Here is a 56,592-nt window from a genome sequence, read left to right on the forward strand (position 1 = left end):
TCGTCGGCGTAGCGAATCAGGATCGGTGTGCCAGGTACGGCCACGGGCTCTCGCCCGATGCCCTTCTTTTTGTACCGGCACCCTGCGGCTTCCTCCATGCCGTGAAGAGCAACATTGAGCAGCAGGGGGCTGATCACACCACCCTGCGGCGTCCCCTCCTCTGTGGGTGCGAAGCGCCCGCGTTCCATCACTCCGGCTTTGAGCCACTTCCGGATCATTTCCCTGGCAGGGAACGTCCCGAGTGACTCCGGCAGGTGTTGATGGCTGATGCGGTCGAACGCGCCTGCAAGGTCGGCGTCCAGGACCCACACCCTCTTGCCACGTGAACTTGCGGCGTTGAAGATGGCCTCGCGTGCATCATGGCAACCCCGTCCGGGACGGAAGCCGTAGCTTCTCGGCTCGAATCGGGACTCCCACTCCGGTTCAAGCGCATTCTTGACCCGCGCCTGCATCACGCGATCCCGGATGACCGGGATTCCCAGTGGACGTTGTTTTCCGTTGCTCTTCGGAATGTACACACGCTTTACCGGCATTGCCCGGTATGGTCTCTCCTCCGCGTGGATCGCAGAGGCGAGTTCATACTTCCGGGACGGGGTCAGACTCTTGACTCCGTCAACGCCGGCAGTGTTGCGGCCGGAGCTCACCTGGGCCACCCGTTTCACGCTTACCAGCGTGTTGGAGTAGTTGCGTAACATGAGCTTCTGCAGATTGCGGACCTTCTTGAGGTCCCCTTGCTGCGCGGCCTTGAAGATCCTCTGCCTCAGTCGCCGTACGTTCTCCTCGGCCTGTGCCCAGTCGATGCTGCGCCAGGCTTTAGAGCCGCCCTCTGGTCCGTTCGCAGGAAGCGCCACGGCTTCCGCAACTTCCGCCATGACCCTCCCTCCGTCTAACTTGTCCTTCGGTTCCGGGTTCCTTGCTTCGTTCTTCAAGGGTCCACCAGGCTCACGTCTGCTCCCTTTCGGGCCGGGCACTGGTCCCGTATCCGGCGAGTTATAGGAATCTCTTCCATTTCCTCTGAGCTTTCGCCCCACCGGCATTCGCTTCTTGAGCCTTCCTGTTCCCGCTGAGGAGTTCTGCCTTTCTTACGTCCGGCTTACCGGTCTTGCGACCGGACCTCAACGGGGTTTCCACGTTCCACACCGCGAAGATGCGAGTGGTGCGGGTGCCTCCTGCAGCCCGGGGAAGAGGGTGGTGCCTTGAGCCGCAGCGATATTCCTACGACTCCACCCGCCGCTTCAGCGCGGCCCTTCCCATACCGTCTTATTGCACGCCATCGACGGACTACACTTACGAGCCATCATCGGAGGTTCACTTTCGTTCACCCTGCCACTCTTCCCCCACTGCCCGGATATTCCCGATGGCCGGGGATATCCTTAGGCTTTCCGTTCGCTCAGCTTCGCACCTCGTCATTACTGTCGACGCACGTGAGCGCAGGGGACTGACCTATGACACAAGCCAGGGAATAGCACTGGTTATATGGCTTCCATTGCTACTCCACTTCTTACGGTGCGACTTCGTGTCGCACACCTCGAGGTGTAGGCGGGGTCCACGGCAACGATGGTGATCCCCGTCCGGTCGGCCATCGAGACCAGCCGGGCGCGCAGCCGGCCAGTGGGCAGGCCGGAGACCAGCCGCCGGAACCACTTCTTGCGGCCGTGTTTCTCGCGGGTCTTCTCCGCGGTGAAGTCCAGGTCCTCGACCGCGATCGCCTTCACGCCGCATGCCCTCGCCCAGTGCAGGAGTCGGGTCAGGGCATGGCGGACCTGGGCGTCACGGTACTCTGCGGTGCCGGACAGGTCGTAGGAGAACCGGCGCGGGTCGCCGGTCGGGTTGCCGTGAATGTCCAGGCGCCAGGCGGCCAGGTGGTCGGCGTTCAGGTCCACCCCGATCACCCCGTCGGCCAGGGCCGCCGCCATCGGGATCGTGCGCGTGACGGGTTTCTGCCAGGAGGCGGTCACATACCAGCGGCCCCGGCCGGCGTCGTGGTGGATGCGGTAGGCGACGGCCCGGTTCGCCGCCACTCGGTCGGCCCACTCCGGCCCGCGGTGCGCAAACCCGACCCGGCCGGTGAGGACGTACCGGCCGTGCGGCGCGTTCGCCAGCCCGGACAGCGGGGCGGGGAGCCGGATGCTCACCTCACCGTCCGGGCTGATGCGGATGGTCTCGTTGCCGTACCGCTTCCCGGACTCCCCGTCCGCCTGCAGAAACCACCGTTCTGCATGCCAGCGTGCGCGCCACTGGGCTTCGGTGAGCCGGGCGGCGGGCAGCTGGTGGCGTATGCGGGCCAGGCGCTTGCCGCCGCGCGCCACATGCACGATCCCGGCCTCCCAGTCGGCGCGCTCTTGCGCCAGCCGGTCCTCCAGCACCCGCAGGCGCCGGGCCTTGGCGTGCCATTCCCGCCTGCTGCAGTACCCGCCGGGGGCCTTCCGCGAGCCCTTCGCGCCGAGCGGCAGCGACAGCCGGTGCCGCAGCATGTGGACCCCCGCCTGAAGGTTCTGAAGGTGGGCGAGGGCGCTGCGGCGGGCCAGCGCCCACTGGTCATGCGTGGCCTTGGTGATCACGCCCGCCCAGCGGGCCGAGGAGAGCGGGGTCAGTTCCCGCTTGCGTGCCGCCCACGCCCCGGTGTCATGTTTGAGGCCGTCGTGGCAGCGCGCCTTCAGGTCACGGCCGGCGAGCGTGCCCAGCTGCGCGCCCACCCGCCGCAGCACCTCCTCATCGGCGGGAGTGAGCTGCCCCAGCCGGGTACGGACGGCCACCCCCGACGGGCCGGGCACGACAAACGGCGCCGCAAGCTTCCGTAGTGCTCCGTCCACCCCACACCTCTCCGTCAGCCCAGCCCCGAAAACCCGATCACCCCACCCAGCGAGCACCATCCGCCAAGGTCACGCATTCGGCAGACGAACCCACATTCCCTCCTTCCGGCATGACAGCACGCACTCCCGGCCGTGACCGTGGCCGCGCCCGTCTGCACTCACTTATGCACACCAGAACGCACTCGTGCTCAGCCAAACCCCAACAGCTCCCAACCCCCTGGGTCCGTACACCTACAAGGGGCAGCCTCAACACCTGCCAGCGGTTCCGGTTCGTCGCCACCGACAGCGGCCACGTCCGGATCGTCAACCAGGCCAGCGGAAAGGTCGCCGACGTCGCCGGCTGCTCCACCGCGGACGCGGCCGACGTACGGCAGTGGACCTGGCTGAACAACGCCTGCCAGCAGTGGCGGCTCAACCCGGTCTGACCGGCCCGGGACCTCGGGTGCGTCGGGGTGCCTTCGCGGTACCCCGACGCGTCCCGTGTGTCCCGTGGGGGGTCTGTCAGCTCAGCGGGGCCATGCCGGCCGCCTCCGGCCAGCTCTGTGCTCCGGACCAGCCGGCCCCCGGGGCCTGGGACAGGCCGTCGGTGCCCCTGACCTGCGCCGCCGTCAGGCCGCCGCGGGCGGGGACACCGGGCGGCGTGGGACCGGTGGGCATCTGCGGGGACGGGTACGACGCCGCGGCGGGCATCGGGGCGGGCATCGGGGCGGGCGCGGGGACCGGAGCTGGAACTGGAGCCGGAGCCGCCAGAGGGTGCTGCGGCATCTGTTGAGACACCTGCTGCGGCATTTGCTGGGGAACCGGCTGTTGCGGCACGGGCGGGGACGGCACGGGCGGAGCCTGTACGGGCTGGGCCTGCATGGGCTGTGGCGCCTGCTGGGGCATCTGCTGCGGCCCCGACGAGGCTGCCGCCGGCATGGGCATCCCGCCGCTCGTGCCCATCGGAACCTGGGACGGGACGGCGGGGAGCGGCATGCCGATGCCGGCGGCCGGAGCGGCGGGCAGGCCCGGCGCCCCCGTACCGGCGCCGATGGCCTGGGCGGCGAGGCCCTGGGTACCGGCGCCGTTGGTCTCGCTGAACAGGCGGTCCACCGCCGCCGTGCCCGAGCTGTAGCCGGTCCCTGTGGCCTGCTCGGGCACGGCGGCTCCCCTCCTGGAGGTCCCGTAGAGCACCTGTTCCAGGCCGGACACCAGGCGGCGTACGTCCACCTGCGGACGTACCACGAGACGCAGGAAGCGGCTGGAGGAGCCGATCTTGTTGCCGCACTCGCGGACCAGGAGCCGGTGCTCGGTGAGCATGCGGTCCCGGACCACGGTGCCTTCGGCTCCCACGGGGAGGCGCACGAAGAGGAAGTTGCCCTGGGACGGGTAGACCGTCAGACCGGGCAGTGAGGAGAGCTGGCCGGACATGTCCATCCGGTCGCGGCGTACCTGGTGGAGGCTCTGCTGGTATTCGGTGCCGTGCTCCTTCAACATGAACACCACGTGCTCGGCGAAGGAGTTGAGGTTCCACTTCGGCAGCATCGAGCGGATGCGGCCGGCGAGCGCGGGGTTGGCGACGAGGTAGCCGAACCGGATGCCGTGCAGTCCGAAGTTCTTGCCGAGGCTGCGCAGGACGATGACGTTGGGGCGCAGCATCGCCTCCTGCACCACCGACGGTTCCACCTCGGCGTCGGCGAACTCCAGGAACGACTCGTCGATCACCACCAGGTCGAGGTCGGCCATCGCGTCCATGAACTGCACGATCGCGTGCTTGTGCAGGAAGCCGCCGTCGGGGTTGTTGGGGTTGCAGATCACCGCGACCTTGGTGCCCCGCGCGCGGATGAACTCGGCGTACTGGGCGAGGTCGAGGGCGAAGCCGCCGGACTCCTGGAGCGGGAACATGTCGACCCGCTTGCCGGTCTCCATGGGCTGGTCGGTCCAGCGGCCGAAGGTGGGGACGGGGACGGCGAGGGACTCGCGGACCAGCAGGTGGTCGATCCAGGTGATGAGTTCCGTCGATCCGTTGCCCATCGCCACGCACTGCGGCGGGAGCCGGAGCAGGCTGCACAGCTCGGCCGTGATGGTGTCGGCGCTGCTCGGGTAGTACGTGATGATCTCGCGCAGCCGCGTCGCCATGTCCTCGAACATGGCGGGGGTGGGGAAGTAAGGGTTGCAGGGAATGCAGAAGTCCACCAGGCCGGCCCCGTCGCTCTCCCGAGCCAGCGCAGCCATCGAGGGGCTGTGCGCCGCGTTGCTGCGGAACAACGAGGTGACGTTGTCGGCCATGGAACCTCCGGGTGCGGCGGGCCCGGCGGGGACGTACCGGGCCCGTCATGCGTGGGTGGCCCGCGCGGGGGAGCGCGGGCCACCCGTACATACGGAGGGGGGTGTGACGCTGTTCAACCGGTGTGAAAAAAGTGTGACGGCGTGAACCCCGGGCGGGGTTTGTGCGTCACGCGCCCCGGGCCGGCCTCCCCCGAGGGCCCGTCAGGGCCCGTCAGGGCCCGTCAGGGCCCGTGTCCAGGACCCATGCCAGGGCCCGTCAGAGCCCGTGAGGACCCGTCAGGGCCCGTGAGGACCCGGGTTCGGGGCTCAGGCGTCGAACGAATGCACCGTCGTCGTCCGGTACGTCTCGCCCGGCCGCAGCACGGTCGACGGGAACGACGGCCGGTTCGGCGAGTCCGGGAAGTGCTGGGTCTCCAGGCACAGCCCGTCGCCCTGGCGGTAGACCCGCCCGCCGGTGCCGACGAGGGTGCCGTCGAGGAAGTTGCCGGAGTAGAACTGCAGTCCGGGCTCGGTGGTGGCGATCCGCAGGGTGCGGCCGGAGGACGGGTCGCGCAGGGTGGCGGCGTGCCCGGGGCGGGCGGTGACGCCCTTGTCGAGCACCCAGTTGTGGTCGAACCCCTGCCCGTACAGAATCTGCTGGTGGGCGACCCGCAGATCTCGGCCGACCGGCTTGGCGCCGCGGAAGTCGAAGGGGGTGCCGCCGACCCGGGCCAGTTCGCCCGTGGGGATCAGCCCCGAGTCGACCGGCGTGTAGCGGGTGGCGGCGATGGACAGCTCGTGGTCGCCGATGGAACCGCTGCTCTCGCCGGCGAGGTTCCAGTAGACGTGGCTGGTGAGGTTGACGACGGTGGCCCGGTCGGTGGTGGCCGCGTAGTCGATACGCCAGTCGCCGTGCCGGGTGAGGGTGTACGTCACCTTCGTCCGCAGGGTGCCCGGGTAGCCCATCTCGCCGTCGGCGCTGACGTAGGACAGGCGCAGTCCGACGTCGGACCCCTCGGCGAACGGTTCGACGTCCCAGACCCGCTTGTCGAAGCCCCGGTCGCCCCCGTGCAGGCTGTTGGCGCCGTCGTTGACGGAGAGCTGGTGGGCCGTGCCGTCGAGGGTGAAGCGGCCCTTGCCGATCCGGTTGCCGTAGCGGCCGATCAGGGCGCCGAAGTACGGGCTGGAGGCGACGTACTCCTCGAGGGTGCCGAAGCCGAGGGAGACGTTGGCGTGGCGGCCCCGGCGGTCGGGGACCTCCAGGGACTGGACGATGCCGCCGTAGGACAGGACCTTCAGCCGGGTCCCGCCATTGGCCAGCGACCAGCTGTGCACCTTCGTGCCGTCGGCGAGCCGGCCGAAGAGGGTCCGCGTCGGCTTCCCCCTGCCCGGTGAGGCGTGGGCCGTACCGCCGAGAGCGGTGGTGGCGGCTGCTCCGGCCGCCGCCGCTCCGGCTCCTGCGATGACCGTGCGTCTGCTCAGTTCCATGTGCAACTCCCGAAAGGGAAGGGGCCCCGCCGTCCGGCGGGCCCGAGCTGACTGACCGAGGACTCTTACAGAAGGCCTCAGCGCATACGCCGGGGGCGAAGGCGTCTGCAAGGCTGTTTTGACGTGCACCTCAGAGCGCACGTTGTTGCTGTTCGATGGAGTGGCGGATCAGGAGGTGAACGTGGTCGTGATCGCCTGCCGAACTTCTTCATTTCCCCTTCCTCGCAGACCGTGCGCATGACCTCTGCGCAGCATGTCAACATCTCGTGCCGGTACCGCGTCACAAGGGTCAAGCGCATCTCTCCCTCATGGAAGTAATGCGTCTTATATGCCTTTCGTTGTTCCGTGACGCGTTGAGGGAAATAGCCGTAGCGTTTTGGTTCGTGCAGCTTCGCTATAACTATCGGGCCTACCCGGATGCCTCCCAGCGCCGTGCGCTGGCGCGTGCCTTCGGGTGTGCCCGTGTGGTGTGGAACGACTGCCTGCGCGACCGGAAGGAAGCGCACGCGGCCGGGCTGCCGTACGTGACGTCGGCGGAGCTGTCCCGGCTGCGCATCACCCAGGCCAAGCGCACCGACGAGCGCGCCTGGTTCGCCGACGTCTCCGCGGTTGTCCTGCAGCAGTCCCTGCGGGATCTGGATGCCGCCTACAAGAACTTCTTCGACAGCCTCAAAGGCAAGCGGAAGGGCCGCAAGGCAGGCCCTCCCCGCTACAAGTCGAAGAAGGACACCCGTCAGTCGGTCCGTCTCACCACCAGCGCCTTCTCTCTGAGGGAGAACGGCACGGTGTATGTGGCCAAGGTCGGTGAACTGGCGGTGAGGTGGTCCCGCCCGCTTCCGGCCGCGCCCACGTCGTTGACCGTCACCCGGGACAGCTGTGGACGGCACTTCCTCAGCTTCGTCGTGGACACCGAACCGGACCTTCTCCCCAAGGGAGAGGTCGATACCGGTATCGACCTCGGCCTGACCGCCTTCGCAGTCCTCTCCGACGGGCGGAAGATCGGAAGCCCGCGCTTCCTGCGCCGGGCGGAGAAGAAGCTCAAGCGCGGTCAGCGGGAGCTGTCTCGGAAGACGAAAGGATCGAAGAACTGGGCCAAGGCCCGCCGCAAGGTCGCACGCTGTCACGCGAAGGTCGCGAACCAGCGCCGGGACTTCCAACACAAGGTATCCACACAAATCATCCGCGACAACCAAGCGGTGTACGTGGAGGACCTCGCGGTGTCCGGTCTCGGCCGCACCCGGCTTGCCAAGTCCGTTTACGACGCGGGATGGTCCGCGTTCGTCCGGATGCTGGAGTACAAGGCGGTCAAGCACGGCCGCACCTTCGCCCAGGTGGACCGTGCTTTCCCGTCCTCTCAGATCTGCTCGGCCTGCGGCTTCCGGGACGGTCCCAAACCCCTGCACGTGAGGGAGTGGACGTGCGGGGCGTGCGGCACCGTGCACGACCGTGACCACAACGCAGCCTGCAACGTCCTGTTCGAAGGACGCCGTATCGTCGCCGCCGGACGGGCGGAGACGCGAAACGCCTGTGGAGTGCCGGTAAGACGGGCACGTGTGCCCGCACAGCGCGGTGAAGCAGGAAGCCCCCGGAAGGGTCAGACGGCCCAGACCGGAATCCCTGGGCCTTAGGCCAGGGAGCATGTCAAGAACCGACCTTGCGCTTGTTCCACACGTCGAAGCCGACCGCTGCCAGGAGCACCAGGCCCTTGATGACCTGCTGCCAGTCGGTGCCGACGCCGACGAGGTTCATACCGTTGTTCAGCACGCCCAGGACCAGACCGCCGATGATGGCACCGAGCACGGTGCCGACACCGCCGCTCATCGACGCGCCGCCGATGAACGCGGCCGCGATCGCCTCGAGTTCGAAGTTGAGGCCGGCCTTGGGTGAGGCCGCGTTGAAGCGGGCGGCGAAGACCAGACCCGCCAGGGCCGCGAGCATGCCCATGTTCAGGAAGACCAGGAAGGTGACCTTCTTGTCCCGCACACCCGACAGCTTGGCCGCGGGCAGGTTGCCGCCGATGGCGTAGATGTGGCGGCCGATGACGGCGTTGCGCATCACGTAGCCGAAGCCGACGAGCAGCGCGCCGAGGATCAGCAGCACGATCGGGGCGCCCTTGTAGCTGGCCAGCAGCAGCGTGACGGTGAGGATGGCGGCGGTGAGCGCCACCAGCTTCAGCAGGAACAGCTTGACGGGCAGGACGTCGAGGGCGAACTCCTGCTGGCGGCGCCGGTCGCGGACCTCCTGGAGCACCACGAGGGCTATCAGTCCGAGGCCGAGCAACAGGGTGAGGTTGTGATAGTTCGTGTTCGGGCCGACCTCGGGCAGGAAGCCGTTGGCGGTCGTCTGCAGCCCCTTGGGGAACGGGCCGAGGGTCTGGCCGTCGAGGAAGATCTCGGTCAGACCGCGGAAGGTGAGCATGCCCGCCAGGGTCACGATGAACGACGGCAGCCCGCCGTACGCGATGAACCACCCCTGTACCGCGCCCGCGATCGCGCCCACCGCCAGGCACAGCAGCACCGCCACGGGCCAGGGCAGGTCGTTGCGGACCATGAACACGGCGGCCATCGAGCCGACGAACGCCGTCAGTGAGCCGACCGACAGGTCGATGTGGCCGGCGATGATGACCAGCATCATGCCGATCGCGAGGATCAGGATGTAGCTGTTCTGCAGCACCAGGTTGGACACGTTGCGCGGCAGCAGCAGGTCGCCGTCGGTCCACACCGCGAACAGCGCCACGATCAGGCCGAGGGCGATCAGCATGCCGTACTGGCGCATGTTGCGGCGCATGCCGTCCAGCATCAGCTGGAGCAGTCCGTCACCGGTGCCCGCCCCGTTCCCGCCCGGCGGCGCGGCGGCCGGGGTCTTGTCGGTGACATCCGTGCTCATCGGGTTACCTCTTTGTCCTTCGTCATCCGGCGCATCAGCGATTCCTGGGAGGCCTCGGCCCGCGAGAACTCCCCGGTCAGCCGCCCGGCGGCCATCGTGTAGATGCGGTCGCACATGCCGAGCAGTTCGGGCAGCTCGGAGGAGATGAAGACGACCGCCTTGCCCTCGGCGGCCAGTCGGTCGATGACCGTGTAGATCTCGTACTTGGCGCCGACGTCGATGCCGCGGGTCGGCTCGTCCAGGATCAGCACCTCGGGACCCGCGAAGATCCACTTGCTGAGGACGACCTTCTGCTGGTTGCCGCCGGACAGCTTGCCCACCGGCTCGAAGACCGTCGGCGCCTTGATGTTCATGGACTTGCGGAAGCCCTCGGCGACCTGGCGCTCCTCGTGCTCGTCCACCACTCCCCGCTTGGCGACCTTGCCCAGCGCGCTGAGCGAGATGTTGCGGTTGATGGTGTCGATGAGGTTGAGGCCGTAGTGCTTGCGGTCCTCGGTGACGTACGCGATGCCGTGCCGCACCGCCTCGGGGACGGTCTTGGTACGGATCTCCTTGCCGTCCCGCAGGACCGTGCCGCCCGCGTGCCGGCCGTAGGTGCGGCCGAACAGGCTCATCGCCAGTTCGGTGCGGCCGGCGCCCATCAGGCCGGCGATGCCGACGATCTCGCCGCGCCGGACCTGCAGCGACACGTCGTCGACGACCTTGCGCTGCTGGTCGATCGGGTGGTGCACGGTCCAGTTGCGCACCTCGAGGGCGGGGGCGGTGCCCTCCTCGGGGTGGTGCGGGGTCCGCTCCGGGAAGCGGTGCTCGAGGTCGCGGCCGACCATCCCGCTGATGATCCGGTCCTCGGTGGTCTCCGGGGCCTTCACGTCGAGCGTCTCGATGGTCCGCCCGTCCCGCAGGATGGTCACCGAGTCGGCGACCGCGCGGATCTCGTTCAGCTTGTGGGAGATGATGATCGAGGTGATGCCCTGTTCCTTCAGCTGGAGGATCAGGTCGAGCAGCTTGCCGCTGTCCTCGTCGTTGAGCGCCGAGGTCGGCTCGTCGAGGATGAGCAGCTTCACCTTCTTCGACAACGCCTTGGCGATCTCCACCAGCTGCTGCTTGCCCACGCCGATGTCGGCGACCCGGGTCTCCGGGTGGTCGTCGAGCCCCACCCGGCGCAGCAGCTCGGTCGCGTGCCGCAGCGTCTCGTGCCAGTCGACGAAGCCGCGCCGGGCGTGCTCGTTGCCGAGGAAGATGTTCTCCGCGAGGGAGAGGTACGGCACCAGGGCGAGTTCCTGGTGGATGATGACGATGCCCTGCTGCTCGCTGGTCCTGATGTCCTTGAACCGGCAGAGCCCCTCCTCGAAGAGGACCTCCCCCTCGTAGGTGCCGTGCGGGTGGACGCCGGAGAGGACCTTCATGAGGGTCGACTTGCCGGCGCCGTTCTCGCCGCAGATGGCGTGGACCTCGCCCTGCTGGACGGTCAGGGTGACGTCCGACAGCGCCTTGACGCCGGGAAAGGTCTTGACGATCGAGCGCATTTCCAGGACGGGTCCCGCCATGGTCGTGCCTTCCAATCCGTAGGTGACGGCGGTGTGCCGGGGTCGTCTACTTGAGGTCGCTCTCCTTGATGTAGCCGGAGTCGACCACGGCCTCCTGGTAGTTGCTCTTGTCCACGGCGACCGGCTCCAGCAGGTAGGCCGGCACGACCTTCACGCCGTTGTCGTAGGACTTGGTGTCGTTGACCTCGGGCTCCTTGTCGTTCAGGAGCGCGTCGATCATGTTCGTGGCGACCTTGGCGAGCTCACGGGTGTCCTTGTAGACCGTCATGGACTGCTGGTCGGCGATGATCGACTTCACCGAGGCGACCTCGGCGTCCTGGCCGGTGACGATCGGCAGCGGCTTGTTCTTGGAGCCGTAGTCGTCCGACTTCAGCGCCGACAGGATGCCGATGGAGATGCCGTCGTACGGGGAGAGGACCGCGTCGACCCGCTCGCTCTTGTAGGACGAGGTCAGGATGTCGTCCATACGCTTCTGGGCGGTGCCGCCGTCCCAGCGCAGGGTGGTGACCTGGTTGAGCTCGGTCTGACCGGACCGGACGACGAGCTGCTTCTTGTCGATGTACGGCTGCAGGGCGCTCATCGCGCCCTTGAAGAAGTAGCGGGTGTTGTTGTCGTCGTTGGAGCCGGCGAACAGCTCGATGTTGAAGGGGCCCTTCTCGCTGCCGTCCTTCAGGCCGAGCTTGTCGGCGATGTAGTCGCCCTGGAGCTTGCCGACCTTCTCGTTGTCGAACGAGGCGTAGTAGCCGACGTTCTCCGTGCCGAGGATCAGACGGTCGTAGGAGATCACCGGGATATCGGCGTCCTTGGCCTGCTGCAGGACGTTGTTCAGCGACTTGTTGTCGATCGCCGCGACGATCAGCGCCTTGACGCCCTGCGTGATCAGGTTCTCGACCTGCGCGACCTGCTGGTCCGGGTCGTCCTCGCCGAAGACCAGCTTGGTCTTGTAGCCCTTGGACTCCACCTCCTTCACGACGTACTTGCCGTCGGCTATCCAGCGCTCGGAGGACTTGGTCGGCATCGCGATGCCGATGGTCGCCCCCTCGGAACCCGACTTGTCGTTCTCGCCGCCGCCCTCACCCTGGCCGCAGGCGGACAGGGTGAGGGCGAGGGAGGCGGCGGTGGCTATGGCGGCGGTGACGGCTCTGCGGTTACGCATGATCATCATCCTCGATGTGTGTGCAGGGTGGCCCGGAGGCGCGAAGTCGCTTTCGGGTCAAGTGATTTGGCGATGAAGCTGCGGTGCGGGGTGCTGCGGGGCGGTGCGGTGCGAAGGAGATGCCGGGCAATCCCGAGAAAGGAGTGTGTGGGATTGTGCGCGTCTGTGTCTGCTTCTGTGAAGCCGAGTTTCCGGAACGTTATGACGAGATGCCGAACCTGCGCAGATCCCCCGGGAGTCGTGAACCGAGCGGGTCCATGTCGCGGTCCGCGCCGTGGCGGGCGAGCAGGTCCAGGGCGAGCCGGCCGCGCCGCACCCGCTCCTTGGCGCTGGCGAGGGTGACGTCCCGCATGTGGTGCCCGTACGGATAGATCCCGGGCGCCTTGGACAGGCCGAACTTCAGGTACAACGGCGCACCGCGCCGGATCAGTTCGGCCACCTCGTACATCCGGACATAGCCGCCGAGGTCGTCGGGGGCCTCGATGTACATGTCCATCGGAGTGGCCGACACCCTTCTGATCTCGGTGAGATGATCCAGCGTCAGATCGCTCGGCACGTTGATCGAGTCGGCGCCGAGCTGCTCGTACACCGCGTACGAGGCCGGGTTGACCGGTCCGATGAGGGCCGAGACCTTCAACGTGGTGTCCTGCGGAATGAGCCCGGCCATCCGCGCCCGGTGCAGCGTCCACAGCACCCCCTCGTCGGCGACGAGCAGGCACTTGACGCCCAATTCCGTTGCCCTTACGGCGTCTTCGACGCAACCGGCGACCGCATCGTGGCCCCGGGCGCGCAGGCCGGCACCGCGCGAGTCGGTGCGGGTGGAGCCGCCGATGTCCCAGGTGCCGCGCGGGCCGGTGAACAGGCAGAGCTCGATGTCCCGCTCGGCGGTGGCCTCGACCATCTCGGTGATCTCGACGTCGGTCAGCATCCAGACGCCGCTGCCCTGGCTGATCCGGTGGATCGGCACGTCCAGCCGGGAGGCCTCCTTCAGGACCACCCCCAGCGCCTCGGGCCCCTCGCAGGAGGGAACCTCGGTGCGCCAGCGGCCGCCGCCGGGGAAGGAGTGCGGCGAGGCGTCGGCGGGGTCGGGGGCGGGAGCGCCCAGGCCGAGCGCGGTGAGCGCCTGCTCACCGGGCCTGCGGGCTGCCTTGGCGGAAGCGTCGGTCACAAGATGTCCTTTTGTTCGGTATGTCGGACGAAGTTCGCGGCCCGTGGGAGGGAGTGGCCCGTGGGGGGAGCGGCCCGTGGGAAGGAGAGGCAGGGGCACGGTCGACGGGCGGAGGAGGGCGGGGAGGAGGCGGGCGGGGGAGAGGCGAGCGGGGGAGAGGAGGGCGGGTGCACCGGTACGGGGCGCGGTCAGGTCGCCCCGTACCGGCACACGGCCGGGCGCCCTAGGGACGCAACAGGACCTTGCCCACCTTCGGGTCGCCGGACCCCACCAGCTCGATGGCCTCGGAGAACCCGGCCAGCGGCAGCTCGTGCGTGACCAGCGGCAGCGGATCGAGCAGCCCGGCGGCGAACACGCGCACCGTGTGCGCCCAGGCGTCAGGCGGCGCCCCGAAGACGGTGTGCACCTCCAGCTGCCGTACGACCAGGTCCGTCGGGTCGAGACCGTCCGCGCCCGGCGCCGGGATGCCCGTCAGGACGAGCCGCCCGCCGCGCCTCAGCAGCGCGGCGGCCGTGCGGGCCGCGCCGGCGGACCCGGCGGTCTCGATCACCACGTCGAAGTCGTCCGGGAGCGGCTGGTCCTTGGTGCGGAAGCCGGTGGCGCCGTACCGCCGGGACAGCTCCTCCCGGTCACTGCGGGTACCGACGACCAGCAGTTCGGCCGGGGAGTTCGCGCGCAGGAACTGCACCGCGAACATGCCGAGGGTCCCCGTACCGACCACGGCGACCCGCTCCCCGGGCACGGCGTTCGCCTTGAGCGCGGCGGCGGCGATACAGGCCGCCGGCTCCAGCAGCGCCGCCGCGGTGAGGTCGGCGCCGTCCGGCAGGACGTGCAGCAGACGGGCCGGGAGGGTCAGCGTGGCGGCCATCGCCCCCGGTTGGGTGAACCCGGTCTCCTCGTAGCCCGCCGAGCACAGCGTCGTCTCGCCGGCGTGGCAGCGGTCGCACACCTGGCAGTTCCGGAAGCCCTCTCCCACGACCTTGCGGCCGGTGAGCGAGGCGGGCACGCCCGCGCCCACCCGCTCCACGGTTCCGGACCACTCGTGGCCCGGCGTGAGCGGATAACGCACGTACCCCTCGGGGCGGTTGCCCTGATACACCTCGCGGTCACTGCCGCAGATGCCGGTCGTGTGCACCCGGACCAGTGCCTCGCCGGGGCCGGGGTCGCGCGGCTCGTGCGCGACCAGGCGGTGCGCGCCGGGGCCGTCGACGACGACGGCGACGGAGTCCCCGGCCGCGCGGGTGGCCGCGGGAGTGGCCGCGGGGCCGCCCGTCCGCCCGGTCACTTCGTGCCCTCGGAGCCGGACTTGGGCTTGCGCTGCTCCCAGCCCTCGGCCCACAGGTCGAACCGGGCCTGCTGCTGCGGGAACTCGGCCGCCGCGTCGACGTCCAGCTCCACACCGAGGCCGGGGGCATCGGAGAGGTGGAAGCAGCCGTCCTCGGGGTTCACCTGCGGGGCGCCCTTGACGACCTTCTTGATCTCAGCGTCGGCGAAGTCGTTGAAGTGCTCCAGGATCTTGAAGTTCGGTGAGGTGAAGCCGACCTGGAGGGACGCGGCGGTGAGCACCGGGCCGCCGACGTTGTGCGGCGCGACCAGCATGTAGTGGGTCTCGGCGGTCGCGGCGAGCTTGCGCGTCTCCCAGATGCCGCCGATGTGGCCGACGTCCGGCTGCAGGATGTCGACGGCCTGGCTCTCGAACAGCTCACGGAACTCGATGCGGTCGTGGACGCGTTCACCGGTGGCGAGGGGGATGTCGACCTTGGCGGCGACCTTCTCCAGCGCCTTGAGGTTCTCCGGCGGAACCGGCTCCTCCAGCCAGGCCGGATCGAACGGCGCCAGCTCCCGCGCGAGGCGGACGGCGGTGGCGGGGGAGAAACGGCCGTGCATCTCCAGCATCAGCTCGGCCTCGGGGCCGATGGCGTCGCGGACCGCCTCGATCAGGGAAATGGCGTACAGGGTCTCCTTGTGGTCGAGTTCGAAGTGCCCGGTGCCGAACGGGTCGATCTTCAGGGCCCGGTAGCCGCGCTCCACCACCGCCTGCGCGGCCTTGTGGTACGCCTCCGGGGTGCGCTCCGTGGTGTACCAGCCGTTGGCGTAGGCCTTGACCTTGTCGGTCACCCTGCCGCCGAGCAACTGCCAGACGGGGACCCCGAGGGCCTTGCCCTTGATGTCCCAGCAGGCCATCTCGACCACGGCGATACCGGACATCACGATCTCGCCGGCCCGGCCGAAGTCGCCGTACTTCATCCGGCGGACCAGGTCCTCGACAGCGAACGGGTCCGAGCCGAGAATGTGGTTGAGCTCGGCTTCCTTCAGATAACCCAGCAGGGCGTCGGTGTGCCCCAGCATCCGGGTCTCGCCGACTCCCGTGATCCCCTCGTCGGTGTGCACCTGGACGTACGTCAGGTTGCGCCACGGCGTCCCGACCACGTGTGTGCTGATTCCGGTGATACGCACGGCAGTCGCCCCTCGCTGCGTTGTGGACCCTGTGATCGTTCGGTGGTTCGGCTCGACGTGTTCGATATTTCGTCACACGTTCGAAATGCTGGCGTGACAGTAAGGACGGGGCGGCGGGGGTGTCAATGGGTCTCGCGCATAACGGTTTCGACAGTTTCGAAACCTATGGGCAAGCGTCCCTACCAAACCTTCACAGTTTGCTCTAGGAACCGGACGTGAGCGGAACTTAGCCTTCACGCGTCATGGATTACTGCCACCCGTGCCGAAGGCACCTCAACGGCGCCCTCGCCTGCCCTGGGTGCGGCACCCCCGCCGAAAAAACCCTCCAGGCTCGCCCGGAGGCTTCCGACGCCTCCCGGACGGCGTACGAGAACGATCCGCCGGAGCCGGAGCCGGAGCCGGAGCCGGAGCCGGAGCCGGAGCCGGAGCCGGAGCCGGAGCCGGAATCCGGACCTCGGCCGGACCGCGGACACGAGCCGGACCCGGGGGCGGCCCCGGGGCCTGCCGAGGCCGGTGGGACCGATGGGACCGCCGGGCCCGGGAAACGGCAGGACGAGAACCCCGCGCACCCTCTGTCCGCGGACCCCGCGGACGAGGCCGTCCCGGCCGCGGACGAAGGTGACGAAGGTGCGGGGGCGGGGGAGAGCCGCCGGGACCGCAAGGCCGCGGCGCACCGCAGGCGACGGCGGCGTTCGTTGCTGGTCGTGGCGGGGTTCGTCCTGGCCGCGGGCGCGTTGAGCCTCGCGGAGCTGGGGCTGGACGCGCCCGGGGCGAAGTCCGAGCCGGCGGTGGCCGGGGACGAGACGCCGGACGGCGGGGCGTCCGGGACCGAGCCGGCGCCGCAGTCGAGCGGCGCCCCGGGTGCGGGCGGGGACGCATCCGTGACGTCCCCCTCCGCGGAGGCGTCCGGCTCGCCGTCGGTCTCGCAGTCGCCGACGGGCGAGGAGTCGGCGGAGGCGGAGGACGAGCCCGGCGAGGCGACCTCGTCGGCGCCCGCGGGCACCTCCTCGGCAGACCCGGCGACGGGCCGACCGCCGGAGCCCCCGGCCCGGCCGGACGCCACGGCCGACCCGGACGACCCTGACCCGGCCCCCACGAAGCCCGAACCGGATCCCGAACCGGAGCCGGAGCCGGAGCCGGAACCCTCGGAGACCTGCGACCGCTTCCTGTGGTGGTGCACCTGACGGCCGCTCACTCCCGGCCTTCGGCCGCCGTCCCTTCGGTGTCCAGCATCGTCCGCAGAATGTCGCGCAGGGAGCGGCGTTCCTCGTCCGTGAGGGCGGCCAGCGGCTCGCGGGCGAAGCGCAGCGACTCGCGCAGGCCGCGGGCCACCCTGCGGCCCTCCCGCGTCGCCGCCGCCACCTTCACCCGGCGGTCCGCCGGGTCCGGGCGGCGCTCGGCCAGACCACGGGCCTCCAGGCGGTCGACGATGCCGGTGACGTTCGACGGCTCGCACTTCAGGCGGTGGGCGAGCTTCCTCATCGGCAGGGGCTCCAGGCAGAGCAGGCTCAGGAGCCGGGCCTGCGCGCCGGTGAGGTCGTGTCCGGCCGCCGCCTCCTCGTACTCCTCGTGGTAGCGGGCCACCACCGAGCCGATGAGGCCGACGACCTCCAGGGTCAGGTCGTCGGGGCGTCCGGGGGAACTGGGTGTGGCGGCCATGCCCTCAGGGTACCCACATGCTTGACATCCTGAAATATTCAACGGCATGGTTGTTTCAGGTGATGAAACATTTCGAGGAGAGGCCCCACCCCATGTCCGACACCCCCACACTCCCCGCCACCGGCCGTGAATGGCACCTGGCGAGCCGGCCCGTAGGCCGGCCGAAGCCCGAGGACTTCGCCCTGGTCGAGGCGGAGATCCCCACGCCGGGGGAGGGCCAGGTGCTGGTGCGGAACACGTACCTCTCCGTCGATCCCTACATGCGCGGCCGGATGAGTGACGCCAAGTCCTACGTGGCGCCGTATGCGGTGGGCGAGGTCATGCAGGGCGGTGCCGTCGGTGAGGTCGTCGCCTCCGGCGCGGAAGGGCTGGCCGTCGGCGACCACGTGCTGCACGGCCTCGGCTGGCGCGAGTACGCGCTGGTGGACGCCAAGGGCGCCGTCAAGGTGGACGCCGGCGCCGCGCCGCTCTCCACCTACCTGGGCGTGCTGGGCATGCCGGGATTCACCGCGTACGCGGGACTGCTGCGCGTCGCCGCGCTCAAGGAGGGCGACACCGTCTTCGTGTCCGGCGCCGCTGGTGCCGTCGGCAGCCAGGTGGGGCAGCTCGCGAAGCTCAAGGGCGCCTCGCGGGTGATCGGCTCCGCCGGATCCGACGAGAAGGTCGCCCTGCTCGTCGAGGAGTACGGATTCGACGCCGCGTTCAACTACAAGAACGGCCCGGTGAGCCGGCAGCTGCGCGAAGCCGCGCCGGACGGCATCGACGTCTACTTCGACAACGTCGGCGGGGACCACCTGGAGGCCGCGATCGGTTCGCTGAACCGGGGCGGACGGATCGCCGTGTGCGGGATGATCTCCGTCTACAACAACACGGAGCCGGCGCCGGGCCCGCGCAACCTCGCCCGCCTCATCCAGACCCGGGGCCGCATCGAGGGCTTCCTGGTGAGCGACCACAACGACCTGCGGCCGGACTTCGTGCGGGAGGTCGGCGGCTGGATCGCCTCGGGCGAGCTCAAGTACCGGGAGACCGTCGTCGAGGGTATCGAGAACAACCTCGAGGCGTTCCTGGGCGTCCTGCGGGGCGACAACACCGGAAAGATGATCGTCAAGCTCTGACGCCGGAGCCTGAGGGTGGCGCCCGGCCGATGACCGGCCGGGCGTCGGCCGACGACACGCCGACGACGGGCCCCTATAGTTCCCCCATGCGCGATCTTGGGGTGGGTTTCCGGTATCTCCTGAAGGGCCAGCGCTGGGTCGCCCGGCACGGCAAGCAGTACGGTTTCGGCCTGCTGCCGGGACTGATCACGCTGGTGCTCTACGTGGCGGCGCTGCTCGCGCTGGCCATGTGGGGAGCGGGCTTCGTCGGCTGGGCGACACCGTTCGCGGACGACTGGTCCAGCCCCTGGCTCGGACTGTTCCGCGGACTGCTCACCGTCCTCCTCTTCGCGCTCGGCCTGCTGCTCTCCGTCATCACCTTCACCGCCGTGACCCTGCTCATCGGCCAGCCCTTCTACGACAGCCTCTCCGAGAAGGTCGACCGGGACGTCTCGCCCGACGGCACCGCCCCCGAGTCCGATCTGCCGCTGTGGCGGGATCTGTGGATCTCCGGCCGGGACAGCCTCCGCATCGTCGTACGGGCCCTGCTCTGGGCGGTGCTGCTCTTCGCGCTCGGGTTCGTCCCGTTCGTCGGGCAGACCGTCGTACCGGTGATCGGGTTCATGGTCACCGGGTTCTTCCTCACGGAGGAGCTGACGGCGGTGGCCCTGCAACGGCGCGGGGTCGAGCTGCGGGCGCGGCTGGCCCTGCTGAGGGGCCGCAAGGCCCTTGTCTGGGGCTTCGGCACGCCGCTGGGACTGGCCTACCTCGTCCCGTTCGTCGCCGTGTTCCTGATGCCGGGCGCGGTCGCCGGCGCCACCCTCATGGCACGGGACCTGCTCGGCGAGGAGACCAGGGACGGCGACGCCGCCGAGACGCCGGGCGTGCCGTCGCAGCCGTCTCCGTCGATCAGCCGGACGGACACTGAGAGTGGGACGAGGTGACCACATCGTGTCCCTTTGTGAAGGATTCGTACGAACTCTCGATCGAATGCCCGATCGCGGACCGCGGGATCGCTATGACGATTACCGTCTGAATCGGGGTAGCTCCCGTCGGCCGGGGTATCCCTCTGCATGAGCAGCCCCGGCCCGGGACCCTGACCCCGGGCCGGGGCTCATGTGCGTCACCCCGGCCGGGCCCGGGCGAGCGGGCCCCGCTAACGCACCGCGAAGCCGTACACCGTCTCCGAGCGGAACGTCCCGCCCGGCCGCAGGACCGTGCTCGGGAAGCCGGGCCGGTTCGGGGAGTCCGGGAAGTGCTGCGTCTCCAGCGCGATGCCGGCGCCGGGAGCGAAGGGCTCCCCGATGTGGTCGGCGGTGTAGACCTGCATCCCGGGTTCGGTGGTCGCCACCGTGAGCACCCGCCCGGAGCCCGGGCCGTACAGTTCGGCGACCTCCACCGGTGTCGGTGTCACCCCCTTGTCGAGCACGTAATTGTGGTCGTACCCGGTGCCGGTCCTGCGCGCCTCGCGGAAGTCGAAGCGGGTGCCGGTCACGTCCTGGTGGTCGCCGGCCGGGATCAGATCCGCGTCGACGGGGGTGAAGCGGGAGGCGGCGAGCCGCAGTTCGTGCCCGGCCGCGATCCCGGTCCCGGCCCCGGATCCGGCACCGGACCCGGTTCCGGCCAGGTTCCAGTACGAGTGGTTCGTCGGGTTCACCACCGTCGGCGCGTCCGTCACCGCCTCGTACCCGATCCCCAGCGCGCCCCGCTCGTCCAGGGTGTACGTCACCGACATCTCCAGGCGGCCCGGGAAGCCCTCCTCGCCGTCCGCGGAGACCAGGGTGAGGCGCAGACCGTGAGCCACCGGCGTCACGTCCCACACGCGCTTGTCGAAGCCCCGCTCACCGCCGTGCAGCGAGTTCGGACCGTTGTTCGGGGCGAGCGTGTGGACCCGGCCGTCCAGCGGGAAGCGGGCGCCCGCGATGCGGTTGGCGTACCGCCCGATCAGGGCGCCCAAGTACGGCCCCGGATGGGCGAGATAGTCGTCCAGGCCGGAAAAGCCCAGCACCACGTTCCCGGACCGCCCCTCCCGGTCCGGCACCTCGACGGCCTGCACGATCCCGCCGTACGACAGCACCCGTACGCGTACGCCGGCCCGCTCCAGGGTCCAGCGGTGCACCGGAGTGCCGTCGGAAAGTGTGCCGAAGAGTTCGTTCATGTGCGAAACAATAAGTCACGGCTTCGCCGCCGTGACCGTACGGTGGGCGATCTCCGCCAGCCGGGCCTGGCCGTCGATGCTGGGGTGGAACCAGTCCCAGCGGCTCAACTGCGTGGTGCCGAACCTGTACTCGTACACCGCCCCGCCGTCGTAGCGGCACCGGTCGTCCTCGGCGCATACCTCCTCCAGCGCCTTGTTGTACTCCTCCACCCGGTCCTGCACTGTCGCGCGCCGCTCGTTCGCCGCCGCGTCCAGAGCGTCCGGATCGCCCAGCATCGACGGGCAGATGCCGAGCTTCCACACCTGCTTGCCCATCTCGCTGGTCCGCCCCTGCGCCCACAGCCGTTTCAGGTCCGGCACGCTCGCCACGTACACCTGGGCCTTGGGCAGCGCCTTGCGCAGGGTGCGTATCGCTTCCTCGAAGTCCGCGCGGAAGCCGGCCACCGGCGTCATCGCCGACGTGGTGGCCCGGCAGGCGTCGTTGGCCCCGGCCATCACCGCCACCAACTCCGGCTTCCGGCCCACCGCCAGGGCCATCTGACCGGGCAGGTCCGCCATCCGCGCCCCGGTGACCGCGTAGTTCCAGCTCCGCTCGGCAGCCCCCGCCGGGCCCAGCAGCCGCACCGCCAGACTGTCGACCTTCTCGCTGCCGCCCGTCGCCCACGACACCTCGGGACAGTCCGTCAACACCGCGCACGCGTCGAAACCGGTCGTGATCGAATCGCCCACGGCGGCCACGGAGGCGGGGCTGGTGTCCCAGACCGGAGTGGGCGACGGGGCCGGCGCGGCCTTCTTCGCCCCGGTGCCGGACGGAGCGGCCTCGTCACCGCCGACGGCGTCGCAGCCGGCGGCCCCCAGTACGGCGGCGGCCGCCACGGCGGCGAGCACGGCCCGCGAACGGCCGCCCCGCTTCGGCCCCTTCCACCGTGTCCCCTGGTCCATCCCACAGCCTCCCCGCACATCGGTCACCGTCCCCCATGCATAACAACGCACGGGAGTTCCCGCCTGCCCGGGCGGTCCGCCCGGCGGTCCGCCCGGGCAGAACGGCTCAGACGGAACGGCGTATATGGAACGGCTCACATGATCTTGGGCCGGCGCCCCTGGGTTGTCGGCCTGCCGGGTGAATGGCGGCGATTTCCGGGTACCGGGACGGACGGTACGTCACACTCCTTCCCCCGCCACACGGTAGCCTCGGCCACAACGTGGTCCTCCCGGCCACCCGCTGATCGGCCCTTTCCGACCTGTCCCGCTCTGCCCGGAGGTTCCGGTGACGACACGTGGAGTCCTGTACGTGCACTCCGCGCCGCGTGCGCTGTGCCCACACGTCGAGTGGGCCGTCGCGGGGGTGCTCGGCGTGCGCGTCAGCCTGGACTGGATCCGGCAGCCCGCCGCTCCCGGCACCTGGCGCTCGGAGTTCTCCTTCAAGGGCCAGGCCGGCACCGCCTCCAAGCTCGCCTCGGCGCTGCGCGGATGGCAGTTGCTGCGCTTCGAGGTCACCTCGGAGCCCTGCCCCACCGCCGAGGGTGAGCGCTACAGCTGCACCCCCGACCTCGGCATCTTCCACGCCGTCACCGGCATGCACGGCGACATCATGATCCCCGAGGACCGGCTGCGCGCCGCCCTGGCCAGGTCCCAGCACGGCGAGACCGACCTGGAGGCCGAGATCGCCAAGCTCCTCGGCAAGCCCTGGGACGACGAACTGGAACCGTTCCGCTACGCGGGCGAGGGTGCCCCGGTCCGCTGGCTCCACCAGGTCGTCTGACCGCGCCGGAACCCAGCCCCACCCCATACCTCCGTGCTCCGTACCCGGTACCTCCGCGCTCCGTCCAGGTATTCCCGTGCTCCGTCCAGGTACCCCCGTACTCCGTCTGGGTACCCCCGTACTCCGTCTGGGTACCCCCGTACTCCGTCTGGGTACCCCCGTACGGTGTACTTCCGCTCTCCCCGACACGCCGAAGGGCCCCACCCGGTGGGTGGGGCCCTTCGCACGTACGCACCCGGCGTACCGGCGTCGGTCAGACCGACCGGAACGCCAGCACCACGTTGTGCCCGCCGAACCCGAACGAGTCGTTGAGGGCGGCGATGCGGCCCTCGACGGGCAGCTTGCGCGCCTCGCCGCGGACCACGTCCGCGTTCGCCTCGGCCTCGGGGTCGATGGTGTCGAGGTTGATGGTCGGCGGAGCCACCCGGTGGTACAGCGCGAGCACCGTCGCCACCGACTCCACGCCACCGGCGCCACCGAGCAGGTGCCCGGTCATCGACTTGGTCGCGGAGACCGCCATGTGGTCGACGTCGTCGCCGAACACCTTGCGCAGCGCCTTCAGTTCGGCGATGTCACCGGCCGGCGTCGAGGTGGCGTGCGCGTTGACGTGCACGATCTCGGACGGGTCCAGGTCGTTGGCGTCCATCAGGTTCTGCAGGGCGTGCGAGATGCCGCGGCCCTCCGGCTCCGGCTGCACGATGTCGTGGCCGTCGGCCGAGATGCCCTGGCCGACCGCCTCCGCGTAGACGCGGGCGCCGCGCGCGGCGGCGTGCTCGGCGGACTCCAGGACGATCACGCCCGCGCCCTCGCCGAGGACGAAGCCGTCCCGGCCGACGTCGTACGGCCGCGAGGCGCCCTGCGGGTCGTCGTTGTTCTTGGACATCGCCATCATGTTGCCGAACGCGGCGATCGGCAGCGGGTGGATCGCCGCCTCCGTGCCCCCCGCGACGACGACGTCGGCACGGCCGGAACGGATCATCTCGATGGCGTAGCCGATGGCCTCCGCGCCCGAGGCGCAGGCCGAGACGGGGGTGTGCACACCCGCCTGGGCGCCCACGAGCAGGCCGACGTTGGCCGACGGGCCGTTCGGCATCAGCATGGGGACGGTGTGCGGGGAGACGCGGCGGACGCCCTTCTCCTTCAGCACGTCGTACTGGTCGAGCAGGGTCGTCACGCCACCGATACCGGAGGCGATGACCGTGCCCAGCCGCTCCGGGGCGACGTTCGGGTCCTCACCGGCCCTGCCCTCGAAGCCGGCGTCGGCCCACGCCTCCTTGGCCGCGACCAGCGCGAACTGCGCCGAGCGGTCCAGGCGGCGGGCCTGCGGCCGCGGGATGGTCTCAGTGGGTTCCACGGCCACGGGGGCCGCGATACGGACCGCCTGGTCGGCGGCCCACTCCTGGGTCAGGGGCTTGACTCCGGAACGTCCGGCGATCAGACCCTCCCAGGTCGAGGCCGCGTCGCCACCCAGCGGTGTGGTTGCGCCGATACCGGTGACGACCACAGTGCGATTGGTCGAGCTCATCGGAATTCTTTCTCCAACGGATACGAGGATTCGTACGGCGCCACCGCCGGGCGGCGGGGCCGGGGACTCCCGGCCCCGGGCCTTCCGTCCGGATCATGCCGGGCTCGGCATGATCCGGACGGAAGGACCGGCAGCGCTCAGGCCTGGTGCTTGAGGATGTACTCGGTGGCGTCGCCGACGGTCTTGAGGTTCTTGACGTCGTCGTCCGGGATCTTGACGTCGAAGCGCTCTTCGGCGGCGACGACGACCTCGACCATGGACAGCGAGTCGACGTCCAGGTCGTCGGTGAAGGACTTGTCCAGCTGGACGTCCTCAACCGGGATGCCGGCGATCTCGTTCACGATCTCCGCGAGACCGGCGACGATCTCTTCCTGAGTGGCGGCCATGATGGCGCTCCTTCGCTGTGATTCCTGAGGGTGTGGCGCCCGCCGCGACAGCGGCGGGTGGTGCGGTTCTCCGTACTGCCGGACCGGGTGATCCGGCACGGAGTGCCTAGGGGAGAGTAACGACCGTTGCGGCGTAGACGAGACCCGCCCCGAAGCCGATGACGAGCGCGGTGTCGCCGCTCTTCGCATCGCCGGTCGCCAGAAGCCGCTCCATCGCGAGCGGGATCGAGGCGGCCGAGGTGTTGCCGGTGGTACGGATGTCACGGGCGACCGTGACATGTTCCGGCAGTTTGAGGGTCTTCACCATCGAGTCGATGATCCGCACATTGGCCTGGTGCGGGATGAAGACGTCCAGCTCGTCCGAGGTGATCCCGGCCGCGTCCAGCGCCTGCTGGGCGACCTTCGCCATCTCGAACACGGCCCAGCGGAACACCGCCTGGCCCTCCTGCGTGATCGCGGGGAACTTCTCGACCTCGCCGTCGCGGTAGTCCGTCCACGCCACGGTCTGCTTGATGACCTCGGACTTGTCGCCCTCCGAGCCCCACACGGTCGGGCCGATCGCGGGCTCCTGGGACGGACCGACGACGACCGCGCCCGCGCCGTCACCGAACAGGAAGGCGGTGGCCCGGTCCTCCAGGTCGGTCAGGTCGCTCAGCCGCTCCACACCGATGACGAGCACGTACTCGGCGGAACCCTCCACCACCATGCCCTTGGCGAGGGTGAGGCCGTAGCCGAAGCCCGCGCAGCCCGCCGAGATGTCGAAGGCGGCGGCCTTGTCCGTGCCCAGCAGGTGGGCGATCTCGGTGGCCACGGCCGGGGTCTGCTTGAAGTGCGACACGGTCGAGACGACCACGGCGCCGATCTGTCCGGCGTCGATGCCCGCGTCCGCGATCGCCTTGCCCGACGCCTCGACGGACATCGCCGCGACGGTCTCCTCGGGCGACGCCCAGTGCCGCGTCTCGATCCCGGAACGCGAGCGGATCCATTCGTCGGACGAGTCGATCGTCTCCAGGATCACCTCGTTCGGCACGACCCGGGTGGGCCGGTAGCCGCCCACACCCAGGATGCGGGCGTACGGGGCACCCTTACTGGGCTTGATCTTCGCCATGCGGATTCTGCTCCTAAGGGCGTCAGGCGTGCTCGGCTACGAGCTCGCGGGCGGCGTCGAGGTCGGCGGGGGTCTTCAGGGCGAGCGTCGCGACGCCGGGCAGGGCACGCTTGGCGAGGCCGGTCAGGGTCCCCCCGGGGCACACCTCGATCAGCGCGGTCACCCCGAGCTCCTTGAACGTCTCCATGCACAGGTCCCAGCGCACCGGGTTCGCCACCTGGCCCACCAGGCGCTCCAGCACCCCGGCACCGGTCGCGACCGTCGCACCGTCCTTGTTCGACACGTAGACGGCCTTCGGGTCGCCCGGTGTCAGGTCCTCGGCCGCCTTCGCCAGCGTGTCGACGGCGGGGCCCATGTGGTGCGTGTGGAAGGCGCCGGCCACCTTGAGCGCGACGACCCGACGCACGCCCTGAGGCTTGTCCGCCTCCAGCGCGGCCAGTTGCTCCTTGGTGCCGGCCGCCACGATCTGGCCCGCGCCGTTGATGTTCGCCGGGGTCAGCCCCAGCTTCTCCAGGTGTGCGACGGTGACGTCCGGGTCGCCGCCGAGCAGCGCCGCCATGCCGGTCTCGGTGACCGCGGCGGCGTCGGCCATGGCCAGACCCCGCTTGCGGACCAGGCTCAGCGCGGCCGTGTCGTCGAGGACCCCCGCGAACGCGGCCGCGGTGAACTCACCGACGCTGTGCCCGGCGACCGCGCCGGGCGCGAGCCGCGCCACCGCCGAGGCGGTGTCGTCCGCACCGGCACCCAGCGCCGAGACGGACAGCAGCCCGGCCGCGACCAGCAGCGGCTGGGCGACGGCCGTGTCGCGGATCGCGTCCGCGTCGGCCCCGGTGCCGTAGTGGGCGAGGTCGAGTCCGATGGCGTCGGACCAGGCGGCGACGCGGTCCGCGGCACCGGGGAGGTCGAGCCATTCAGTCAGGAAGCCGGGCGTCTGAGCGCCCTGGCCGGGAGCGACGAGTACGAGCACTCTCACACTCTCTCTTGACGACGGCCGAAGCCGCCCGTGAGGACAGGGACGAAGAACACGAGGGGGTTTTGTGGAACCCCGACAAGAGGCTAGAGCTGGAGATCGCCGTCGACCAGACGCCCCAGGATCAGCGCGACCCGCAGTGTGAACGCAGAGCGTACATCGGAGGGTGACCATCCGGTGACGTCCGTCACACGTCGGAGCCGGTAACGCACGGTATTGGGGTGCACGAACAGCATTCGGGCGGCCCCCTCGAGGCTGCTCGCCTGCTCCAGATAGACGCTGAGGGTCTCCAGCAGCGCGGCCCCGGTCTCCTCGAGCGGTCTGTAGATCTCCTCCACCAACTGCTCACGGGCCGAGGTGTCACCGGAGATCGCCCGCTCCGGCAGCAGATCGTCGGCCAGTACCGGGCGCGGCGCGTCCTGCCAGGCGGAACACGCCTTCAGGCCCGCCGCGGCGGCCTGCGCGGACCGGGTCGCCGCCTGGAGGTCCGGCACCACCGGGCCCGCCACCACCGGCCCCTGCGCGTACGGCCCGATCAGCGACTTGGCCACGGCCAGCGGATTGTCGCTGCCGCCCGCGATCACCACCAGCCGGTTCCCCAGCACCCCCGTCAGCACCTGGAGCTTGGCGTGCCGGGCGGCCCGCCGGATCGCCTCCACGGTCAGCTCCGAGTCGCCGTCGGGCGCGGTGCCGAGCAGCACGCACACATGCTCCGGCGAGTTCCACCCCAGGGCGGCGGCCCGCGACACGGCACCCTCGTCGGCCTCGCCGCTGAGCACCGCGTTCACGACCAGCGACTCCAGCCGCGCGTCCCAGGCGCCCCGCGCCTCGGCCGCCTGCGCGTACACCTGGGCGGTGGCGAACGCGATCTCCCGCGCGTACACCAGGAGCGCCTCGCGCAGCACCGACTCGTCGCCCGGCGCGGCCACCTCGTCGATGGCCGTCTCCATGACCTCGATGGTGGTACGCACCATCTCCACGGTCTGCCGCAGCGTGATGGCCCGGGTCAGCTCGCGCGGCGCGGTCCCGAAGACGTCGGTGGAGATGGCCTGCGGTGCCTCGGGGCGCCGGAACCACTCGGTGAAGGCGGCGATGCCCGCCTGGGCGACCAACCCGATCCAGGAACGGTTCTCCGGTGGCATCGCCCGGTACCAGGGCAGCGTCTCGTCCATCCGCAGGATGGCCTGCGCGGCGAGGTGGCCGGACGACTTCTCCAGCCGCTTCAGCGTCGCGGGATGCGGATGGGCGGGGCCTGCCGGGGTCTCGGGCATGCTGGTTTCGGGTTCGGGCACGGTGACAAGACTGCCTCATCCGGACACCGGAACGCGTCGCCGGGTCTCCCGCGGGGGGCCCGGGGGTCTCGCACCGGGTTTCCCACCGGGGCCCGGGGGGTCTCGCGCCGGGGCTACCGTGGACCGCGTGACCGACGTACGGCGCGCGCACGAGCGCTTCCAGGGCGGCGATCCGGCGGCCGGGATCGAGAGCCGGCACGCCTTCTCCTTCGGCCCGCACTACGACCCCGACCACCTGCGCTTCGGCGCGGTGATCGCCTGCAACGAGGAGCGGCTCGCCCCCGGCGCCGGCTTCGACGAGCATCCGCACAGCCACACCGAGATCGTGACGTGGGTGGTGGAGGGCGAGCTGACCCACCGTGACTCCACCGGCCACGAGACACTCGTCCGCCCCGGCGACGTCCAGCGCCTGAGCGCCGCCTCCGGCGTACGGCACGTGGAACGCAACGCGGGCTCCGGACCCCTGACCTTCCTCCAGATGTGGCTGGCCCCGCTGGAACCCGGCGGCGACCCCTTCTACGAGGTGGTCCGCGGCATAGCCGACTCCACCCCGTACGCCCTCCCGGAGGCGGGTGCCATGCTCCACGTCCGCCGCCTGACGGCGGGGGAGCGGACAGCGATCCCGGGCGCGGCGTACGTATACATCCACGTCGTGCGCGGCGAGGTGGATCTGGACGGCGGGCGGCTGGGGCCGGGGGACGCCTCCCGCCTCACGGACACGAAGGACGCCGAAGCGGTCGCCGTGACCACGTCCGAGCTGCTGCTGTGGGAGATGCGCGGCACGTGAACCGGCGCACCGGCGCCGACTCCTCGGCCTCCCGGCTCAGCGGCGGCGGGCGGACGCTGCCGTACCCTTCCGACGTGACGCAGCACCCCCTGCCGGACCGGCCGCGGCCCACGAGTGAGCGACGCCGGCCCGCGAATGAAGAGCGGCGGCCCGCGAACGACGGGCCGAAGGCCGCCGCCCGCAACCGTGCCGCGCTGGTCGCCGCCGCCCGGGAGATCTACGCGGAGCACGGCCTGGACGCCCCGCTGTCCGCGATCGCCCGCCGGGCCGGCGTCGGGCAGGGCGTCCTGTACCGGCACTTCCCCGACCGGGCCGCCGTGACGACAGCCGTACTGGAGGAGAACGTCCGCCAGGTCGAGCAGGCGGCCGCGGCCGAGGACGCGACCCTCGCCGGTGTGCTCGGTGTGCTGACCTGGCACCTGAAGGAGTCGGCCGCGTTCATCGGCCTCCTGCACGCCGACGGATCGGACCGCCGCTCCGGCGTCCGCGCGCACGCCCTGGCCCTGTCCCGGCGGGTCGAACTAGCCCTGCGCGCCCACCTGCCCGACGACGGCGGCCACCGGCTGAGCGCGGCGGACGACCTCATGCTCGCCGTCGCCATGGTCTCCGGCGCCGTCACCGGCCCCTCCCGCGAGGGGCGGGAGCGCAGGGCGCTGGCGGCCTGGCGGCTCCTCGGCGTCGAGGTGGGACCGGTGCGGCCCTTCGGCGGCTAGGCGTCCGGGGCCGTCAGCCGCCGTTGGACTGACGGGTGCCCTTCGCCAGCGCGTCGAAGGTGTACAGGTATCCGCCCGCGGGCCCGCTGACGGTCATGTACGCCTTGGTCCCGCCAGGCGTGATCGCCACGTTCGTCGCCGACTCCAGGCCCTCGGCGGCGCGGGCGGGCACCTCGACGGTCGCCAGGCGCTCACCGTGCCGGTCGTACACGACCATCGCGGGCCGGCCGTGCAGCGCCTGGTAGAGGTTGCCGTCCGCGTCCACGGCGATCGAGTCGGTCTGCGCGATCCCGCCGTCGACCCGGACGGCGGTGTGCCGGGCCGTGACCCCGCCCTTCCCGCCGACGGGGAGGTACGAGATCCGGTTCTCCGTCAGCTCGCTGAACCACAGCCCGCGGTACTCCGCGTCGAACGAGACCCCGTTCGTCGCGGCGAGGCCGTCGGCCAGCACGGTGACCTCCTCGCCGTCGCGGTCGATCCGCACCACCCGGCCGAGCGCCTTGCCCTCGGTCAGGCCGCGCGAGTCGCTGACGTACAGGTTGCCGTCCTCGTCGAAGGCGATGTCGTCGGGGTTCATCGGCGCCCCGTCGACCTTGCCGGAGAAGAAGGTCCGCAGGTCGCTGCCGTCCGGGTCGTCCGGGTTCAGGCTCACGACCTCGCCGTGCGCGAAGTCGGTCAGGTAGAGCCGTCCGTCGTACGGGCTGAACTGCGCCGAGGTGTATGCCCCGCGCCCATCGGTGTGGACCGTGCGCTTCGTCTTCTTGCGGACGTCGACGCGCATCACCTTCGGCTCGCCCTCGGGCGCGGTGACGTCGACGACGAACAGGTCGCCGTCCGCACCGAAGGCCGGCCCCTCCAGCAGCGTCATCCCGGTCTGCTCGTGCACCTCCGTCAGCTGCATCACCTGCTGCGCGCGAAGGGCCCGCCCGCCCGCGCCGGGAGCCCCGGCCGTCTGCTCACCGGCGTCACCCGTCTGCGTACCGCATCCGGTGAGGGTTAGGGAGCCGATGGCGGCGAGCACGGCGAGGGAGCGAAGAGGGAGTCGTCGCATGGGGGGTCACTCTTCCTGTCGGCTGTGTGTGTGGGGGGAGTGGGGTCGAGGGTGCCGGGGGCAGTGGGGCGGAGACGGGCCAGTACGCGCCACCGCGCGTCCGAATCCCAACCGGACAGCGCTGTCCGGTAGTTGTTACCGTAGCGGAGCCGACGACCGCACAGGTCGACGCGGCCGGAACGACAGAGGATTGAGGCAGGTCCCCCCACATGACGATCCCTCACATGGCGATCCCCCATATGGCGCCCCACCAGGCCCCGTCCCGCGAGGAGCTGGACGTGCTGAGGCAGCGCTACCGCTCCGAGCGCGAGCGACGCGTGCGCCCGGACGGCACCACCCAGTACCAGGCCCCCGAAGCCGAGTTCGGCTACTACGCCGCCGACCCGTATGCCGGTGAAGTCGTTGAGCGGGAGCCACTGCACGACACCGTCGACGTCGCCGTGGTCGGCGGCGGATTCGGCGGCATCCTCGCCGGGGCGCGGATGCGGCAGCAGGGCGTGGAGTCCGTCCGCATCGTCGAGACGGGCGGCGACTTCGGGGGCACCTGGTACTGGAACCGGTACCCGGGCATCCACTGCGACATCGAGTCGCACGTGTACCTGCCGATGCTCGACGAGACCGGATACGTCCCGGAGTGGAAGTACGCCCCCGGCGAGGAGATCCGCCGCCACGCGGTGCGCGTCGCCCGGCAGTTCGACCTCTACGAGAGCGCCCTGTTCTCCACCTCGGTCACCTCACTGACCTGGGACGAGGACACCGGGACGTGGACCGTGACCACCGACCGCGGCGACGCGTTCCGGGCCACGTACGTCGTCACCTCCACCGGCACCCTCTCCACACCGAAGCTCCCCGGGATCCCCGGCGTCCAGGACTTCAAGGGGCACACCTTCCACACCTCGCGGTGGGACTACGCCTACACCGGCGGCACCCCGGACGGCGGCATGACGGGCCTCGCGGACAAGCGGGTGGGCGTCGTCGGCACCGGCGCCACCGGCATCCAGGCCATCCCGATGCTGGCCGAGGACGCCGCACACGTCTACGTCTTCCAGCGCACCCCCTCCACCGTGGACGTCCGCGCCAACCGCCGCACCACCGCCCGGGACGTCGGCGCCGACCGTGAGGGCTGGGCGCGCGAGCGCCGCGAGAACTACCTCCGCATCGTCTCCGGCGAACCGGCCGACCAGGACCTCGTCGCCGACCGCTGGACCGAATCGGCCGGCCTCCTGGAGAAGCTCCTGCCGAGTTTCCGCCGCCAGGACGACCGGGAGGCCTTCGAAGCGGCCTACGAGGCGGCCGACGCCGCCAAGATGAACGATCTCCGCGCCCGCGTCGAGCAGACCGTCACCGACCCGGACACGGCGGAGAAGCTCAAGCCCTGGTACCGGTACGCCTGCAAGCGCCCCACCTTCTCCGACAAGTACTACCAGGCCTTCAACCGCGACAACGTCACCCTGGTCGACACCGCCGACACCCACGGCATCGAGCGCGTCACCGAGACCGGCGTGGTCGTCGACGGCACGACGTACGACCTCGACTGCCTGATCTTCGCCACGGGTTTCTCCGTCGGCACCTCCGGCGTCCTCTCCGGCAGGCTCCCCGTCCACGGCCGGGGAGGCACCCAACTCCTGCACGCCTGGGCGCGGCAGGGCCCGCGCACCCTGCACGGCTTCACCAGCAACGGCTTCCCCAACCTGATCCAGATGGGCTCGCTGCAGAACGCCAGCAGCGTCAACTTCACCCACATCCTGGACGAACAGGCCGTCCACGCCGCCGCGTTGGTCGCCGCCGCCGAAGCGGGCGGCGCGCTCGTCGAACCACCCCGCGAGATCGAGGACGCCTGGCTCGCCACCCTGGCCATGGACGCCCCCGACCACGAGTGGTTCCACGCCGAGTGCACCCCCGGCTACTACAACCGCGAAGGCCGGGGCCGCCCCAACGGCCCCACCGCCTACCCCCACGGCGCCCACGCCTTCCACCACCTTCTCGAGCAGTGGCGCGAGGACTCGATCGACGACATCCTCCAGCCCAGGACACCTGCCGGGGAGCGCTGAGCGGGTGGGGGAGGGAGATGCTGCGGCGCTATGAAGTACGCCGGTTCGCGCGCCCCGCGGTGCGGGCGGCGCGGTAGGCCCGGGCCGGGTCGGCGGACGGGCCGGGGACGGGTTGCCAGATGCCGTACGGGGCGCGGTAGGGGTGCCAGCGCCCGTCCGGTCCGTACCTGAGCTGGATGCCGGCGGCGTCGTCGGTGAGCCGGTTGTGTTCGCACGCGATGGGGGCCGTGGCGGCGGGGCGCAGCGACTGGATGCGGGCCTGGGCGTCGGCGAGGACGTCGTGGCCGACGGTGAACGGCTCGAGGTAGGCGGCTGCTCCGGCCGGTCCGCCGTGGGTGTGGGCGAGTCGGTAGTGGCCCATGCCGACGAGGTCCAGGCCGAGACGGTCCATGGCGGCCTGCCGGAACGGCGCCCCGTGCGGCAGGGCCAGGAAGCGCGCGATGTCGCCGCCGGGGTCGGAGCAGGGGGCGGAGCCGGGGTTACCGCTGGGGCCGCTGCCGGAACCGGCCGGGAGTTCCTGCCCGTCGAGGAGGGCACCGTTGAGCAGGGCGCCGTCGAGAAGGGCTCCGGCGCGGTGGGCGGCGTCCGCCGCCAGCGCGTCCAGGGCCTCGGCCGCGGGCAGCGGGGCGGGGGGCGCGGCGAGCGAACCGGCCGGTACCGGGCGTGCCCCGGTGAGATCGAGGTCGACCGGGCCGGGGACCGGCGGGGCGGGCGGGCTCGGCGGGGTCGACTCTGTGGCCTGTGCCTGTGCCTGTGCCTGTGCCTGGGCTGGGACCGGGGCCGTGGCGGTGGGTGGGGGCCCGGACTCTGGTGTCCCGGGCACCGGGATTTTGGACACCGGGGTTCCGGGCATCGGGTCCCGTGCCTGCCCGGGGTCCGTGCCGCTCGCGCGCAGGCGCTTCTTCACGTGCTGGTGGGGGCGGCCGCGCAGGGTGAACAGGGGGGCGGGCGTGGTGCGCAGCCGGTCGGTGAGGAGCATGCCGAGGGCGACGGAGTGCGGGCACGCGGCGTCGGCGGCTTCGGGAGCGCAGGTGCAGGTGTGGGAGATGTCCTCCGGACCGGGGACGAGGGGGACGCCGCCGGTGTGTGCCGGATCGGTGAGCCGGTCGCTGACGGCGGCGGTTCCGGCGACGGCCACGGCGTCGGGACGTGCGCGGAGCGCGGTTTCGACGCGGTCCCAGTCGGCGTCCGTGAGTTCGGTGACGAGCAGCCGGGGCCGGGCGACGCGACCGCCGGGCAGGGGGAACTTGGTCGTGGCGAAGCCCCGGTTGACGTTGAGCGTGCCCGCCTCCCCGTCGAGGAGCAGGCGCCGTGCCGCGTCGAGGAGCGCGGTGTCCCCGGCGGCCCGGGTGAGGGCGGCGAGGAGGGAAGCGGTCAGGGCATGGGCCCATCCGACGGTGGTGTGCGGCTCGCTCACCGGTGTTCCCCCAGGGCCACGAGGTCGGCCAGCTCCCGGTCGGTGAGCCGGGTGAGCGCCTGGTCTCCGCCGGTCAGGACGGCGGAGGCCAGGGTGCGCTTACGGGCGAGGAGTTCGTCGATGCGGTCCTCGACGGTGTGCCTGGTGATCAGACGGTGCACGGTCACCGTCCGGTGCTGGCCGATGCGGTGGGCGCGGTCGGTGGCCTGGTCCTCGACGGCGGCGTTCCAGCTGCGGTCGTAGTGGACGACGTGGGCGGCACGGGTGAGGGTCAGGCCGGTCCCGGCCGCTTTGAGGGACAGGACCATCACCGGGTGCCGGCCGGCCTGGAAGGCGTCGACCATACGCGTCCGCTCGGCCAGGGGCGTCGCCCCGTGCAGGAAGAGCGGGTCGTGCCCGAGGTGGGTGAGATGGGCGGTGAGCAGGCGGCCCATGGCGACGTAGCTGGTGAAGACCAGTGCGGCCTCATCGCGCGCCCGGATCGTCTCCAGCAGGTCGACGAGGGCCGCGGTCTTGGCCGAACGCGCCGTGAACGCGGGTGACTCGCCGCTGGTGGGCGGCTGTTCACGCAGGTAGTGGGCGGGATGGTTGGTGATCTGTTTCAGCGCGGTCAGGAGCTTGAAGACCAGACCGCTGCGTTCGATGCCGCGGGCGTCCTGGATCTGCCGCAGGGTCTCACGGACGACCGCCTCGTACAGGCCGGCCTGCTCGGTGGTCAGCTGCACCGGACGCGGCCGGTCGATCTTCGCCGGGAGTTCGGGGGCGATACCGGGGTCGGTCTTGCGGCGCCGGAGCAGGAACGGGGCGACGACCCGGCCCAGTTCGGCGGCCTCCACGCCGTCGGGGTTCTTCTCCGCGGCGTTCGCCCACCGGGACCGGAACACCGTCAGCGGCCCGAACAGGCCCGGGTTGGTCCAGTCGAGCAGCGCCCACAGTTCGGACAGGTTGTTCTCCACCGGGGTGCCGGTCAGCGCCAGACGGGTGGTGGAGGGCAGGGCGCGCAGCCGGCGGGCGGTGGCGGAGGCGGGGTTCTTCGCGTGCTGGGCCTCGTCGGCGACGACCAGGCCCCAACTGCGCTCGGCGAGGCGGGCGGCGTCGCGGCGCAGCAGGTCGTAGGTGGTGACCACCAGCGTGGTGTCGGTGACCGCTTCCAGCGTGCGTTCGGCGCCGTGGTAGGCGACGACCGGCAGGTGGGGGGCGAAACGGGCGGCCTCGCGACACCAGGTGGCCACGAGGGACGCCGGGCAGATCACCAGCGCCGGACCAGGGCTGCGGCGCTGGTGGTGCAGGGTGAAGGCGAGCGCGGTGAGGGTCTTGCCCAGCCCCATGTCGTCGGCGAGGAGGGCGCCGAACCCGAGGCGTGTGGTGTGCGCGAGCCAGGTCAGGGCCCGTTGCTGGTAGCCGCGCAGAGTGGCCGTCAGCCCGGCGGGCACGGGCACCGCCTCGTGATGGTGTTCGCCCTGCCGCAGCACACCGATCATGTCGGCGAGCGGTCCGGCGGGCCGGCAGGCGACCGTGTCGCCGGCGACGGCGACGGTGCCCGTCAGGGCGGCGGTCAGCGCCTGCGTCCCGGGCAGCCGGCCCAGGAGCCGGTGGCGGGCGCGGCGCTGCAGGACAGGGTCGGCCAGCACCCACTCTCCTCGGATGCGCACCAGCGGCCGGGCCGCTTCGGCGAGGGCGTCCATCTCCTCCTCGCTGAGGTCGGAGCCGTCGAGGGCGACCTGCCAGCGGAAGTCGAGCATCGCCGTCACACTGAACCGCGACCGCTCCCCTGTCGCCCCGGTCGCCCCGGTCGTCCGGCCGGGCCCGCCGTCCGCATCTCCGTCCGGCGTGCCGACGACCGCGGCCGCCGACAGGGCGGTGCGCAGTCGTTCGGGCCAGACCACCCGTACGCCCGCTTCGGCGAGTTCGGCCTCCTGCGTCAGCAGCGCGGCGATCGCGCGGGAGTGCAGGACGCACTGCCGCGGGTGCTCCTCACCGGCCAGCGCGGCCAGTGGGTCCAGGGCCGGATTCAGCCGCGCGGCCCGACGCAGGACCCGCCGTACCCGCGGCCGGACCGTGTCGGCGCCTTCTCCGCCGACGCGCGCGGCACCGGACCACACCCGGGCGGCGGCCACCTCGCCCGTTTCGTCCGGGACGGAGTCCGGGGAGGCGGAGTCCGGGGAGGCGGAGTCTGTGGAGACCGAGCCCGTGGAGGCGGAGCCTGCCGGGGCCAGGTGCAGGTCGGCGGTGAGTCGGCCGGCGGCGGCCTGCTCCTCGCCGGGCGACTGGATCCGCAGAACCAGCTGCGGGGCCGGGCCGCCGTCGACCAGGTCCTCCACATCATCCAGCCAGCCGCGCACCCTGCCCCGCGTCCCGGCGTCGACCGGGCCCGGTACGGGCGCCGTCCAGGGGCCGGCACCGCACAGGACGGCGGCAGGGGTGCGCACCAGCGCGTCGGCCACCGCGTCGCAGCAGGCGAGAAGGGACTGACGGGCGGTCGCACCGGGATGGGACAGCCCGGCACCGGGCAGTACAGGACCGGACAACGCGGCACTGGGCAATACGGCACCGGGCGGTGCCGCGGCGGCGAGCGCCGTCAACGCGTCCTCGGCGTCCGCCGGGACCGGGCCCACGCGCCACACCGCGTGCCCGCGCTCGTCGAGCGCGGGATGGACGAGCCGGGCACGGACGAGCTGCAGGGCGATGTGCACCGCCCGCTGCCAGAACACCGCGGTCGGATCCGCTCCGTCACCGGCCCGGTGCACCGCGGGCAGGCCGTCCACGAGCGGGACGTACAGGCCGGTCACCGGCAGCACACGGGAACGGGAGCCACTGTCCCGCACCCACCACACCGCCGGGCCCGCGCCCTGGGCGGGCACGAACGACACCGGGCAGCCCGCCGCGACCGCTTCGCGCACCTGGGCCGGCGAGGGGGCGGCCGGCATGGCCACGGAGCCCGCTCCCACGGAGAGCGGTCCATCCGCACCATGGCGGGCAGCGCCGATGGCATTGGGGATGCCGAGGGCGCCGGGGATGCCGAGGGCGGCAGCGCTGTCGACGGTGTCGGCGCTGTCGGCGGCGTCGATGGAGGCGAGTTTGCGCAGCAGTTTCAGCGCCGCGGCACCGCGTGCCGAGTTCTTGTCCGGGCCGACCGCGGTGACCTGGACCTGCAGGTCACTGTCCCGGTGGCGGCAGCGGTAGGTGCACTCCACGCGCGGTCCCAGGACGCGCAGCGTCGACTCGGGCTTGGTGATCGATTCCCGCTGGTAGTGCTTGTTGAGCGTCTTGACGGGATCCTGGCCCTGCGCGGGGACCGTGATGCGTACGGCCTCGGCTCGCCTGTCCTCGACCTGCGGGGCGGGCTCCGGCAGACCGGCCAGTTCGGCGAGCAGCGCGCAGCAGGCGTAGTGCTTGGCCGTCCCGCGTGACCAGGCGGTCCGTTCCGGCCCGGTCCACGTGCGCTCCGCCCGCAGCCGGGCCCGCACGCGGTGGCGGCCACCGGCGCTGTCCGGCTCCTCCTCGTAGAACAGGCCGTGTCCATCGCCGTCACCGTGCTGTTCGGCGTACCAGTGCAGCAGCCTGGCCGGAGCCGGGGGCATCGCCGCGGCACGCCGAAGTGCCGCCGTGCGGGTCTCCGTCCACTCCCTGCCCCGGGCGGTGAGGAGCAGCAGGTACAGGTCGCGGTGGCGCAGCCGTCCCGCGCCGGCCCGGCGCAGAGCCTCTTCCGCCAGCTCCGGACCGGGCCCCCGCCCCGCCGACAGGGCGCGCAGCAGGCGGTGTTCGAAGACCTCCGTCAGCATGCCCGGCAGAACCGGGCGCCCGGCTGCCCCGCCCCGGCCCGGCTCCTGGCCCGGCAGCTCGACGCCGGCCAGACCGGCCAGCAGGGCGAGCGCCGCCCGGTCCTTCGCCTCCCGGCCGGTACGAGCCTGCCGGGCGGGCCCGGTGACCTGCTCACCCACGGGCCCGACCACGGCCGCGAACACGGCACCGGTGCCGCCGTGTTCCGGTGGGACCTCGTCGTAGCGCGGAGGCGGCAGCACCTCGACCTGGGTGTGGGCGACGAGGACGTGCCGCGCCTGCTCCACATCGCCGGCCAGGACATCGATCACCGCTCGGCGCACCGGCTGCCAACCCGGTAGGTGTGCCGTCCCCAGGAGCACCAACCGCATGTCACGTGCCGTCAGCAGTCCGGAGCGCAGGCGCCGCACCGCCTCGTCGGCCACCGCGGGGTCGTCCACCGCCGACCCGACGAGTCTCTTGAGCGCCTCGTGCCACGGGTCGGCGTCAGGCGACTTCATCCCCTGACCGGTCGACGCCGCCTCCACCCGCGGACCGGCCGCAGCCGTAGAACCCACACCCACTCCCCATCGACCCGGCGTGACAGCACCGGACCTGATCACTCTGAGCAAGAATATGACTACGTTAAGCCAGGCCGCCAATATCGCCGCACCCCGGTACCGGTCGCGGCCTGCGCCAGCCCCCGGCCTGACCCTGCAACTCCCTTGCCACCAAAGCGAATCCGGCCCCAATGAGCCACAGCAATCCCACTACCCGGACCCACCCCACGGCGCCTACGCCCTCACCGATTCCTGAAGCAGTGGCGTGAGAGATGCCGTTGGCTTGCCGAACAGACGGAGACTCGGCCCGGTGAACGGTGCTGTCCAGACACCTCAGGGCTCTAGTGCGTCAAGTCCTCGTCGGTGAGCCCGTGCTTTCCCCAGCGGTTCCAGAGCGTGTGATGCCAGACGTCGGCGTCGGGGTCGGGGCGTGTCACTGGCGGCAGCGATCCTGGGCCGGTCTCGATCAGGTGCAGTAGCGACCAGGCGACGCCGTAGCAGTCGTCGGGGCCGAAGCAGGCAGCCAGAGCATGCGCCTCATCGGGTGTGACGGGTGCGGAGATGGCTTCGAGTTGTCTGAAGCGCAGGTCGACGATCTCCTCGTCGGCGTCCCGGTCGGGGAGCGGGCCGGCGACGACGAACGCCAGAACTTCGGGTCTCATCTGCGAATGATCGACTGCTGTGGGCGACCTGAGCAAGGTGCGCTGTGGCAAGTCACGCGGCAGCAGTTTCCGTCGGCCCGGAAGGTCTCGCGGAGCCGGCCTGCCTCGGCGGCGCCCCCCGGCTGGCGACCGGCCCGCTTGAGTGCGCTCTGCAGCTGTGTGCGGGTAAGCCGAGCTGCCGTGGCCGGTGTGGGGGCCGCCTTCAAGAGCTATGGGCTTCGGGACGGCAGAGGCCGTTCTTCCAGGCTTCGACGGCCGCGAGAGCGGCCGGGTAGTACTCGCGCAGCAGGGACCGGAGCTGGTTGGAGATCTGCTGCCGGTTCCAGGTGGCGTCCTGCTGAGCGCGAGCAAGGACGGCGACTGCGCAGGCCGGGTCGCTGTCCTGAGTAAGCGGCAGGTGGGCGTGCATGTCGGTCCGCAGCACGTTGGCCAAGACCAACGGATGGCCTCCCGCTGTGTGGTGTAGAGGATCTCCGCGGCCCCGACGCTGCGGGGCCGGAGACGGGTGCCTTGCGGAAAAGCGTGAGCAGTCGGCGGATATGTGTCACGTAAGCGCTCAAACGGGCGGCATCGGGACAGTGGTGGCCAAAGTGTTCACGCTTTTGGGGCGGTGTGTCGGCTGGAGTCGGCGATAGATCTCCTCTGAGTCAACCGTTGATGAAAAACGAGGTGGCTGCAGCTGCCATGGCCACAGCGGTGAAAGTCTCGGTGACTGGATCGCGAGTGGTTCCGTGGGCTCGCGGTCGAACGCAGTCGGCGCAGGGCCTTTTGCTCTGGCTCTGATGTGCCGTCATGCGCCTGGACCGTAGCTGCCGCCCCGCGAGGTCGAGAAGGCCTGTTCAGCCTGAGTGAGCCTGCGATAAAGGCTACTTGGCGGGTGGCGAATGTCGGCAGAGCAAGAAGCGGCAGGCTGAAGCGGTTATCGCTGCCGGGGGCCAGCAGTGACCTGGTGTGATGCCTGTGGCAGGCTGCGGATCATGGGGTGGTCGTTCAAGGTGCACGGTGGTATCGCGGCAGGGCTGGGCGCCGTTCTGATGGTGCTGGCCGGGCTCACTTGGCTGCCCGGGACCTTGCTGCTGATCGAGGAGGGGCTGCTGCTGGCGCTGATCGTTGTACTGCTCTTCCCGATCTTGATGGCTGCCCTGGCTCGCCTCTTGCTGGCGCGGGTGGACAAAGCCCAGGTCTGGCAGGCCTTGAGGTGTCTTCCCGGCAAGGTTCAAGCAGGGCTTGCGGTGCTGGTCCTGTCGGGTATGGCGATGATGTTCCTCAGTATGGGGCGGGAGGGGAATCTGCAGTCCGCCGAGGTGAGGGACGGGAAATACTTCGCTTTCGACACCACTGCACGCGGCACGGTCGAACTCTCCCGGGAGCGGTATCAGGCTGTCCTGGAGACCGATCAGCGCAGCATGCTCACGATGCCCGGCGTGGTCCTCGTCGGTGCCGCATGCGCAGTCCTGGCGGCCGGTGAGTTGCGCCGGGCGGATCGTGGCGTCGCACCGTCGAGGTAGAGGGTGGCGGGTCCCGTCGCGTCGGGTGGCGGCGGGACCACGCCGTTGTGTTGAGGCGGTTGGTGCAGCTCTCGGGCAGGGCGGTCAGCGCAGGGTGTTGACGAAGGTCTGCCAGGCGGGGGCGCCGATGGTGACGACGGGGCCGGTGGGGTTCTTGCTGTCGCGGACCGGGACGGCGCCGGCCGGGCAGCCGTCGGCCACCTCGACGCACTCGCCGCCGTTGCTTCCGCTGTGGCTGGAGGTGCGCCAGGCAGCGCCAGCGGCAACGGTGCACTCGACGCATTCGCCGCCGGTGTTACCGCTGTAGCTGGACTTACGCCACTGCACGTTCCTCGGGCTGGGGCCGTTCTCCATAGCGCTCCTCCATGACTCGTGCGATCAGCGCCGCCGAGTCCTCCACGGAGAGGGCCGCGGCCTGCAAGCGAGCGTAACGGAGCGATGCTTCCCTGAGGGTCTCGGGATTGGCCGTCATATGGCCGGAGATGAGGTCCTCCGTGTAGACGACATCCGGGTCGTCGTTGAAGCGCATGGTGGTGAACGAACCGGCCAGACTCGCGTGTTCGCCCGCTGCATTTGGAAGCACCTGTACGTGCACCCAGCGGTGACGTGTGAGATCCAACAGGTGGGCGAGTTGGCGGCGCATGACCTCGTGGCCGCCGATCGGGCGGAGCAGTACCGCCTCGTCCAGGACAGCCCAGGTGAGCGGTGGTTGCTCCCGCTCCAGGATGCGCTGGCGTTCCATACGGGCCGCCGCCAATCCGTCCAGGTCGTCCGGCATGCCGGTGGCGAGGACGGCCCGCGCGTACTCCCTTGTCTGCAACAACCCGTACACCAGTTGTGCTTGGTAAGTGGAGAGGTAGGTAGCCCTTGCTTCCATCTCCGCGTGCGGCTGAAACCAGGACGGCAGTTGACTGCGTAGCACCAGGCCGATCAGGCGGGAGAAGGTGCCGTCGGTGCCGAGGGCGGCGTCCACGCGTTCGGAGAAGTCGCGGGTCGGGATCTTCTTCGTGGTCTCGATCTGGCAGATCAGCGAGCCCGTACAGAAGATGATCTCGCCGAGCTGGCCCTGTTTGAGGCCGTGGGCCTCGCGTTGGCGGCGCAACTCCCAGCCGTAGTAATCGAGGGGGGACGCGCTGGGGTCGAGCGTCTGGATGTTGGCCACGGTGGTGCCTCCGGCCTGGCCTGACGTCTCGCGACGTTGATTTCGTTGCGTGGTCGAGCGTATGCGGAGGGTCGCATTCTGGTGGTGTGAATCATGCAACTGGTCCGCGTGCGGCGGACGTCGAGACGCGGTACCGGGCCGAGTTCGCCCTGGGCGAGCACTCGGTCCGGCACCTGCGGCGCATCCTGTGGCTCTACCTCAAGGGCTCCGGCCTGCTGGAGGTCGCCGACGCGGCCGAACTCGCGCTGTCGGAGCTGCTCGCCCACGTCATCCGGCATGTCCCCGGCCGCCGTTGCGGGATCTGCTTCCTGCTGCTGCCGGGGGCGGTCCGGGCCGAGGTCTCCGACGCGTGCCCGCGACTGCCCGTGGCGGCAGCGCAGGAGGCGCTGGCCGAGGGCGGGCGCGGGCTCTTGCTCATCGAGGCGGTGACGGACCGGTGGGGGACGACTCCGGATCCGGGCGGGCGGGGGAAAGTGGTGTGGTTCGAGTGTGAGGTCAGCCGCGGATCTCGGCCAGGACCGCGTCCGTGAAGGGCGGCCAGGCCTCGACCGCCCAGGGGCCGAAGGCGCGGTCGGTCAGGGCCGCGCAGGCGACACCCGCCGCCGGGTCGATCCACAGGAACGTGCCCGACTGGCCGAAGTGGCCGAAGGTACGGGGCGAGGAGGAACCGCCCGTCCAGTGAGGGGACTTGGAGTCGCGGATCTCGAAGCCGAGGCCCCAGTCGTTGGGGTTCTGGTGGCCGTAGCCCGGCAGGACGCCCTTGGTGCCCCGGTACTGGACCGTCATCGCCTCGGCGACCGTGCGCGGGTCCAGCAGACGCGGGGCCTGCACCTCGGCGGCGAAGCGCAGCAGGTCGTCCACCGTGGACGTGCCGTCCTTCGCCGGGGAGCCGGTGCCGTCGAGGGACGTCGACGTCATCCTCAGCGGCTCCAGCACCGCCTGCCGCAGGTACTCGGCGAACGGGATCTCCGTCGCCTTCGTGATGTGGTCGCCGAGCTGCTCGAACCCGGCGTTGGAGTACAGGCGGCGCTCACCGGGGGCGGAGGTCACCCGGTGCTCGTCGAAGGCGAGGCCGGAGGTGTGGGCGAGGAGGTGGCGGACCGTCGAGCCCTCGGGGCCGGCCGGCTCGTCCAGCTCGATCGCGCCCTCCTCGTACGCCACGAGCGCCGCGTACGCCGCGAGCGGCTTGGTGACCGAGGCGAGCGGGAAGCGGTGGCCGGTGGGGCCGTGGGTGTCCAGGACGGTGCCGTCCGCCCGGACGACTCCCGCCGCCGCGGTGGGTACCGGCCAGTTCTCGATCGACGCGAGGCTCTTGAGCGACATGCCTTCGAGGGTATGCGCTCACAGCCGCAGCTCGAGCAACGGGTCCGGTCGCCGTGTGAAGCCCATCGAGGCGTACAGCGGCTCGGCCTGCGAGGACGCGGTGAGACGGATACGGCAGGCGCCCCGCTCGCGGAACCACTCCAGCAGGGCCTCCATGCAGGCGCGCGCGTGACCCTGGCGGCGGGCGTCCGGGTCGGTGGCGACGCTGAAGACATAGCCGTCGGTGCCGTGCGGGTCGTGCGCGCCGCCGATGCGGTACTCGATCGTGCCGGCCACCAGCGTCGACAGCCCGCCCCGCTCCGGGTGGTCCACGACGAACGCCGCGAACGGGCCGGCCGGCTCGGCGAGCTTCGCGCGCAGCACCGGCAGGGCGTCGGCGTGCCAGTCCGTGGCGGGGGAGGACCGGGCCATCGAGTCGATCATCACCTGGCGCAGGCGCAGTACTTCCTCCGCGTCTTCGGGCACCGCACGGCGCACACGAGGTAAACGAGGTGAGCGAGGTGCACGAGTCATGGCCGGCATGTTAATCGGCCAGGCCTCCCGCCCTCCCGCCGTTTTCCCGTCGGCCGTGCTTGCCTGGAGTGCACTCCAGGGATCTAGCGTGGAGGGTATGACGGTGACGGAAACCACGGGTGAGAACACGGGTGCCAGGACCGACACCTGCGCCGGGCCGCCGCAGGGCGACCGGCGGCCGGACGGCGCGGACAAGTACACGATCAGTGAGGTGGCCGCCCTCACCGGGCTGAGCGCGCACACCTTGCGCTGGTACGAGCGCATCGGGCTGATGCCGCACATCGACCGGTCGCACACCGGCCAGCGCCGCTACAGCAACCGCGACCTCGACTGGCTCGCCCTCGTCGGCAAGCTCCGCCTGACCGGGATGCCGGTCGCGGACATGGTCCGGTACGCGGAGATGGTGCGGGAGGGCGACCACACCTACGCCGACCGCTTCGAACTCCTCAAGGCGACCCGCGAGGACGTGATGGCCCGGATCGCCGAGCTCCAGGGCACCCTCGCCGTGCTCGACCGGAAGATCAGCTTCTACGCGGACGCCGGGCGCGCCCTGGCGTCGGAGAGGTCGCGTTGAGCGACGGCGGTACCGAAGGGCTGGGCGGTGAACACTGACGGTTCCTCTGCTCGACCGGCGCTCATCCGTGAAGGCCGTGAAGGCCGTGAAGGCCGTGATGGCCGTGAACACCGTGCCGCACAGTGCTCACGGTTTCGCCGACGGCGTACCCGCCGGGCGGCCGGGATGCGGCGGCACCCACGAGTCGCCCCCGCTGTGGACCCCGCCGTGGACCCGGCGGGGTGCCTCGACCGGGGCGCCTACAGCTCCGCCAGCAACTCCGCCTTCTTCACGGAGAACTCCTCGTCCGTCACCAGTCCCGCCTGGTGCAGTTCCCCGAGGTGGCGTATACGGTCGGCGATGTCCGCGGGGTCGCGGCGCACGGCGGCCGCGGCCGCCACGGGCACCGGCGCGGTCGTCCGCGCCGCCGCCAGTACGGCCGCCGCGAACGGCAGCGACTCGTGCACGGGTCCGTAGCCCAGCCCGAACACCACGGCCGCCGGGTCCTGGTCGGCGTGCGGTGACCGGGCGGGCTCGTCGTGGTGCAGCAGTCGCAGATGTCCTTCGAAGACCTCCGGGGAGCGCCACTCCACGCCGCACAACTCCTCGACGGGGAAACGCTGGTCGCCGGCCTTCCACTTCGCGGACGAGGCCCCCGTCCAGGACCAGCGGAAGGAGACCGCCTTCCCGTCGAAGGAGGCCCTGCCGTCGTACGCCTTGAAGTGCAGCGGTGTTGTCGGGGCGGACACCAGATGGCGCTCGGCGGGACCCGACTCGGTGAGCAGGGCGAGGAGCTCGTCGGCGTAGTACTCGGCGAGCGTCCCGCGTTCGGCGGGCAGCACGAGCCGGTAGGGGTCACAGCTGTCCTTCAGCTGTCCGGCCGCCGCCTCCATCAACGGGTCGGCGCCGGGCCGCGGCTCGATGCGCAGCACGACGGTGTCGCGTCTGCCGGGGGTCAGCGTCACTCCGGCGACGGCCTCCAGGGGGATGCGGCGTTCCCCGAGTGCCTGAAACAACTTGGGTGTTCTGATCCCCCTTTCGTACCGGATGAGCACGGAGTCGGACGTGAACTCCCAGGCAGCGTGAAATCCGGCCAGTACGTCACCCATGCGGCTCATCGTATGCGGCACGAGCTTTTTCGTCCCCTCCCCGTGCATACCGCAGTTCCTCCGTTCTCTACGCGCGTCCCGATGCGGCGGCGCCGGACAAACCCGTCCGGCATACGCCGTCCTCGTGTGCGCAGTCCACCGCGCGGTATGCGCCAACACCGATCTCGGCGAAGTTGCGCAGACTGTCGGTGCCCGGCACGAAGTACCCGCTGTGTCCTCGGGCCTCACGCGCCGACAGCACGCGTGCTCCGAAGGCCGGGGACACCGGGTCGGCCCCGTGCCCCAGTCCGCCGACCTCCAGGTAGGGCACGTCCTGGATCCAGTCGTCGGCGTCCCGCATCGCCCACACCCGTGCGTGGGTGCGCAGGTCGGTGACCGACTCGGCCCGCATGCCGGGGCTGCCGGCCACCGCTATGTCGGTCACCCGGCCGGGCAGCGTGGGCGCGGCGAGCCCGCACACCACGGAGCCGTAGCTGTGACAGAACAGGGAGACGCGGGCCTCGCCGGGCAGGGCGCGCAGCAGCGCGCCGAGGCGTGCCGCGCCGTCCTCGGCGCGCGCCGCCATCGCCGACTCCATGCCGAGCCCGCTGGGCGCGGTGTAGTCGGCCCAGGCGATCACGGCGGTACGGGTCGAGGGGGCCGCCGTGTGCTCGGCCGCGTAGAGCGACCGGGCCATGCCGACGGGCGCCGTATAGCGGCGGTGGCTGCGCTGGAAGGTGAGCAGGTCGGTGTCGACGCCGGGGACGACGACCGAGACCCGCTCGGCCCCGCGCAGGTTGCCGAGCACCTCGGCGACCCGGCCGGGGCCCGACGGGTCGAAGGCGAGGATCTGGCGGCCCGGGCTCATCAGGGCCGTGAAGCGGTTCATCCGGCGGCCCGCCTGATGTTGTCCGGCGGGCGTGAGCCGTTTGTCGCGCATCCGTTCCCGCTCGACCTCACGGGCCTGCCCCAGCGCGATGCGGTTGGCGCGGTAGCGCAGCGCGGCCGGGGCTCCGTTCATGTTGCCGACCGCGAGGGGGAAGCGGTGGGCGAGGCCCGTCCGCTGCGCCTTGGTGAGGGAGGCGAAGAACCGGGCCAGTTCGGCGGGCGCGGTCTCGGGGCCGGGCAGCCGGCGGCCTCCTATGTGCCCCTGCTCCCAGGCGATGAGCGAGGCCGGGAGCGGTGCCGTGTCCCGCTGTTGGCGCAGTGCCGTCCAACCGGTGGTCGCCAGCATCACGAAGACGACGGCCAGTGCGAGGAGCGCACGCCACAGGTTCAGTTGCGGGGTGGTGTCGAAGGAAGTCACTGACAGGACACACTAGGAGAACGAGAGGGTCTCGCGTCAGCCAAGTGACGGGTATCACGTTTCGGTGCGTCGATGGGTGAGCAGTGGTTACCCGGAGGTGGGTCGGGCGTCGCTCCAGGGCCCCGCCAGAGCGGGCCCCGCCAGAGCGGGTCCCGGCTGGTCCAGGTGAGCCGTCGTCAGCTCACGCCGGCCGGTGAGGCCGGAGTCCCCGGCGGACCGGGACCGTTCCGCCACCCGGACCACGCCGCAGACGGCGGCCACCAGGATGTGCGGCCGGGGATCGGTGTCCAGGTCGACGCCCTCACGGCCGGCGATCACGTGGGCCGGCCGCTCCTCCAGTTCACTCGAGTGCCGCAGACGCGCGGCGAGCAGTGCGGGCATCGGCCACATCTGACGGAACCTGAACCGGCCTCGGTGACCGGGGTTCGCTCGTCAGGGTGAACCTATGCGGTGATCCCTTCCGTTCGAAGGGTGCCACAGGTGACAGTGGGTCATGTTCTCCGTAGGGCCTGGATGAGGCCTGGGGGTGCGGCTGCGGCGCGCTGCCGGAGGGGGGCAGCGCGCAGGCGGCGGCTCGTCCGCCCTCGTTTCGGGGGCATTCACGCTCCGAGCCGGGGTACCCGCATGTCGAACCCCGCTACAACTCCAACCAACCTAGGGGTTCAGGGAGTTGATGATGGCGAGCTTCGGGAACAGCGCGCGCAGGCACCCCCGCTCACGTGGCCGGACGTGGTCACGATGGGGGTCCCCCCTGCTCGAGCGAAGCCGAGAGCTTGGGGGAGGGCCGGATCGCGCGACGCTCGGAATCATCGGAGTCATCTGCGCGGTCGCCGGATTCTTCGTGCTGGGGATCGTCCTCGGCCCGGTGGCGATCGTCTGCGGCTGGCTCACCATGGGCCGCAGCTGGGGCGGGTCCCGCTCGCTCCCGGCACTGATCGCCGTGGTCCTGGGCGCCATCGACACACTGCTGGCGGTCATCTGGCTGGCCTCGGCCACCGGCCCGGGCTACGGAGTGTTCTGACCACCCTGGCGACCCGGACGATCCGGGCGACCCGGAAACAACAGGGCAGAAGTCTCCGGAACGGAACGGAAGAAGGGCCTCCGGCGAACGCCGGAGGCCCTTCTTCATGCGCAGCTCTTCATGCGCCGCGCGCCCGCGTCATGCGTCGCCGCCCGCCGGACCCGGGTCGGCCGCGGCCACGTCGAGCAGCTGGTAGCGGTCGATGGCCTGCTTGAGCACGGACCGGTCGACGTGCCCCTCGCGGGCCAGCTCCGTCAGCACTCCCACCACGATCGACTGCGCGTCGATGTGGAAGAACCGCCGGGCCGCCCCGCGCGTGTCGGCGAAGCCGAAACCGTCCGCGCCCAGCGACTGGTACGTCCCCGGCACCCAGCGCGCGATCTGGTCCGGCACCGAGCGCATCCAGTCCGACACCGCCAGGACCGGCCCCTGGGCCGAGGACAGCTTCCGGGTGACGTACGGCACCCGCTGCTCCTCCTCCGGGCCCAGCAGGTTGTGCCGTTCGCACTCCACGGCCTCGCGCCGCAGCTCGTTCCAGGAGGTCGCCGACCAGACGTCGGCCCGGACGTCCCACTCCTCGGCGAGGATCCGCTGCGCCTCGAGGGCCCAGGGCACCGCGACACCGGAGGCGAGGATCTGGGCCGGCATCGAGCCCGCCGTGCCCTCGCTGAAGCGGTACAGGCCCTTGAGAATGCCGTCCACGTCCACGTTCGCCGGCTCGGCCGGGTGCCGGATGGGCTCGTTGTAGACGGTCAGGTAGTAGAAGACGTCCTCGCCGTGCGGATGCTGCTCGTCGGTGCCGTACATCCGGCGCAGGCCGTCCTGCACGATGTGCGCGATCTCGAACCCGAAGGCCGGGTCGTAGGCCACGCACGCCGGGTTCGTGGACGCCAGCAGCTGCGAGTGGCCGTCCGCGTGCTGAAGGCCCTCACCGGTCAGAGTGGTACGTCCCGCGGTCGCGCCGAGGACGAAACCGCGCGCCAGCTGGTCGCCCATCTGCCAGAACTGGTCACCGGTGCGCTGGAAACCGAACATCGAGTAGAAGACGTACACCGGGATCAGCGGCTCGCCGTGTGTGGCGTACGCCGAGCCGGCCGCGATCAGCGAGGCCGTGCAGCCGGCCTCGGAGATGCCGTCGTGCAGCATCTGCCCGTTCGGTGCCTCCTTGTACGCGAGCAGCAGCTCGCGGTCCACGGACTCGTACTGCTGTCCGAGCGGGTTGTAGATCTTCGCGCTCGGGAAGAAGGAGTCCATGCCGAACGTACGGTACTCGTCCGGCGCGATCAGCACGAATCGCTTGCCGATCTCCTTGTCCCGCAGGAGATCCTTGAGGAGACGGACAAAGGCCATGGTCGTCGCGATGGACTGCTGGCCCGAGCCCTTCTTCACGTTCGCGTACGTCTTGTCCTCGGGCAGGGCGAGGGGCTTCGAGCGCAGTACACGCGTCGGCACGTACCCGCCGAGCGACTTGCGGCGGTCGTGCATGTACTGGATCTCCTCCGAGTCCCGGCCCGGGTGGTAGTACGGCGGCAGGCCGGACTCCAGCTCCTTGTCGGGGATCGGCAGGTGCAGCCGGTCGCGGAAGCCCTTGAGGTCGTCGACCGTCAGCTTCTTCATCTGGTGCGTGGCGTTGCGGCCCTCGAAGTTCGGGCCGAGTGTCCAGCCCTTGACCGTCTTGGCGAGGATCACCGTCGGCTGGCCCTTGTGGTCCATCGCCGCCTGGTACGCCGCGAAGATCTTCTTGTGGTCGTGACCGCCGCGCCCCAGGTGCAGCACCTGGTCGTCGGTCATGTTCTCGATCATGGCGCGCAGCCGGTGGTCGTCACCGAAGAAGTGGTCGCGGATGTACGCCCCGGACTCGGTGGCGTACGTCTGGTACTGGCCGTCCGGCGTGGTGTTCATCCGGTTGACCAGGACGCCGTCCCGGTCCTGGGCGAGCAGCGGGTCCCAGGAGCGGTCCCAGACCAGTTTGATCACGTTCCAGCCGGCGCCCCGGAAGACCGACTCCAGCTCCTGGATGATCTTGCCGTTGCCGCGCACCGGCCCGTCCAGGCGCTGCAGGTTGCAGTTGACGACGAAGGTGAGGTTGTCGAGGTTCTCCCGGGCCGCGAGCGTCAGCTGGCCCAGCGACTCCGGCTCGTCCATCTCGCCGTCGCCGAGGAACGCCCACACGTGCGACTTCGAGGTGTTGGTGATGCCGCGCGCCTGCATGTAGCGGTTCATCCGGGCCTGGTAGATCGCGCTGATCGGGCCGAGGCCCATCGACACGGTCGGGAACTCCCAGAAGTCCGGCATCGAACGCGGGTGCGGATACGACGACAGCGCTTCGGGCGCCTTCGACTTCTCCTGCCGGAAGCCGTCCAGCTGCCGCTCGCTCAGCCGGTCCAGCAGGTACGCCCGCGCGTAGATGCCCGGCGAGGCGTGGCCCTGGAAGAAGACCTGGTCACCGCCGTCGCCCTCGTCCTTGCCGCGGAAGAAGTGGTTGAAGCCCACGTCGTAGAGCGACGCCGAGGAGGCGAAGGTGGCGATGTGGCCGCCGACACCGATCCCGGGCCGCTGCGCGCGCGAGACCATCACCGCCGCGTTCCAGCGGGTCGCGTTGAGGATCTTGCGCTCGATCTCCTCGTTGCCAGGGAAGAACGGCTCCGCGCGGGTGGGGATCGTGTTCACATAGTCCGTGCTGCGCATCTCGGGCACGGCCACGCGCCGCTCGCGGGCCCGCTCGATCAGGCGCAGCATCAGATAGCGGGCCCGCTCCCGGCCGCGTTCGTCGACGGCGGCGTCGAGGGAGTCGAGCCACTCCTTGGTTTCCTCGGGGTCGAAGTCAGGAACCTGACTCGGAAGGCCACCAATGATGATCGGGTTGCGATCGGATGCGGAAGCCACGCTGTTCCTTACCTGTCGAAGGGCCGTGAGGAGGCCGCTGCTTCACTGATGCAGCCGGGTCTGCGCGATCCCCATGCTCCACCCCGGGGCCGCGCACGTCATCTCTACCGATAGGTAACCCGCACCCGACACCGGTACGGTGGCGCGTACGGAGCGAATCTCGGAGTCATGCGAGTCTCGTACCCGTATACAGTTCCCAAACGCCCATTCGGGGCACAAGGGTATGGTGCAAGTCGCTGTGAGTCAGGATGATGTGCCTGGAGTTGCGGTGGCCCGGCCAGGATCGTCACCGTTTAGGCGGTCCGGGCGGCCGGGTACTTGCGCGATCCGTCCCGCCCGTGTGGACTACGGCCAACGCCGCGCGCCCGCGCGTGGCTGAGATATTCCCAAACCATGATCAGGAGGCAAACCGTGAGCGCGACCGCGGACCACGCGGAGGAGCGGACGAACCCTGCCGCCAGGCTGGGGTTCCAGCCCGGGCAGGTGGTCCAGGAGATCGGCTACGACGACGACGTCGACCAGGAGCTCCGCGAGGCCATCGAGGGCGTCATCGAGAGCGACCTTGTCGACGAGGACTACGACGACGTGGCTGACGCCGTTGTGCTGTGGTTCCGCGAGGACGACGGCGACCTGACGGATGCGCTGGTGGACGCCGGCACGTACATCGAGGAAGGCGGGGCGATCCTGCTCCTTACGCCGAAGACCGGCCGTTCGGGATACGTGGAGCCGAGTGACATCTCGGAAGCAGCCACCACCGCCGGCCTTACCGCCGCCAAGGGCGTCAGCGTCGGCAAGGACTGGAGCGGCAGCAGGCTGGCCACTCCCAAGGCCGCCAAGTCCCGGAGGTAGAACCACGGCGGCGGCCCCGCTCACGCGGCCGGCCGTCCCCCGCTGTGTACCGGACGGGCTGATCAGCTCAGCCCGTCCGGGCCATTGTCGTACCCCTTGCGTAGTCTGTTCCCAGGGAACAGACCGGGAACAGTACCCCCGAAGGGACGATCCAGGCGATGGCGATCCAGGTCGGCGATCATGCCCCCGACTTCGAGCTCAAGGACAACCACGGCGCGCCCGTCCGGCTGTCCGACCACCACGGCCGTCAGAACGTGGTGCTCGTCTTCTACCCCTTCGCCTTCACCAGCGTGTGCACCGATGAGCTGCGCGCCCTGCGCGACGGCCCGGCCCGCCTCGCCGACGGCGACACGCGACTGCTCGCCGTCTCCACCGACTCCATCCACACCCTGCGCGTCTTCGCCGAGCAGGAGAGCCTGGAGTACCCCCTGCTGTCGGACTTCTGGCCGCACGGGGACGTCTCGCGCGCCTACGGCGTCTTCGACGAGGGCAAGGGCTGCGCCGTACGGGGGACCTTCGTCATCGACCGTGAGGGCCTCGTCCGGTGGACGGTCGTCAACGCGCTGCCCGACGCACGCGACCTGAACGACTACGTCGAGGCGCTCGACACGCTGTGAGCACGCCCGACGGGGTGCTTCTCCGGTCCCGGGACCTGCGGTGGCCGGGAACCCATTACTAGGATCGATTCGTTGATCCGACATCCGACATCCGACATCCGACGCACGACGGGGCTTCCTGCCCCCGGACAATCAATGGAGGACTCGTGGGAGTCAGCCTCAGCAAGGGCGGCAACGTATCGCTGACCAAGGAGGCGCCGGGCCTGACCGCGGTCATCGTCGGACTGGGGTGGGACATCCGCACCACGACCGGCACCGACTTCGACCTGGACGCCAGTGCGCTGCTGGTGAACAACACCGGCAAGGTCACCAACGACGCCAACTTCGTCTTCTTCAACAACCTCAAGAGCCCCGACGGCTCGGTCGAGCACACAGGCGACAACCTCACCGGTGAGGGCGAGGGCGACGACGAGCAGATCAAGGTCGACCTCGCGGGTGTCCCCGCCGAGATCGAGAAGATCGTCTTCCCGGTGTCGATCTACGACGCCGAGAACCGCCAGCAGTCCTTCGGCCAGGTGCGCAACGCGTTCATCCGCGTCGTCAACCAGGCCGGCGGCGCCGAGATCGCCCGCTACGACCTGTCCGAGGACGCCTCCACCGAGACCGCCATGGTCTTCGGCGAGCTGTACCGGCACGGCGCCGAGTGGAAGTTCCGCGCCATCGGCCAGGGCTACGCCTCCGGTCTGCGTGGCATCGCCCAGGACTTCGGTGTGAACGTCTGAGACGTTCGCGTCCCGGGCATCGACGCCCGGGACACGAACGTCTCGCACGGCTGTTCCGTCCGGCGCCGCACGGTTTACGTGCGGCGCCGCACGCGCAGGACCACCTGTGAAGCTGTTGCCCGAGCCCTTCCGGTGCTGGACAGCGGCTTCCGAGAAACATCACCCGGGGAGGGACCAGCAATATGGGCGTCACACTCGCCAAGGGAGGAAACGTCTCCCTGTCCAAGGCCGCACCGAACCTCACGCAGGTGTTGATCGGGCTCGGCTGGGACGCACGCTCCACCACCGGAGCCCCCTTCGACCTCGATGCCAGCGCACTGATGTGCAGCGGCGGCCGGGTCATGGGGGACGAGTGGTTCATCTTCTACAACCAGCTCCACAGCCCGGACGGCTCGGTGGAGCACACGGGTGACAACCTCACCGGTGAGGGCGAGGGCGACGACGAGTCCCTGCTGGTCGACCTCTCCAAGGTGCCGGACCGGTGCGACAAGATCATTTTCCCGGTCTCCATCCACCTGGCCGACGACCGCGGCCAGGCTTTCGGTCAGGTCAGTAATGCTTTCATCCGAGTCGTCAACCAGGCGGACGGCCAGGAACTCGCCCGCTACGACCTGAGCGAGGACGCCTCCACCGAAACCGCGATGATCTTCGGTGAGCTCTACCGTTATCAGGGTGAATGGAAGTTCAGGGCGGTGGGGCAGGGGTACGCGTCCGGGCTGCGAGGCATCGCTCTAGACTTCGGAGTCAATGTTTCGTAAAGCCGACTACGGCAGCGGGGAGAGTCTCCTCCGGAGATCGTCCGGGGGAGCCCCCCACACATGATGGGGTAGCCAGTGGTTCTGAAAACCTTCGGCTGGTCGTTCGCGGTCACCGCGCTCGGCCTGGTCGCAGCGATCCTCTTCGGGGGGTGGACCGCCTTCGGCATCGTGGCGATCCTCTCGATCCTCGAGATTTCGCTGTCCTTCGACAACGCGGTGGTCAACGCCGGAATCCTGAAGAAGATGAATGCCTTCTGGCAGAAGATCTTCCTCACCGTCGGCATCCTGATCGCCGTCTTCGGTATGCGGCTGGTCTTCCCCGTCGTGATCGTCGCCATCAGTGCCTCGCTCGGACCCATCGAGGCGGTCGATCTCGCCCTCACCGACAAGGACCGCTACCAGGAACTGGTCACCGACGCCCACCCGTCGATCGCCGCCTTCGGTGGCATGTTCCTGTTGATGATCTTCCTGGACTTCATCTTCGAGGACCGGGACATCAAGTGGCTGACCTGGATCGAGCGCCCGCTGTCCAAGCTCGGCAAGGTCGACATGCTGTCGGCCTGTATCGCGCTGATCGTTCTGCTGATCGCCTCCCTGACGGTCGGGGCCAACGCCCACCAGCACGGCGGCATGCATGTCGACAAGGCGGAAACCGTCCTCCTCGCCGGTATCGGCGGTCTGATCACCTACATGATCGTGGGCGGACTCTCCGGCTACTTCGAGAACCGGCTCGAGGAGTCGGAGGAGCGCGAGCACGAGGAGGAGGAGAAGGCCGCGCAGGCCGGCAAGCCCAAGACGGCCCTCGCCATCGGCGGCAAGGCCGCGTTCTTCATGTTCCTCTACCTCGAGGTCCTGGACGCCTCCTTCTCCTTCGACGGCGTGATCGGCGCCTTCGCCATCACCAACGACATCGTGCTGATGGCCCTGGGCCTCGGTATCGGCGCCATGTACGTCCGTTCGCTGACGGTCTACCTGGTCCGCCAGGGCACCCTCGACGAGTACGTCTTCCTGGAGCACGGCGCGCACTACGCGATCGGCGCACTCGCCGCGCTCCTGCTCATCACGATCCAGTACGAGGTCAACGAGATCATCACCGGTCTCATCGGTGTCTTCCTGATCGGCCTGTCCTTCTGGTCCTCCGTGCGCCGCAACAAGGCCCACGCGGCGGCCGAGGGCGGCTCGGGCGAGAAGACCGAGGTCTCCTCCGGGGTGTGACAGCCCTCCTGGTGAGGAACGCTCTGTTCGGGGCGGCCGTCGAGGACCAGTCCTCGGGGCCGCCCCGACGGCCGTCCGGAGCCCTCACGGGCGCCGGACGACCCGTGAGGGGCGGGCGGGACAGCAGGGCAGCGGGATCACGGGGCAGCGGTATCAGCGGGGCAGCGGGGTTCGACGAGTGGACTTGGGGCGGGAATGGGCTTCCTGGACGGACTGTGGCGCGGAAACGACAGCGCCTTCGACTCGGGCAACGCGGCGACCAACGCCATCGAGCTGACGAAACGGTATGCGCAGGTGTCCCTGACCAGACAGGGCGCGGCCACCGGAAATCTCCGGGTCAACCTGAGCTGGCGGATGCGGACCTCCGACCTGGGCGGCCCCCAGCGGGAGAGCCTGCTGCGCCACCCCTTCAAGGCGCTCAAGCCCCCGGAGGTCATCGCCCACAGCCAGAGCATGGTCAACGTCGACCTGGACCTCGGCTGCCTGTACGAACTCCAGGACGGCACCAAGGGCGTGGTCCAGCCGCTCGGCGGCTTCCTCGGCGACGTCAACGGGCCGCCGTACGTCAAGCTCAGCGGCGACGACCGGTTCGGCTCGGGCTCGGGGGAGACGCTCTACGTCAACCTGGACCAGCGCGAGAACATCAAACGCCTGCTGGTCTTCGTGTACATCTACGACCAGACACCCGCCTTCGACCGGACCCAGGCCATGGTCACGCTCTACCCCGGCAACGGCCCGCGGATCGAGATAAGCCTGGACGAACGCCACCCGCAGGCCCGCTCCTGCGCGGTGGTGATGATCGAGAACATCAAGGAAGAGATCATCGTCCACCGCGAGGTGAAGTTCGTCTACGGCTTCCAGGGGGAGTTGGACCGCCTCTACGGCTGGGGCCTGCAGTGGGGGCGTGGCTTCAAGTCGAAGACGGGGCGGTGACCGGGCTCCAGGAGGGGCCTACCGCCCGATGAACTGCGGCCCCTGCGGAGGCAGGCGGAAGTCGGGGTCGGGGGTGTGGGCGGCCGGGTGCGGGTAGCCGTAGCCGGCCGGGGCCGCTGCGACGGCGGGCACGGGGGACGTCTGGGGGTAGCCGTAGGCGGGCGGGGCGGTCGGCTGCGGGTAGCCGTAGGCCGGCTGCGTGGCTGGCGGCTGCTGGGGCGGGTAGCCGTACGCGGGCTGCGCCGGGACTCCCGGCGGCTGCTCGGACGGCAGCGGGAGGGACGGATCGACCACGACGGGGGCATGCACCTGGGTCAGTGCATCGGAGGAGACCGAGGGCGCGGGCGGGGCGGCGTCGGCGGCCACAGGCTCCTGTGCGGCCTCCGACTCGTCCACCGAGATCCCGAAGTCCGTCGCCAGGCCCTTCAGCCCGTTCGAATAGCCCTCGCCGAGCGCCCGGAACTTCCAGCCGTCCCCGCGCCGGTACAGCTCACCGCAGATCAGCGCGGTCTCCCGGCCCGTCTCCGGCGTGACGTCGAAGTACGCCAGCGCCTCCGCGTCCGGGGCCTCGGCGTCGTACAGCAGGATGCGCAGGGTGTCCACGGTGTCGAAGGTGACACCGTCCGCCGACGCCACCAGCAGAATCCGCCCGACGCCCTCCTCGACCCCGCCGAGATCTGTCTGGATCGTGTCGGTCAGGCTCTCGGCGACGCGTTTCTTGCCCAGCCGCCACACTTTGCCGGAGGGGTGCCGGGGCTGGTTGTAGAAGACGAAGTCCTCGTCCGACCGGACCCGGCCGTCGAGCCCGAGAAGCAGAGCGGACGCGTCCACGTCAGGTACCCCCTGGCCAGGCGACCAGCGCAGCACGGCGCGTACCGTGGTGGTCCGGAGCGGGACGTTCGACCCCTTCAGCATGGCGTGCGTCATGCGGTCATCCTGCCTTCTCCGTCCTGGTCACGACAATGCGGGGTACCGGCACGCGCCGACGCCGACCGGCACCGACACGACCGGGTCACCCGAAGTTCACACTCGGCGGGAACCGCCGACATCGATACGTACGTACTATTACCGGCCACCTTCCGACATTCCACAGCCATTCCTCAGCATGTCCCACGGCCCAGGGGGAGTTCAATGCATCACTTCGGACAGATCGCCCCTGCGGCGCGGAAACGTCTCTTCCACCGGGAGCCGGGCCGGTTCACGGCCCAGTCCCCGGCCCGCCTGCTCTCCATGGCCCTCGGCGCCACGCTGTACAGCCCCGCGACCCGCCCCCGGCTCGCCGACGACATCGTCAAGCAGGCCGGGAACGGCGTGGTCTCGATGGTGCTGTGCCTCGAGGACTCCATAGGCGACGACGACGTGGCCGCCGGCGAGGCGAACCTCGTGGCCCAGTTCGCCGACCTGGCCGGCCGGCCCGGGGCC

50 protein-coding genes and 2 pseudogenes (1 of these 52 only partly in view) are annotated in these 56,592 nt (G+C 70.4%); 20 read left to right on the top strand and 32 right to left on the bottom strand.

Annotated elements, in window-relative coordinates; genetic code table 11:
* Together ACFYQA_RS20490 and ACFYQA_RS20495 are read right to left on the bottom strand one after the other, a co-directional pair.
* On the bottom strand, positions 1-872 hold an 872-nt coding region (locus ACFYQA_RS20490), incomplete at its 3' end, for a reverse transcriptase N-terminal domain-containing protein (protein WP_388919820.1).
* A gap of 654 nt (positions 873-1,526) precedes the next feature.
* Positions 1,527-2,873 (bottom strand): annotated as a pseudogene (locus tag ACFYQA_RS20495) (IS200/IS605 family accessory protein TnpB-related protein); the annotation flags it as partial.
* 188 nt (positions 2,874-3,061) lie between these two features.
* Here ACFYQA_RS20495 and ACFYQA_RS20500 point away from each other — a divergent pair.
* A pseudogene (locus ACFYQA_RS20500) lies at positions 3,062-3,238 on the top strand (RICIN domain-containing protein); the annotation flags it as partial.
* Between the two features lie 76 nt (positions 3,239-3,314).
* Here ACFYQA_RS20500 and ACFYQA_RS20505 read toward each other — a convergent pair.
* Positions 3,315-5,081, bottom strand: a complete 1,767-nt coding sequence (locus ACFYQA_RS20505; RefSeq protein WP_388919551.1) for a pyridoxal phosphate-dependent aminotransferase — start codon at positions 5,079-5,081, stop codon at positions 3,315-3,317.
* Between the two features lie 306 nt (positions 5,082-5,387).
* Positions 5,388-6,548 (bottom strand): aldose epimerase family protein, encoded by a 1,161-nt coding sequence (locus ACFYQA_RS20510; protein ID WP_388919554.1) that lies wholly within the window; start codon positions 6,546-6,548, stop codon positions 5,388-5,390.
* A 383-nt stretch (positions 6,549-6,931) separates the two neighbouring features.
* Here ACFYQA_RS20510 and ACFYQA_RS20515 point away from each other — a divergent pair, with 383 nt between their 5' ends.
* Positions 6,932-8,176: an RNA-guided endonuclease InsQ/TnpB family protein gene (locus ACFYQA_RS20515; RefSeq protein WP_388919557.1), complete on the top strand. Its 1,245-nt coding sequence runs from the start codon at positions 6,932-6,934 to the stop codon at positions 8,174-8,176.
* A gap of 13 nt (positions 8,177-8,189) precedes the next feature.
* Here ACFYQA_RS20515 and mmsB read toward each other — a convergent pair whose 3' ends face one another.
* From mmsB to ACFYQA_RS20545, 6 genes are all read right to left on the bottom strand, one after another.
* Positions 8,190-9,434 (bottom strand): multiple monosaccharide ABC transporter permease, encoded by a 1,245-nt coding sequence (gene mmsB / locus ACFYQA_RS20520; RefSeq protein WP_388919560.1) that lies wholly within the window; start codon positions 9,432-9,434, stop codon positions 8,190-8,192.
* Complete coding sequence (gene mmsA, locus ACFYQA_RS20525; RefSeq protein WP_388919563.1) at positions 9,431-10,981, bottom strand: multiple monosaccharide ABC transporter ATP-binding protein; 1,551 nt, start codon at positions 10,979-10,981, stop codon at positions 9,431-9,433. The genes mmsB and mmsA overlap by 4 nt, the downstream gene beginning before the upstream one ends.
* Positions 10,982-11,027: 46 nt before the next feature.
* Positions 11,028-12,137, bottom strand: coding sequence for a multiple monosaccharide ABC transporter substrate-binding protein (gene chvE, locus ACFYQA_RS20530; RefSeq protein ID WP_388919566.1), 1,110 nt, complete (start codon positions 12,135-12,137; stop codon positions 11,028-11,030).
* Positions 12,138-12,336: 199 nt separating this feature from the next.
* Positions 12,337-13,305 (bottom strand): hypothetical protein, encoded by a 969-nt coding sequence (locus ACFYQA_RS20535; protein WP_388919569.1) that lies wholly within the window; start codon positions 13,303-13,305, stop codon positions 12,337-12,339.
* Between the two features lie 223 nt (positions 13,306-13,528).
* Positions 13,529-14,590, bottom strand: coding sequence for a zinc-binding dehydrogenase (locus ACFYQA_RS20540; protein ID WP_388919572.1), 1,062 nt, complete (start codon positions 14,588-14,590; stop codon positions 13,529-13,531).
* Positions 14,587-15,762 (bottom strand): mandelate racemase/muconate lactonizing enzyme family protein, encoded by a 1,176-nt coding sequence (locus tag ACFYQA_RS20545; protein ID WP_388919575.1) that lies wholly within the window; start codon positions 15,760-15,762, stop codon positions 14,587-14,589. The genes ACFYQA_RS20540 and ACFYQA_RS20545 overlap by 4 nt, the downstream gene beginning before the upstream one ends.
* A 704-nt stretch (positions 15,763-16,466) precedes the next feature.
* Between ACFYQA_RS20545 and ACFYQA_RS20550 the strand changes: the two genes are divergently transcribed.
* Positions 16,467-16,946, top strand: a complete 480-nt coding sequence (locus ACFYQA_RS20550) for a hypothetical protein (protein WP_388919578.1) — start codon at positions 16,467-16,469, stop codon at positions 16,944-16,946.
* 7 nt (positions 16,947-16,953) lie between these two features.
* Here ACFYQA_RS20550 and ACFYQA_RS20555 read toward each other — a convergent pair whose 3' ends face one another.
* Positions 16,954-17,421, bottom strand: a complete 468-nt coding sequence (locus ACFYQA_RS20555) for a MarR family winged helix-turn-helix transcriptional regulator (RefSeq protein WP_388919581.1) — start codon at positions 17,419-17,421, stop codon at positions 16,954-16,956.
* Between the two features lie 92 nt (positions 17,422-17,513).
* Here ACFYQA_RS20555 and ACFYQA_RS20560 point away from each other — a divergent pair, with 92 nt between their 5' ends.
* Complete coding sequence (locus ACFYQA_RS20560) at positions 17,514-18,536, top strand: NADP-dependent oxidoreductase (RefSeq protein WP_388919584.1); 1,023 nt, start codon at positions 17,514-17,516, stop codon at positions 18,534-18,536.
* An 86-nt stretch (positions 18,537-18,622) separates the two neighbouring features.
* On the top strand, positions 18,623-19,459 hold the full coding sequence (locus ACFYQA_RS20565) for an EI24 domain-containing protein (RefSeq protein ID WP_388919587.1): 837 nt from the start codon (positions 18,623-18,625) through the stop codon (positions 19,457-19,459).
* A gap of 212 nt (positions 19,460-19,671) precedes the next feature.
* Here the strand turns inward: ACFYQA_RS20565 and ACFYQA_RS20570 are convergent, their stop codons facing one another.
* Together ACFYQA_RS20570 and ACFYQA_RS20575 are read right to left on the bottom strand one after the other, a co-directional pair.
* The gene (locus ACFYQA_RS20570) at positions 19,672-20,673 is read right to left on the bottom strand and encodes an aldose epimerase family protein (protein ID WP_388919590.1); all 1,002 of its coding nucleotides are present in this window, start codon (positions 20,671-20,673) and stop codon (positions 19,672-19,674) included.
* A gap of 15 nt (positions 20,674-20,688) precedes the next feature.
* On the bottom strand, positions 20,689-21,615 hold the full coding sequence (locus ACFYQA_RS20575; protein ID WP_388919593.1) for an SGNH/GDSL hydrolase family protein: 927 nt from the start codon (positions 21,613-21,615) through the stop codon (positions 20,689-20,691).
* Positions 21,616-21,940: 325 nt separating this feature from the next.
* Between ACFYQA_RS20575 and ACFYQA_RS20580 the strand changes: the two genes are divergently transcribed.
* Positions 21,941-22,435, top strand: coding sequence for a DUF3145 domain-containing protein (locus ACFYQA_RS20580; RefSeq protein WP_332427236.1), 495 nt, complete (start codon positions 21,941-21,943; stop codon positions 22,433-22,435).
* A gap of 253 nt (positions 22,436-22,688) precedes the next feature.
* Here ACFYQA_RS20580 and ACFYQA_RS20585 read toward each other — a convergent pair whose 3' ends face one another.
* The 5 genes from ACFYQA_RS20585 to ACFYQA_RS20605 all read right to left on the bottom strand — a co-directional run bounded on the left by ACFYQA_RS20585 (position 22,689) and on the right by ACFYQA_RS20605 (position 27,716).
* Entirely contained in the window at positions 22,689-23,960 is a 1,272-nt protein-coding gene (locus ACFYQA_RS20585) for a beta-ketoacyl-[acyl-carrier-protein] synthase family protein (RefSeq protein ID WP_386404168.1), read from the bottom strand.
* Between the two features lie 137 nt (positions 23,961-24,097).
* The gene (locus tag ACFYQA_RS20590; protein ID WP_004988657.1) at positions 24,098-24,346 is read right to left on the bottom strand and encodes an acyl carrier protein; all 249 of its coding nucleotides are present in this window, start codon (positions 24,344-24,346) and stop codon (positions 24,098-24,100) included.
* 106 nt (positions 24,347-24,452) lie between these two features.
* Complete coding sequence (locus ACFYQA_RS20595) at positions 24,453-25,454, bottom strand: ketoacyl-ACP synthase III (RefSeq protein WP_386404172.1); 1,002 nt, start codon at positions 25,452-25,454, stop codon at positions 24,453-24,455.
* Between the two features lie 22 nt (positions 25,455-25,476).
* Complete coding sequence (locus ACFYQA_RS20600; RefSeq protein WP_388919822.1) at positions 25,477-26,421, bottom strand: ACP S-malonyltransferase; 945 nt, start codon at positions 26,419-26,421, stop codon at positions 25,477-25,479.
* Between the two features lie 89 nt (positions 26,422-26,510).
* Positions 26,511-27,716: a PucR family transcriptional regulator gene (locus ACFYQA_RS20605; RefSeq protein ID WP_388919599.1), complete on the bottom strand. Its 1,206-nt coding sequence runs from the start codon at positions 27,714-27,716 to the stop codon at positions 26,511-26,513.
* Positions 27,717-27,843: 127 nt separating this feature from the next.
* On the opposite strand from ACFYQA_RS20605, the gene ACFYQA_RS20610 reads away from it, so the two are divergent.
* Positions 27,844-28,503: a pirin family protein gene (locus ACFYQA_RS20610; RefSeq protein ID WP_388919602.1), complete on the top strand. Its 660-nt coding sequence runs from the start codon at positions 27,844-27,846 to the stop codon at positions 28,501-28,503.
* An 89-nt stretch (positions 28,504-28,592) separates the two neighbouring features.
* On the top strand, positions 28,593-29,216 hold the full coding sequence (locus ACFYQA_RS20615; RefSeq protein WP_388919825.1) for a TetR/AcrR family transcriptional regulator: 624 nt from the start codon (positions 28,593-28,595) through the stop codon (positions 29,214-29,216).
* A gap of 13 nt (positions 29,217-29,229) precedes the next feature.
* Here the strand turns inward: ACFYQA_RS20615 and ACFYQA_RS20620 are convergent, their stop codons facing one another.
* Positions 29,230-30,267 (bottom strand): SMP-30/gluconolactonase/LRE family protein, encoded by a 1,038-nt coding sequence (locus ACFYQA_RS20620; protein WP_388919605.1) that lies wholly within the window; start codon positions 30,265-30,267, stop codon positions 29,230-29,232.
* Between the two features lie 239 nt (positions 30,268-30,506).
* Between ACFYQA_RS20620 and ACFYQA_RS20625 the strand changes: the two genes are divergently transcribed.
* Positions 30,507-32,318: a flavin-containing monooxygenase gene (locus ACFYQA_RS20625; protein ID WP_388919828.1), complete on the top strand. Its 1,812-nt coding sequence runs from the start codon at positions 30,507-30,509 to the stop codon at positions 32,316-32,318.
* Positions 32,319-32,346: 28 nt separating this feature from the next.
* Here the strand turns inward: ACFYQA_RS20625 and ACFYQA_RS20630 are convergent, their stop codons facing one another.
* The 4 genes from ACFYQA_RS20630 to ACFYQA_RS20645 form a co-directional block, all read right to left on the bottom strand.
* Positions 32,347-33,735, bottom strand: a complete 1,389-nt coding sequence (locus tag ACFYQA_RS20630) for a hypothetical protein (RefSeq protein WP_388919609.1) — start codon at positions 33,733-33,735, stop codon at positions 32,347-32,349.
* A complete protein-coding gene (locus tag ACFYQA_RS20635) occupies positions 33,732-38,015 on the bottom strand; it encodes an SNF2-related protein (RefSeq protein WP_388919612.1) in 4,284 nt (1,427 codons plus the stop codon). The genes ACFYQA_RS20630 and ACFYQA_RS20635 overlap by 4 nt, the downstream gene beginning before the upstream one ends.
* Before the next feature lie 380 nt (positions 38,016-38,395).
* Positions 38,396-38,716: a hypothetical protein gene (locus tag ACFYQA_RS20640; protein ID WP_388919615.1), complete on the bottom strand. Its 321-nt coding sequence runs from the start codon at positions 38,714-38,716 to the stop codon at positions 38,396-38,398.
* Between the two features lie 202 nt (positions 38,717-38,918).
* Positions 38,919-39,155, bottom strand: coding sequence for a transposase (locus ACFYQA_RS20645; protein WP_388919618.1), 237 nt, complete (start codon positions 39,153-39,155; stop codon positions 38,919-38,921).
* A 538-nt stretch (positions 39,156-39,693) separates the two neighbouring features.
* Here ACFYQA_RS20645 and ACFYQA_RS20650 point away from each other — a divergent pair.
* Entirely contained in the window at positions 39,694-40,224 is a 531-nt protein-coding gene (locus ACFYQA_RS20650; protein WP_388919621.1) for a hypothetical protein, read from the top strand.
* Positions 40,225-40,308: 84 nt separating this feature from the next.
* Here the strand turns inward: ACFYQA_RS20650 and ACFYQA_RS20655 are convergent, their stop codons facing one another.
* Both ACFYQA_RS20655 and ACFYQA_RS20660 read right to left on the bottom strand, forming a co-directional pair.
* A complete protein-coding gene (locus ACFYQA_RS20655) occupies positions 40,309-40,578 on the bottom strand; it encodes a DUF397 domain-containing protein (protein ID WP_388919624.1) in 270 nt (89 codons plus the stop codon).
* Complete coding sequence (locus tag ACFYQA_RS20660) at positions 40,538-41,386, bottom strand: Scr1 family TA system antitoxin-like transcriptional regulator (protein WP_388919627.1); 849 nt, start codon at positions 41,384-41,386, stop codon at positions 40,538-40,540. Before ACFYQA_RS20660 ends, ACFYQA_RS20655 begins: the two co-directional genes overlap by 41 nt.
* An 86-nt stretch (positions 41,387-41,472) precedes the next feature.
* Here ACFYQA_RS20660 and ACFYQA_RS20665 point away from each other — a divergent pair, with 86 nt between their 5' ends.
* Positions 41,473-41,916: an ATP-binding protein gene (locus ACFYQA_RS20665; protein ID WP_388919630.1), complete on the top strand. Its 444-nt coding sequence runs from the start codon at positions 41,473-41,475 to the stop codon at positions 41,914-41,916.
* On the opposite strand, the gene ACFYQA_RS20670 is transcribed toward ACFYQA_RS20665, so the two are convergent.
* Together ACFYQA_RS20670 and ACFYQA_RS20675 are read right to left on the bottom strand one after the other, a co-directional pair.
* A complete protein-coding gene (locus ACFYQA_RS20670; RefSeq protein WP_388919633.1) occupies positions 41,882-42,709 on the bottom strand; it encodes a serine hydrolase domain-containing protein in 828 nt (275 codons plus the stop codon). The genes ACFYQA_RS20665 and ACFYQA_RS20670 overlap by 35 nt on opposite strands.
* A gap of 18 nt (positions 42,710-42,727) precedes the next feature.
* Complete coding sequence (locus ACFYQA_RS20675) at positions 42,728-43,222, bottom strand: GNAT family N-acetyltransferase (RefSeq protein WP_388919636.1); 495 nt, start codon at positions 43,220-43,222, stop codon at positions 42,728-42,730.
* A 97-nt stretch (positions 43,223-43,319) separates the two neighbouring features.
* On the opposite strand from ACFYQA_RS20675, the gene ACFYQA_RS20680 reads away from it, so the two are divergent.
* Positions 43,320-43,796 carry a MerR family transcriptional regulator gene (locus ACFYQA_RS20680; RefSeq protein WP_388919639.1) on the top strand — a complete coding sequence of 159 codons (477 nt, stop codon included), beginning with the start codon at positions 43,320-43,322 and terminating at the stop codon, positions 43,794-43,796.
* Positions 43,797-44,035: 239 nt separating this feature from the next.
* On the opposite strand, the gene ACFYQA_RS20685 is transcribed toward ACFYQA_RS20680, so the two are convergent.
* From ACFYQA_RS20685 to ACFYQA_RS20695, 3 genes are all read right to left on the bottom strand, one after another.
* Positions 44,036-44,884 (bottom strand): DUF4429 domain-containing protein, encoded by an 849-nt coding sequence (locus tag ACFYQA_RS20685; protein WP_388919642.1) that lies wholly within the window; start codon positions 44,882-44,884, stop codon positions 44,036-44,038.
* 67 nt (positions 44,885-44,951) lie between these two features.
* The gene (locus ACFYQA_RS20690; protein WP_388919645.1) at positions 44,952-46,169 is read right to left on the bottom strand and encodes an alpha/beta hydrolase; all 1,218 of its coding nucleotides are present in this window, start codon (positions 46,167-46,169) and stop codon (positions 44,952-44,954) included.
* Positions 46,170-46,256: 87 nt separating this feature from the next.
* The gene (locus ACFYQA_RS20695; RefSeq protein ID WP_388919648.1) at positions 46,257-46,550 is read right to left on the bottom strand and encodes a hypothetical protein; all 294 of its coding nucleotides are present in this window, start codon (positions 46,548-46,550) and stop codon (positions 46,257-46,259) included.
* A gap of 292 nt (positions 46,551-46,842) precedes the next feature.
* Between ACFYQA_RS20695 and ACFYQA_RS20700 the strand changes: the two genes are divergently transcribed.
* Complete coding sequence (locus ACFYQA_RS20700) at positions 46,843-47,190, top strand: small hydrophobic protein (protein WP_388919651.1); 348 nt, start codon at positions 46,843-46,845, stop codon at positions 47,188-47,190.
* Positions 47,191-47,328: 138 nt separating this feature from the next.
* On the opposite strand, the gene aceE is transcribed toward ACFYQA_RS20700, so the two are convergent.
* Entirely contained in the window at positions 47,329-50,076 is a 2,748-nt protein-coding gene (gene aceE, locus ACFYQA_RS20705) for a pyruvate dehydrogenase (acetyl-transferring), homodimeric type (RefSeq protein ID WP_388919654.1), read from the bottom strand.
* A gap of 411 nt (positions 50,077-50,487) precedes the next feature.
* On the opposite strand from aceE, the gene ACFYQA_RS20710 reads away from it, so the two are divergent.
* From ACFYQA_RS20710 to ACFYQA_RS20735, 6 genes are all read left to right on the top strand, one after another.
* The gene (locus tag ACFYQA_RS20710; RefSeq protein ID WP_388919657.1) at positions 50,488-50,925 is read left to right on the top strand and encodes a DUF3052 domain-containing protein; all 438 of its coding nucleotides are present in this window, start codon (positions 50,488-50,490) and stop codon (positions 50,923-50,925) included.
* A 158-nt stretch (positions 50,926-51,083) separates the two neighbouring features.
* A complete protein-coding gene (locus ACFYQA_RS20715; protein WP_386404227.1) occupies positions 51,084-51,542 on the top strand; it encodes a peroxiredoxin in 459 nt (152 codons plus the stop codon).
* A gap of 146 nt (positions 51,543-51,688) precedes the next feature.
* The gene (locus ACFYQA_RS20720) at positions 51,689-52,264 is read left to right on the top strand and encodes a TerD family protein (protein WP_388919660.1); all 576 of its coding nucleotides are present in this window, start codon (positions 51,689-51,691) and stop codon (positions 52,262-52,264) included.
* 182 nt (positions 52,265-52,446) lie between these two features.
* The gene (locus tag ACFYQA_RS20725) at positions 52,447-53,022 is read left to right on the top strand and encodes a TerD family protein (RefSeq protein ID WP_388919663.1); all 576 of its coding nucleotides are present in this window, start codon (positions 52,447-52,449) and stop codon (positions 53,020-53,022) included.
* A 75-nt stretch (positions 53,023-53,097) separates the two neighbouring features.
* Positions 53,098-54,237, top strand: a complete 1,140-nt coding sequence (locus ACFYQA_RS20730) for a DUF475 domain-containing protein (protein WP_388919666.1) — start codon at positions 53,098-53,100, stop codon at positions 54,235-54,237.
* Positions 54,238-54,432: 195 nt separating this feature from the next.
* Entirely contained in the window at positions 54,433-55,170 is a 738-nt protein-coding gene (locus ACFYQA_RS20735; RefSeq protein ID WP_388919669.1) for a Tellurium resistance, read from the top strand.
* An 18-nt stretch (positions 55,171-55,188) separates the two neighbouring features.
* On the opposite strand, the gene ACFYQA_RS20740 is transcribed toward ACFYQA_RS20735, so the two are convergent.
* A complete protein-coding gene (locus ACFYQA_RS20740) occupies positions 55,189-56,097 on the bottom strand; it encodes a TerD family protein (RefSeq protein WP_388919672.1) in 909 nt (302 codons plus the stop codon).
* Positions 56,098-56,301: 204 nt separating this feature from the next.
* Here ACFYQA_RS20740 and ACFYQA_RS20745 point away from each other — a divergent pair, with 204 nt between their 5' ends.
* Positions 56,302-56,592: the 5' end (the start) of an HpcH/HpaI aldolase/citrate lyase family protein gene (locus ACFYQA_RS20745; RefSeq protein WP_388919675.1), read on the top strand. Its footprint extends 876 nt past the window's final position; only the first 291 of its 1,167 coding nucleotides appear in the window; its start codon is at positions 56,302-56,304; its stop codon lies off the right edge, out of view.

The sequence above is a fragment of the Streptomyces sp. NPDC005774 genome (assembly GCF_042871645.1).
Classification (GTDB): Bacteria; Actinomycetota; Actinomycetes; order Streptomycetales; family Streptomycetaceae; genus Streptomyces; species Streptomyces pratens.

Excerpts from the sequence above, each read along its gene's own strand:
- ACFYQA_RS20505 (WP_388919551.1), bottom strand. The coding sequence starts at position 5,081 with ATGGCCGACAACGTCACCTCGTTGTTCCGCAGCAACGCGGCGCACAGC.
- ACFYQA_RS20510 (WP_388919554.1), bottom strand. The coding sequence starts at position 6,548 with ATGGAACTGAGCAGACGCACGGTCATCGCAGGAGCCGGAGCGGCGGCG.
- mmsB (WP_388919560.1), bottom strand. The coding sequence starts at position 9,434 with ATGAGCACGGATGTCACCGACAAGACCCCGGCCGCCGCGCCGCCGGGC.
- mmsA (WP_388919563.1), bottom strand. The coding sequence starts at position 10,981 with ATGGCGGGACCCGTCCTGGAAATGCGCTCGATCGTCAAGACCTTTCCC.
- chvE (WP_388919566.1), bottom strand. The coding sequence starts at position 12,137 with ATGCGTAACCGCAGAGCCGTCACCGCCGCCATAGCCACCGCCGCCTCC.
- ACFYQA_RS20555 (WP_388919581.1), bottom strand. The coding sequence starts at position 17,421 with ATGGCCGCCACACCCAGTTCCCCCGGACGCCCCGACGACCTGACCCTG.
- ACFYQA_RS20560 (WP_388919584.1), top strand. The coding sequence starts at position 17,514 with ATGTCCGACACCCCCACACTCCCCGCCACCGGCCGTGAATGGCACCTG.
- ACFYQA_RS20565 (WP_388919587.1), top strand. The coding sequence starts at position 18,623 with ATGCGCGATCTTGGGGTGGGTTTCCGGTATCTCCTGAAGGGCCAGCGC.
- ACFYQA_RS20570 (WP_388919590.1), bottom strand. The coding sequence starts at position 20,673 with ATGAACGAACTCTTCGGCACACTTTCCGACGGCACTCCGGTGCACCGC.
- ACFYQA_RS20575 (WP_388919593.1), bottom strand. The coding sequence starts at position 21,615 with ATGGACCAGGGGACACGGTGGAAGGGGCCGAAGCGGGGCGGCCGTTCG.
- ACFYQA_RS20585 (WP_386404168.1), bottom strand. The coding sequence starts at position 23,960 with ATGAGCTCGACCAATCGCACTGTGGTCGTCACCGGTATCGGCGCAACC.
- ACFYQA_RS20590 (WP_004988657.1), bottom strand. The coding sequence starts at position 24,346 with ATGGCCGCCACTCAGGAAGAGATCGTCGCCGGTCTCGCGGAGATCGTG.
- ACFYQA_RS20595 (WP_386404172.1), bottom strand. The coding sequence starts at position 25,454 with ATGGCGAAGATCAAGCCCAGTAAGGGTGCCCCGTACGCCCGCATCCTG.
- ACFYQA_RS20620 (WP_388919605.1), bottom strand. The coding sequence starts at position 30,267 with ATGCGACGACTCCCTCTTCGCTCCCTCGCCGTGCTCGCCGCCATCGGC.
- ACFYQA_RS20625 (WP_388919828.1), top strand. The coding sequence starts at position 30,507 with ATGGCGCCCCACCAGGCCCCGTCCCGCGAGGAGCTGGACGTGCTGAGG.
- ACFYQA_RS20635 (WP_388919612.1), bottom strand. The coding sequence starts at position 38,015 with ATGAAGTCGCCTGACGCCGACCCGTGGCACGAGGCGCTCAAGAGACTC.
- ACFYQA_RS20640 (WP_388919615.1), bottom strand. The coding sequence starts at position 38,716 with ATGAGACCCGAAGTTCTGGCGTTCGTCGTCGCCGGCCCGCTCCCCGAC.
- ACFYQA_RS20650 (WP_388919621.1), top strand. The coding sequence starts at position 39,694 with ATGGGGTGGTCGTTCAAGGTGCACGGTGGTATCGCGGCAGGGCTGGGC.
- ACFYQA_RS20655 (WP_388919624.1), bottom strand. The coding sequence starts at position 40,578 with ATGGAGAACGGCCCCAGCCCGAGGAACGTGCAGTGGCGTAAGTCCAGC.
- ACFYQA_RS20670 (WP_388919633.1), bottom strand. The coding sequence starts at position 42,709 with ATGTCGCTCAAGAGCCTCGCGTCGATCGAGAACTGGCCGGTACCCACC.
- ACFYQA_RS20675 (WP_388919636.1), bottom strand. The coding sequence starts at position 43,222 with ATGACTCGTGCACCTCGCTCACCTCGTTTACCTCGTGTGCGCCGTGCG.
- ACFYQA_RS20680 (WP_388919639.1), top strand. The coding sequence starts at position 43,320 with ATGACGGTGACGGAAACCACGGGTGAGAACACGGGTGCCAGGACCGAC.
- ACFYQA_RS20685 (WP_388919642.1), bottom strand. The coding sequence starts at position 44,884 with ATGGGTGACGTACTGGCCGGATTTCACGCTGCCTGGGAGTTCACGTCC.
- ACFYQA_RS20695 (WP_388919648.1), bottom strand. The coding sequence starts at position 46,550 with ATGCCCGCACTGCTCGCCGCGCGTCTGCGGCACTCGAGTGAACTGGAG.
- ACFYQA_RS20700 (WP_388919651.1), top strand. The coding sequence starts at position 46,843 with ATGATGGCGAGCTTCGGGAACAGCGCGCGCAGGCACCCCCGCTCACGT.
- ACFYQA_RS20715 (WP_386404227.1), top strand. The coding sequence starts at position 51,084 with ATGGCGATCCAGGTCGGCGATCATGCCCCCGACTTCGAGCTCAAGGAC.
- ACFYQA_RS20725 (WP_388919663.1), top strand. The coding sequence starts at position 52,447 with ATGGGCGTCACACTCGCCAAGGGAGGAAACGTCTCCCTGTCCAAGGCC.
- ACFYQA_RS20735 (WP_388919669.1), top strand. The coding sequence starts at position 54,433 with ATGGGCTTCCTGGACGGACTGTGGCGCGGAAACGACAGCGCCTTCGAC.
- ACFYQA_RS20740 (WP_388919672.1), bottom strand. The coding sequence starts at position 56,097 with ATGACGCACGCCATGCTGAAGGGGTCGAACGTCCCGCTCCGGACCACC.